Source organism: Aphanizomenon flos-aquae FACHB-1287, assembly GCF_014698755.1.
Classification (GTDB): Bacteria; Cyanobacteriota; Cyanobacteriia; order Cyanobacteriales; family Nostocaceae; genus Dolichospermum; species Dolichospermum flosaquae.
On record NZ_JACJTO010000036.1, the window covers coordinates 1 to 44,763 of the forward strand.

The window sequence follows — 44,763 nt, forward strand, 5'->3', positions numbered from 1 at the left end:
GACACAGCGTTACAGACTTAAAGATTTATTTGGTCTGTGTTACGAAATATCGTCGGGCTGTGTTTACTGGTGAAAGCCTTGATTTGATTGAAAAAACATTTCGTGAGGTGTCCTAGAAGGACGGGGCTTGTGTCCCGTCTTTTCGGTCATTCATCTGGTTGAGGCTGGTAATTTGGTTATGAATAATAGGTAATTGGTGATAAAATATTTTTGGCTTAGATATATACTCAAAACCCGCATTTTTTATGCGTTCTACTTATTCCAAATCCAATTTACCGGAAAAAATCTGTATAGTCTGTCAACGTCCCTTTACTTGGCGGAAAAAATGGCAAGATTGTTGGGATGAGGTAAAATATTGCTCAGAACGTTGTCGCCGTCGTCGTTCTCACCCTAAAAATGAGACTTAGGAAACATTGACCACGACTGACAATTAACATTTAATATGATAATGAAAAAATAAGAAAATAACATGACATTACAAGTACAACCTAAATTAATTATTCATGGTGGCGCTGGTAGTTCTCTCCAAGGTAAGGGAGGATTAATAGCGGTTCGCAACTCTTTATCTAAAATTGTTGCAGATATTTATACTCTTCTACTAAACGGTGGGACGGCAACTGAAGCTATAGTCAAGGGTTGTCAAATGTTAGAAGATGAACCACGCTTTAATGCTGGTACTGGTTCTGTATTGCAATCTGATGGACAAATCCGCATGAGCGCTTCTATGATGGATGGGACTACTGGCCGTTTTAGTGGTGTAATTAATGTGTCACGGGTAAAAAATCCTATTGCAATGGCACTATTTTTACAAAGTTCTGATGACCGGGTTTTGTCTGATTATGGTGCAGCCGAGTTAGCGCGAGAGTTGCAAATTCCTATTTATAATGGTTTAACTGATTTGCGCTTGCAAGAATGGACACTGGAACGCCAGGGTAATTTTCAAAGAACTATGGCTGGTGTGGTAGCAGAACCAGAAATGGCAGTAAGTAGTAATGCTGGTAGAGGTACTATTGGTGTTGTAGCTTTAGATGGTTATGGTAAATTAGCTGCTGGTACTTCTACTGGTGGTAAAGGCTTTGAAAGAATTGGTCGCGTCAGTGATTCAGCGATGCCGGCTGGTAATTATGCAAATATTCACGCGGGTGTTAGTTGTACAGGTATTGGTGAAGATATTATTGATGAGTGTTTAGCCGCTAAGGTTGTGATAAGAGTAACCGATGGAATGTCTTTACAGGATGCAATGCAGAAATCATTTACAGAAGCGAAGAAGAATAATAGAGACTTTGGAGCGATCGCTCTGGATGCCACTGGCATGATATCCTATGGTAAAACCTGCGAGGTATTACTAGCTGCTTACCATAATGGAGAAAACATTGGTGATACTTTAGAATGGAATGATCAAGAATTAATTGGTCATTAGTCAGTTGTCAGTTGTCAGTGGGAAGAGTAAAGATAAATATTTTCCTTATTTTCCCATTTATTCTTTTTTGTGATTTTGTGGTAAAAAAATGAATCTTCCTTTAACACAATCTGATCATGATGTTCGCGCAGCATTAAAAACAATTTGGGGATATGATGATTTTCGTCCTCCCCAAAAGGAAATTGTTAACAGTTTAATCTTACAAAAAGATGCTTTAATTATTATGCCTACAGGAGGGGGAAAATCTATTTGTTTTCAACTTCCCGCACTACTAAAAACGGGATTAACTTTAGTAATTTCCCCTTTGGTGGCGCTAATGGAAAACCAAGTTGAGGAATTACGTCAAAAACAGCAAAAAGCAGGACTTTTACACAGTGAATTACCCGCATTACAACGACAGAAAACTTTACAAGCTTTAGAAAAAAAGGAATTAAGATTATTATATTTATCTCCTGAAACCTTACTGAGTCCAATAGTTTGGCAAAAATTGTCTAATCCTCAACTACAAATTAATGGTTTAATCCTAGATGAAGCCCATTGTTTAGTCCAATGGGGTGATACTTTTCGTCCAGCTTACCGACGCTTGGGAACTGCGCGGGAAGCGTTGTTAAAATCAAAACCACCAGGAACAAAAATTAGTATAGCAGCTTTTACGGCCACTGCTGACCCTTTAGCTCAAAAGATTATTTCTCAAGTTTTAAAATTAGACAAACCTGATATTTTTAAGATTAATCCCTACCGACAAAATTTAAATCCTATTGTCCGAATTGCTTGGACTCCTAAAGGGAGAAAACAACAATTATTAAATTTTATTCAAAAAAGACCAAAGCAAGTTGGTTTAATTTATGTAAGAACTCGAAAAGATAGCGAATATCTCAGTCAATGGTTAATAGAAAATGGCTATCAAACAGCTAGTTATCATGCGGGGTTGAGTCCAGCAGAACGTCGGAATATTGAAGCTAATTGGTTAGGTGGAAAAATCCTGTTTGTCGTCTGTACTTGTGCTTTTGGTATGGGGATAAATAAATCTGATGTCCGTTGGGTAGTTCATTTTCACGCACCACATTTATTATCTGAATATGTACAAGAAATAGGAAGAGCGGGAAGAGACGGGAAACCTGCTGATGTTTTAACCTTGGTCAGTGAACCGACAGGATTTTTAGATTCTGGGGATAAACAAAGACAGAAATTTTTTGAACAACAACTACAATTACAACAACAAAAAGCGCGAAAATTAGTTAAGAAGTTACCACCCCAAGGGGAAATAAATAGTGTAATTAAAGAATTTCCAGATAGTGCGGTGGCGCTTTCTCTTCTCCATAGTAACGGACAATTGGAATGGCTTGATCCTTTTCATTATTCTATTTCTTCTCAGTCAGTAAATTCGTCAAAAACCCAATTACAAGCTGGTAAACAAATGACTTCATATCTAACGATTAAACAGTGTCGTTGGCGGTTTTTATTAAATGCTTTTGGCTTTGAAATACCAACTGTTAATTGGTGTTGTGGACATTGTGATAATTGTAAAAATTAATTTTTAATTCTTAATTCTTAATTCTTAATTGATTCTTCTGGGCTACAATATTTATTCAACTGAACACCTAAAGTATCCGATTGTTTACCAGCGGTTTTAGCTGCGGTTGTCAGTGCGGAATCAATTTCTTTTCTAGCTTTTTGAATTTTTATTGTACCATCTGAAGATGCTTCTGCTGTTTTAGTATCACCAAGAGCCTTAGAAGCTTTACCTATGGCTTGACTGAGATGATCAAAGATTTTGATAAAACTGGTTTCAAATGCTTTTAATTTGGGATCTTTTAAGTTTAATTTCTCAAGTTCCTGAGTGACATTTTTTAAATCCTTAGATAATTTTAAACTACTTGATACTTGTTGACCTTTTTTAGTGTCAATCAGTAATGTACCATGATTAACGGCTTTAATCAATCGTTGACATTGGGAGGTTTTACTGTCACTACAACTGGTAATTAATAAAGCAATGCTCAGAGCAACAGGAGCAATAACTGGATAACGAGAAAACAACATTTAAGAATTTAAAAAGTTAAGATTAAAAAGAATTGGAAACGGGGATTTAAACCCCCAAATTTAGGAAAATAGGAAGCAGAGCATAGATTAAAGATATGACCGCAGTTTTTATCTATTTAAACCACAGATTACCTTCTTTCTTCGCGCCTTTCCTACTTCGCGCCTTTGCGCGAAACAAAAACCGTGGTTCATTGACCAGCAAAATCCCTGTCAGCCGACACTTTACCAATCTACTGGTAAACCCAGTTTATCTAAGGTTTTGCCATCTTGCAATAGTGGTTGAATATCGCTATCTATTTGGATTTTACCATTAGATAAGACTAAAGCCCGTTGGGTGACTCTTCCTAGCCACTGGAGATCATGTGAAGCTATTAACATCACTTTTACAGGTAATTCTAATAATACTTGGGCTAAATGTCGTCGCCATGCTGGGTCTAGTCCGTTAGTTGGTTCATCTAAGATGAGAATGTCAGGATTTAGGGCTAAAATCGCTGCTAAGGCGGCTAAACGTCTTTGTCCTCCAGAAAGTTCATGAGCGGAACGGTGGGCGTAGGATTCTAATCCAAAGTTGGCTAATAGTTGATGAGCTTTATCTTTTGCAGCTATGGATGAAATACCATAGTTAAGGGGTCCAAAGGTGATATCTTCGAGGATTGTGGGCATAAATAATTGGTCATGAGGATCTTGAAAGCTAAAACCAATTTGTTGCCTGATTTGCGGTAAAGTGTTTGGCAATATCGGTATACCGTTAATCCAAATTTTGCCGCTTTGGGGATGTTTTAAGCCAATGAGGTTTTCTAATAAGGTGCTTTTGCCTGAACCAGTAGCACCCATTAAAGCGACGCGATCGCCTGTCTGTAAGCTAAAAGAAATTTCTTGTAATACAGGGTGCTGTTGTGAATAAGCGTAAACCAGATTTTGGACGGTAACAACAGCAGTATGGGGTTGAGAAAGAGAAATTTGGGGATTAGAAGTTAATGATGTCAAGATTCACCACTCAAATAACAGTAAGGTAAGAACTTAGGGTTAAACAAGCAGCTATCACCCCAGCTATTAACAAGATAAAACGTTCTTTCGGTTTGGGGGGGGAATCTAGGGGTAATTGTCCATTATATCCACGGGCTACCATAGCACCATAAACTCTTTCGGCTCTGTCGAGGGTGCGGAGATATAAAGCCCCAATCATGGCAGCACTAGCATAACGTAGCCATCCTGCTGTACCATTTAAACCACGTAGTTGGGCACTGCGCTGCATTCGTGTTACTTCTAAGAGTAATATTTCTAAGTATTGTCCAGCGAGAATCAGGTTTTCCTTTAATGGTGCAGGTATGGGTAAGCTTTTGAGCGCAATACCCAAACTGTGGGGAGGTAAGGTTAATAAAAAGCCATTCATGACAATTAAACAAATTAGGGAACGCACAAGCAAAAAACTAGCTCGTTCCCATCCCAATGGTAAGGCCACCAGGGATAAAAAAATTAATTCTGTACCCAGTAGACCGCCTAATTTGGGTAGGGGTACTTGTAACAAATAAATCCAAACAAGAGCGATCACCCCGTATACTAGTAAATTAGACCAAGTATGATACTTTAAAAAAGCTGCCCCAATTACAATAATTAGGGACAATTGCAAGCGTAATGGTAGGGAAATTTGCATCATAATTAAGCATTGTTCGGTCTAATAATTTTGGCAATTCCAAAAGCTATACCAAAGCAAGCTGTAGCACCTATCAAACCAGCAATACTTGTACCGATTTTCCCTAAACCCTGAATACTGTAATCAGCTAAAGGTGTGGGGACAATTACCCGCACATTTTCCGCTAAATCAATAAATCCTAAGTTGATTGCTACCTTTTCCAAACCATCAGGCCAAGCAGAAGCACCTAGGGATAATACACCAGAAATCAGTAAAATACTGACAATGGGAACTAACCAGCCTCTAATTTTCTGTTCTTCACCTGGTAACAAATCTGGACGAGTTGTAGCTAAGTAATTTAGTACCCCCCCAGTAATTAATCCTTCACCTACACCAATAAGAATATGTACACCCGCCATGGTGGGTAAAACTAGGTTGACTGCTGCTGTTCCAGACAGAGCTAATTCAATAGCACAAGCTATAGCGGCAACAACTACACTAACTCCCGCTGCTATCCCTGCCGCTAGGGGTAAACGCCCTTGAGAACCGCCAAATAGTCTTTGTAAAGTTTGCGTTAATCCCCAAGCCACCCACACGCCGATGACTCCCATGTTAAAAATATTTGCTCCCAAGGCAGTAATTCCACCATCGGCAAATAACACGGCTTGAATAATTAAAACCGTGGCAATACATAACATTCCTGCCCAAGGACTACCCAAGATAATGGCTGCTAAAGCCCCTCCCAATAGGTGGCCGCTTGTCCCCCCCGCTACGGGAAAATTAATCATTTGGGCGGCGAAAATAAAGGCTGTGGTTAAACCGAGAATGGGGGCGCGACGAATGCCAAAAGCTGTTTGCGATCGCTCAAAAGCAACAAATAAAGCTGCCGCACTGGCTAAACTGGTAGCGACTGCAACTGGCACAGAAATAAATCCATCGGGTATGTGCATGAGATTGGTGTTTTTTTAATGTGTTTTTTGCAGACTAATTATCAGTAATATAACGACTAACAAAATTAATAGCAAACTAAAATTTGTCTGTCTTGACAATACCCTATTGGTGGATATTTGGGAATTTATTTAGAGGATTTTTGTAATAAAAAATACGTCAAGTTATATATTTATTTTTTAAATTGTTAACATCTATAAATCTTTATGACATATTCTCACATTTCTATCCGCTTCAATAGATAAGGAGTTTCAAGCTTTGTTAATTTAAGTCTGAATTAGGCAGACAATCGAAAAAGAAGGACAAAAAATAGCTATAGAAATCAAAAGTTTTCTTAATCCTTCAAAAATTACAGAACTTTATGCTGCATGAGGACAATTTATAATTTATCGTCTTGCTTTACAAGAACAAGAACCAGAACGGACATTATATTTAGCAGTTCCTATTACTGTTTACAATGAATTTTTTATACTGCCTTTTATTCAAGCAGTGATTAAAATGAATCAACTTTATTTAGTAGTTTATAATATTGAAAAAGAGGTAATAGCAGAATGGCAAAATTAGAAGAATATCGGCAATATATTCAGAACTTACTGAAACAACACGCTAGTATGGTTTGGGATAAACGCATTCAAGCACAGACAATTTTTGATCTTGAAAATAACCATTATCAATTAATTTATGTAGGTTGGCGTGATCAAACTCGTATTTATGGACCTGTTTTACATCTAGATATTATTGATGATAAAATCTTACGTGGCTATTTAGAAAGTTTGAAATCTTCTGATATTGACAAATATATCAGTTTGGGTAATGAATGCTTTCATAAAAAGGACTACAAGGGAGCAATTAATAATTACGATGAAGGTTGAACCATTAATTGAGTAATCATTATCCGTTCACAGTTTCTTTATTTCCATTATGTCAGCAAAAATCCTGAAAATCCTGATTCTGACAAATAAAATATCAGGTTCTACCCCCAGCTTTCTTAACTGTTCTATCAATCTTTCCTTTTGTCTTCTTTCCTGTTCTGTCAGAGTCAACATCCAAGGAAATTGATTTTTATTCTTGACGAGGATCTGATAGTGGTGGATGCCAACCCGCTTCTACCCAAAAACGCCGAGCAACTTGAATAGAAGGCTCATCACGTCTTTCATCATTGAAGTCAAAGCGATCGCTAGTAGCTCTTCCTGTAGGCGTTGTACCTACAATTTTTATACCATCTTTTGTCCAAATGAAATTCTCTGACCATTCTTGCTGACGAGGGTTAAATAAAGCAACTTGCTCTTGAGTTTTAGGATCAGTAGCTACTATAAAATTATAATGACGCTCATTACAGCGATGACAAGCCAAGGCTAAATTCTCCAGTTCATCTGAACCCCCCAAAGACTGCGGCATAATATGATCAATGGTAAACCGGTCGGGACTCAGATATTCAGGAGAGTGGCAATATTCACAGAGAAATTTAGCTCGTTTTCTTATAAGTCGTCGAGTTGGTTCGGACACCATTTACTTTTAGCCGCTAGTTGAGCATTAATTAAGGTAAATATTCGCTGTAACTCCGAGATACCTACATATTCCGCTTCCTCTTCAGAAGTCAGCGTATCAGATTTTTTCTTTGCTAATAGTTCTTCAAAACGTATCTGCAGTTCTTCGGTAAATTTAAATAGATAAATATTACCAAATTCACTCATCTTCATACCAGAAGATATTAAAGACGAAGGTTGAACCATTAATTGAGTAGCCATTGTATGTTCACAGTGTCTTTATTTCTATTATCTCATAAAAAATCCTGTAAATCCTGTAAATCCTGAAATCCTGGATATCCTGATTCAGACAAAAATCCTGAAAATCCTAAAATCCTGGACATCCTGATTCTGACAAATAAAATATCATATAATAGTGAATAAATAGTCACCTTAATTAACTATGCAAACCACAGAATCACCCTTACAATTACGGCTGTGGACTGTTGATGAATACCACAGAATGGCTGAAGCAGGAATATTTGAACCAAGTGAACGGGTAGAATTATTAGAGGGGAAAATAATCTGGATGATTGCTAAAGGAACAGCCCACCGTTCAGCAGTGGGAAGAACATATAAGTTGTTGGAAAATAGAATTGGTCATAAAGCTTGCATAGCTATTCAAGACCCTGTAAAATTAAATGAAAGGTCTGAACCAGAACCAGATATTGCTGTGGTGAAAATAGATCCCCTAGACTATGCAGATCATCATCCTACCCCAGCAGAAATTTATTTAATTATCGAAGTTGCAGATAGTAGTTTAAAACTAGATACAGAAATCAAAGCTAAAGCTTATTCTCAAGCAGGAATTAAGGATTATTGGGTATTAGATGTAGTGAAACGCGAGTTAATTGTATTTAGAAATCCCACAGCAGAAGGTTATCAAAATCGAGAAATTATCACAGAACATCAAAACATATCTCCTTTAGATTTTCCTGATTTAGAAATTGTAGTTTTCCAGATGCTACCTCTTGTCTAAATACTGTTAAATTATCTTCCAAAGCGATCGCTTTTACTCGCAATCTTACATCTTTAATAGCTGCCCCTGTAGTGCTATCCTTGACCTCAAACGCTAAATTTGCTCAAAGTTTCCCACAGTCGCCATTGTATCCGCTGTAATCCCCAATGTACTAGGGTGCAAGTGCCATTTGTTCTCTAGTCAGCGGTAAATGAACCAATATATCATAAATAGTCCTGAAAATTATTTTTCCAAGTTATTGACAATAATTCCTGATTCCTTTACTATACATAAAGCTAAGTGTAAATTATTTATAACTTACCGTACCTGCATACCCTTATTAGTCTTATGTCTGACAACTTTACTGAGAGTAAAAATAAAATTTGGCATCGTCGTCAACTGCTACAACTGGGATTTTCCGGTGCATTCATGATCACGACAGGGACAATTTGGCAAATTTTAAACAGCAAAAATTATGCCAGTGTCAAAATACCACCCATAAAAATAACAGCTTCTAATGGTGCTACTAACCCCATGCAGGTGTTACGAGATTTTGATTATGGGACAATTAAACAGGAAAATGGGCGCGTAGTCCGCGAATTTCGCTTAATTGCTGGTACTTCCACCATTCAGCTTAATAGTGCTGTCTCCTATAATATTTGGGATTTAAACGGACGCATTCCTGGACCCACACTCCGGGCTAAAGAAGGAGAAAAAATAAGAATACTTTTTCTCAATAATGCCGGACATTCCCATTCTTTGCACTTTCATGGAGTTCATCCCGCTGAAATGGATGGTATCAAACCCATAGGTAATGGCAAGGCAACCATATATGAATTTGATGCCGAACCCTATGGCGTTCATTTATACCACTGTCATGTCGCTCCGGTTACTCGTCACGTTGCCAAGGGATTATATGGAATGTTTATTATTGATCCTCCTAAACCCCGTCCCCCTGCTGATGAAATTGTTTTAATCATGTCTGGCTATGATGTAAATGATGATAACCGCAATGAGTATTATGCTTTTAATGGCGTGCCACATCATTATATGCACCATCCTATTCAAATTTATCAAAATCAGTTAATTCGTGCCTATGTTTTGAATATTATTGAATTTGACCCCGCTGTAACGTTTCATCTTCACGCTAATTTCTTCGATGTTTATCCTTCGGGAATGACAATGAATCCCAGTGTAAAAACGGATGTTTTAACCATGGGTGTAGCAGAAAGACATATTTTAGAATTTGCTTTTAAGTATCCAGGTAAGTATATGTTTCATCCTCACCAAGATGCTATTGCTGAAAGCGGTTGTATGGGACAATTTGCAGTAATTTCAGAAAAAGACTCCTAAAATTTTGAGTATTGAAAAAGTTAAGAATTTTGTATTTTGAAAATATATTGAGACTAAAATATTTATGCAATCAAGTTTTTATCTAAAAACCCGTTCCCAGATCAAATATAGTTCTATAAATTTTCATATTCTGACAAATTTATTAGCTTCATATATAAGTAATAATTATCATAAATCAAGGAAAATATAAAAAAAAATCACAAAAGATATTTCTTTTTTTGCTAAAAGAATGTATGATTTAATAATCACAAAAATATCATCCCATTATCAAATTAATAGCACATCTGAAAAAGTTAATTTTGCTAAGACAATTCCCAACTAAATATTAACTTAGAAGTTATTTGGGGTAAATTTAGCAGTTATAAATCATGATGAGATAGAGATTTTGGTAATTAAATGAATATTTTTGATCACATCATTACAGGAGCATTGATAGTGTTAGACTCAGGCATTAATTCAACTTCAGAAACCTTTCCCAAACAGCTAGATATCGCCAAAGTTACTGTGTATGGATTGAGTATTTTATCAGCAGGAATGTTTCTATTTTTGCCATTTTTTAATCTTTTACATCCCAGCCCTTGGCAGCGTTCCATAGGCACAATTCACGGCGTAGGAGCATTGCTGGCAACAGTTGTTGCTGTGTATACAGGACATTTAGCCTTTCCCTTGCTACGAGGTGCAAGTAAGATATTACCGCAGATGCGTACCCTAACATTTTGGTCTAGTGTAATTGCATTTTTGGGTATCGCTACAGGCAATTTAGCATATATGCGTTATCGGGCTGGAATAGAATTTGGTGGTGCAAGAGCTTGGCTAAAAGAAAACTCCCCTTTAGTCCAATATGTACTTATGGAATACCACGAATTTAGCGTTTTATTTACCTTGCCATTAGGGGTAGCTTGTAGCTGGATTTTATGGCAATATGGCGACTCAATTTTAGAAAAACAAAACCGTCCCGTTCTCACAGCTACTTGTGTGGCTTTAATAGCCATGATGTTTTTTGCCATGGGTGGTTTAGTAACTGGAATTGGTGTCGCTAAAATTCACGCTTTGTAATTAGCTTTGTAATTAAATTCTTGAGGATTATTTGATGAATAAACAATCTCAATTTTCTGAAATCGCACCAGAACCACAACCTATATATGGTAGATTTTGGCAGTCATGTAAACAATTTCCCCGATTTTTAGCAGCAGGTTCAAATCATCCACCAACGGTTTCTGGACCGGCAGCGGCAGCTTTAATTAGTGCAGCAATTGGATGTTTTACAATGATGGTGGCACATCATTTTTCTGATACTAATAAAAACATAGAGAAAATGATTTGGTCATTGGGAAGTTGGATACCAGGCAGCCATAACCCCAGTAAAATGTGGGGTAATATTGGCAGTTATTCTGGGAAAGAAACAATCTTACTTATTAGTTGGTTGGTGAGTTGGGCTATTCTTTCCCTACTTTGGAACAACAAAAAGATTAAATCGAGAACGATATTTTTCTGGCTGTTTACCTTAATGGTTGCTGCTACAGCAATGAGTTGGCATCCTCTTTTTCCCTATTTACCATTAACCTAAATCAAGCAAAAAATCAAGGGACTGAATTATGCAAACACAAACAACAGAGAATACTAGCAAAGAAAAGATACTAGGGAGAGATTTACACAAATATATCTGGCTTTTAGTCGGGGTTTTTGCTCTCTTGACTGTTACTTATCCTACATCTATGATGCGCGTTAGTCAGAAGGAAAAGTTTAAAGGCTTTCATATTAAGTCCTTACCCGCTGAAAGCAAATATTACTCCGATTCTGCAAAGTAAAGACCCCATGCAGCTTTGACACAAGCATTTGCAATGGAGTCTAATTAGGTTTTCTTGTTTTTAGTTTCTCATTTCCAGGCGGCCACCTGGGAATGAGTACCCAATTAGATTATAAGCTTTAATACCTTGAAATCGGAGCATTAAGAGAAAATAAAAATAAAATATTAAAATTATACTCAATTTCTCTAACTAGTTGATAAAAACTTTTATTTATGATAAATTACCATAGACAGCTATTGCAAATACTTATTAGTTTTTGACTGGATATCAGAAAAATAGCTAAAACTTTGACTTAAATCCTATTTTGGAGTAAAAATGATTAAATTCCGTTATTTATTCCTGTCTATTGCTGCTTGTACCTTAATTTCCTTGAGTTCTTGTACCGGCAATACAGTAAAATCAGATATTAAATCAACACCAACTGTAGCCCAAGTGGCAGAAACTAGCACCCATAGCGGTCATAGTGGTAAAGCTAAAATTAATATCAATAATGCAATTTTATCGCAGTTAGATAAATTAGAAGCTACATTAGGAATTCCGGCTTTATCTAACAAAATTCAAGCTAATCGTCCTTATGGTAATCCAGCAGATTTAGTCAGCAAAAAAGTAATTACTCAACCACAGTTTGACCAAATTAAAGATATGGTGACAGTGGAGGAAGTTGTATTAACAGGTGAAGCCAAAGATATTGACTATATGACAAAATTGGGATTAATGAAAGGACATCTTTTAGTAGCCCAAGAACTGTTAGATCAAAATCAACCCAAACAAGCTCAACCCCATATTGGACACCCAGTAGAAGAGATTTATATTGATATTGAAGAACAATTAGATGAACGTAAAGTTAAAGAATTTAAAAGTAACTTAGTCAGTTTAACAGATTTAGTGAAATCCAATCCCAAGGATGCCAAAATAAAAACTAATTTTACCACTGCTATGCAAGCTGTTGATAATGCTATTGCTGTTTTACCAACCGAACAACGCAGCCAACCCGAATTTATTCTACCAGTAATCAACAGTTTATTAGATGCCGCTAACTCAGAATATGGTGCAGCAGTAGCAAAAGGTAAAATTAGCGCCCCCATTGAATATCAAGATTCTCGTGGCTTTGTAGTCTATTCTCAAGAACTATATAAAAGTATTTCTAGTCAAATGATCCAAGAAAATCCCGAAGCACACAAAGCCATAGATACAGCTTTTGGAGAATTAGTCAAAGTTTGGCCTGCTGCTATTCCCCCAGCGCAAGCAGTCAAAACCCCGGAAGATGTTACCAAACTAGTGAAAACCATTGAGGAAAATACTCAAAAAGTGCGAGAAAAAACTCACAGTAAAACCATGAGTTAGCATTTTCACAATATTAAAAGTCCAGAATAAACAGTTTAAAATCATAAATAAGGGAGAAAATAATTTATAGCTAAGGGTGAGAATATTTTCATTTTGGATAGGACTTACGCACAAATCACGGAATAACGAACCACAGAGGCACGGAGGACACGGAGGAATGAGGTTTTCAGAGATATTTTGCGTAATTCCTATCTAAAAAAGTGTAATTTATTGCTCATAATTAGTAACTCAAGACTCTCCTCATGTAATTTTGCTCAACTTAACAACTAATGCAAGAACTCGACCACCAAAAAACCATTGATATTCTCAATTCCATTATGGAATTTGAATTAGCAGGGGTAGTTCGCTATACCCATTATTCCTTAATGGTGACAGGTCCAAATCGTATTCCTATTGTGGCATTTTTCAAGGCCCAAGCCGCAGAATCTTTATTACACGCTCAACAAGTCGGAGAAATTCTTACAGGTTTAGAAGGACATCCTACATTAAGAATCGCTCCCATGGAAGAAACTTTCAAACATAATGTTAAAGACATTTTACAAGAAAGTTTATCCCATGAAAAGAAAGCTTTGGATATGTACAAAAGTCTTCTAGAAACCGTCGCAAATGCTAGTATTTATCTAGAAGAATTTACCCGTGGTATGATCGGACAAGAAGAAATGCACAATCTCGAACTCAAAAAAATGTTACGGGATTTCAGTTAATACAACAGCAGTCAGGAGTCAGGAGAAGCAAAATCTACAACTGACAACTGACAACTAACAACTAACAACTAACAACTAACAACTAACTAAATAAAATGAATTTTAGTACCGCCTTACCTACTTTTGTAATTACCCTCCGAGAAGGTGTAGAAGCCGCTCTAGTTGTGGGTATTGTCCTCGCATTATTGAAAAAAGCTAAACAATCTCAACTCAATTCTTGGGTATATGCTGGTGTTATTGTTGGTATTATAGTTAGTGGTTTAATCGGTATTTTATTTACTGGGATCATTAAATTCCTAGCATCTATTAATCCTCAGTATACCCCTGTAGTTGAGCCAACATTAGAAGGTGTATTTAGCATTTTAGCAATAGTCATGCTCAGTTGGATGCTAATCTGGATGACAAAACAAGCCAGATTCATGAAAGCACAAGTTGAGGGAGCAATTACCCAAGCACTGGGAAAAAATTCAAATGCAGCTTGGGGAGTTTTTAGTTTAATTTTAGTCGCCATTGTCCGCGAAGGATTTGAAACTGTTTTATTTGTCGCAGCTAATTTTCAACAAGGTTTATTACCAACTTTAGGCGCGTTTGGTGGTTTAGCTACAGCCGCAGCAATTGGTTTTTTATTGTTTAAATGGGGGGTGAAAATTAATATCCGTCAATTCTTCCAAGTTATGGGCGTTTTATTAATATTAATTGTTTCCGGTTTAGTAGTATCTGGTTTACAACATTTTGATGAAGCTATAGCTAATTTAGCTCTGAGTAGTCGTTCTTCAGAAAATCTTTGTTTCTATTACGAACACTTCACAAGCATTCACTCTTGTATTTTAGGTCCAATAGTTTGGAATACTGAAAATATCTTATCTGATGAACAGTTCCCCGGTATCATTCTCAAATCATTATTTGGTTATAGAGACAAAATTTATATTGTTCAAGCCGTAGGATATTTAGTATTTCTTGTTAGTATTGGTGGACTATATTTCCGCAGCATTACAGGCGATAATAATCAAACTAGCAAAAATAAAATCATGACCAGTAACATCAAGGAGGAATTAAAAATTAAGTGACAATTCACCACATTTGCAAACGAGTTTCAAATCAGTAATTTATAGATTAAAATCGTCAATACGCAAGAGCGCGGAGTTTGCGCCCTTGAATATCTTGACCAACACTAACAAACAGAAAAGGGTAAAATTATTACCTCTTCCCTATTCCTAGCATTCAATCCAAAGCCTTAAAATTCCAAGTAATTTCAGGCCATGACATTTCCGCAAGAGGAGAGACTGTTTTCTGGTGTAGTGGAGTATTATTACCCAACACCGCTATCAGTTCCAACAAAAATGTAATCAAGACCGCTTGTATAAATTTTTCTGACATAACATCCTCTCTTTATTTATATGGATGGGACTTCCATGTAAATTTGTTATTCTAAATACACTTTGTGTTATTGATTTATTTGGATACGGTGAATATAATTTGAGAATATCTTAGAAATCAATGAAAGAATGTGATCTAGTTTTCCATTCATATATACCTAACAATTTAGACGTTTGTTTTTCCTGAAAAGTGTCTTAAAAATACAAATTTATTTTTAGATTTATAGAAATAACTAATTCTTATACCCCAGGTAATTAATTATTGGAAACTGTACAAACACTGGCATTTACGTAAAATATATTTCTTTACATTGACTTTTAGCTGCTCTCTTTATCTCGCTTAAACTAATGTTCATTGGTAATTTCAACACAATCAGCCATTGTCACCGATAGAATAAATGAAAAATAGCTAAAAACACGCTAAATGATTCCTATCGTTATTGAACAATCGGGTCGAGGCGAACGCGCCTTTGATATCTATTCACGGCTGTTGCGTGAGCGGATTATTTTTTTGGGAGAACAAGTTGATAGCAATCTAGCCAACTTGATTGTGGCCCAACTGCTGTTTTTAGATTCTGAGGACGCGGAGAAGGACATATATATGTACATTAATTCTCCTGGTGGTTCAGTGACAGCAGGAATGGGAATTTTTGACACTATGAAGCATATTCGCCCTGATGTTTGTACAATTTGTACTGGATTAGCGGCAAGTATGGGAGCTTTTCTTCTCAGTGCTGGTACAAAGGGTAAACGTATGAGTTTACCCCATTCACGGATTATGATTCATCAACCCCTGGGTGGTGCTCAGGGACAAGCGACTGATATTGCAATTCAAGCCCGGGAAATTCTGTACCACAAGCAACGACTGAATGAGTTTCTCGCTGAACACACTGGTCAACCTTTTGAGCGGATTTCTGAAGATACCGAACGTGATTTCTTTATGTCTCCGGCTGAAGCTAAAGACTATGGCTTAATTGACCAAGTAATTGACCGTCATGCCGCAGGTAGTCGTCCTGTCGCTCTAGTTTAGTTATTGGTCAGTGGTCAGTGGTTAGTGGTCAGTGGTAAAGGAAAAAACTAACGACTAACAACTGGCCAGTTTAAAATCCCGCAATTGGGTCTGGTTGGGATTTTAGGTAAGTGAGAAAATTGCGTAATTCTTCTTCACTCAGAAGAGAACGTCCTCGTTTATTGTAGGTTTTCACCAAATAATCTTTTCCTTGTTCTGGTGTCCAACCTAAACGCTCAATTTCTACATCTGTTTGGGCAATTACATCAGATAAATTTACTGGTTCATTATGTCTTTTCTTTTTACCGATGACTGACTGAACACCAGCATCTTCATAAGGGGTATAATTCCGAGGAGTAAACGGTGTGACATTACTAAGAGAGACTTCTGTTAAAGGTGGATATTCTGGTTCTGAATGAGGAAATATCTCTGGTTTTGTAGCTTTATCAGTATTAAGCTCTTCTAGAACAGGTGGTGTATATATTGGTGTATTGCTGCTGACAGGAGAAACAGGTTTTGATTCCTGTAAACTAGGTTGGATTGGTGGTGGGGGAACTAATAGTGGGGCCGATTTTGTAACTTCTACTGGTAGATTCTTGATTCCTAAAACTGTTAACGCCCTAATTCTAGCTTGGTCTTCTGCAGCTTCCACCGTTTCTGCTCCGGCAATTCCCGTTGCACGGATGATACCTTCAAGTTGTATACTGACACGGACGATATATTTACCTTGAAAAATTTCTATTAATTCCGAGATTATACTGCCGTTGGGGTACAAGTTTTGGAATTGCGCCAACATCATACTTTCAACCATTTTATCTAAATTCTCGTAACTACATAAATTTCTAGTCAGGGAATAACGGACAAGGATAATTAACTACTCCTAGACATAAGGGCATATTTCCGTATAAAGTCCTACTGAGAACCGGACAGTTAAGACACAAGACATTAGATATGACCTGATTCTAGCAGTTATTGATCAGAAATTGTCATCTTCACCTAATTAAATGCTATACTAATTACCCAATTAGATATCTAGAAGTATTTTTAAAGAAGTGCGCTCTAAATCTACAATAGTAAAGATAAGGTTCGCCCTCACTGCCTGTGTTTTACTGCTTACCTGATTGTTACCGATTCTACAGAAGGGAGAATTGGGGTTTTTCGGCAGTTTCTCCTAGTTAAGACATGGCTAACGCTACGCTATCGGATGCTAATGGTGTGAAATTACCTTCGTTCTAAACAATCAAAAACCTATGGTTAAGCGTGTTTATAGCTTCTGGGTGGTATGAAGAGTTCTTCAAACCAAGTCTCTCCCTAACCCATAATCTATACATCTAGTGGTTAATCATTAAGTATCAGAGTGTATGGTGGAAATTGTTTAGAGCCGGGGAAGCAGTCACGCTGACAAACTCTGAGTGTCATAAAGCGAGAAATCGGAGCAGGCGCTTTCTCCTACCATGACGGCAACTAGCGGAAAACCAGATTCGACAAAAAATGATGTTTTGACCAAAGGTCGGTTCACTGCATGGAATTTTCAATCGCTACACTTCTTGCCAATTTTACAGATGATAAATTGGTAGCTCGTAAAGTCCTAGAAAAGAAACTGGGTTGTGAGAATGAGGAAAGTCTAGAAAAACTACAAATTACTTTAGATGTACTGGAAAAAATTGGGCTTTTGGTGAAGGAACGGGGAAAATATCGCCGCGTCACCGAGGAGGGGTTAATTGAGGCTAAACTACGCTGTTCCAGCAAGGGCTTTTGCTTTGCAATTCAAGATAGCGAAGGCTCAGAGGATATTTACATCCGTGAAAGTCATTTGAGTAATGCCTGGAATGGCGATCGCGTTTTAGTTAGAGTCCTCAAGGAAGGCAGTCGACGGCGATCGCCCGAAGGTGAAGTTAAATTGATCATGGAACGGTCTAATCACACCTTACTCGCTAGAATTAAGCAGGTAGAGGAAGGTTTTCGGGCTGTACCCTTAGATGACAGATTGCTGTTTGAACTAAAACTACAACTCAACAGCATGAATCTGGAAGAGGCAATTGATCATTTAGCTCATGTAGAAATTCTCCGTTATCCCTTGGCACAATATCCCCCCTTGGGTCGAGTGGTGCAAATTCTGGGCAGTGATGCTGAAGCCGCAGCAGATATAGATTTGGTAACTTGTAAACATGATTTATCCCGAACTTTTCCTGATGCAATCCTCGATGTCGCCACAAAGTTACCCAAAAGACTCCTGAAAGCAGACCTGAAAAATCGTCTCGATTTACGTGATATTTTTACCTTCACGATCAAAAGTGTCAACAGTGATGAATCTGTGGTGGAAAATGCCTGGAGTTTGGAAAAAACTACCGCTGATAATTGGCGATTAATTGTTCATATTACGGATGTGTCCCACTATATCCAACCAGATGAAGCCTTAGATAGGGAAGCCCTGAAGCGCGGTAAATCAGTATATTTAGGAGAATCCTTACTGCCAATGTTACCAGCAGCGGTGACAGAACGGTGTTCTCTGATCCCTGGTAGCGATCGCTTGGCTCTTTCCTTTATCATTACCATTAACCCCCAATCGGGAGAAGTGGAGGAATGGGAAATTCAACCTAGTGTCATTAGTGTAGATACATCTGTAAGTCAAACAAATGCAGTCAGCATTCTCACAGGTAAAACCACCAAAGTGACAGCCGAAGTTCAAGAGAAACTGCTAGATTTGCAGACTTTGGCTATGGCTATTAAACAGGTACGTTTAGAGCGGGGTAGTTTACAGTTAAATCTCCCACCCACTCATAACCCTTACCATGATGAAGGATCAATGGGATCTGTGGTACTAAATGACTTACCACCAGCGTCGCTGATCACAGAGTTGGTAATATTAGTTAACCAACTCATGGCCAACCACCTCAACGCTCTAGACATTCCTTGTCTATGGCGAGTCCAAGGTACACCTGACCCCGAAGATGTTCAGGAAATGCTCAAACTAGCTGTGAATTTAGGTGTGGAATTAGGACTAGACCCAGAATTGGAAATCCAACCCCTAGATTATCAACACTTGACAGGAGCTTTTACCGAATCTCCATCGGAACAAGTTCTCACTTACTTGTTACAGGACACTCTTAAGCCCTCTGTCTACAGCGTCACCAAGAGTTCTCACTTTGGACTGGCCTTATCTCAATATGTCCACATCACCGCCCCCCTCCGTCGTTATCCAGATATCCTCTTACAACGGGTGTATCATAACTTAATAGAACATGGGCGCGATCGCCGGAATACCCGCGTCAAAGAACGAATTAATCTCCGCCATTCCAATTGTCATGAAGAAATTAATTGGAACGTTCTTCCCCCAGAACTCCAACAAGAAATCCAAAGTGACTTAACTAGAGTTGTTGTTCAGATTAATGACCGAGAAAAAGAAGTCCAAGAAGCAGAAGCTGATTTAGCCGGACTGCAAAAAGCCTCCTTGATGAAACAACGCATTGGCGAAATATTTCCTGGAGTAATTACTGGTGTTCAATCCTATGGTTTCTTTGTAGAAATCGAAGTCCCAGTAGAAGCACCGATCCGGGGCAATCTCGCCAATACCTTACGGGTAGAAGGGCTAGTTCACGTCAGTTCCCTCAAAGATGATTGGTATGAATATCGGGCTAGACAACAAGCTTTATTTGGGCGGAAAAATCGAGCTTCCTACCGACTCGGCGATAGCTGCATGGTGCAAGTCAAGAGTGTTGATTATTACCGTCAACAAATTGATTTAGTTACCGTTGGCGCTGATGGTTTACCTAAAAGCACGGGCGCAAATATAAATAATGAAGATCTAGGAGACATTTATTCACCCAATGAAACCGACTCTTTCGACCAAGAACCATAATGATAAAGAATAGTCAGTTATTCTTTGCCAGTTGTCAGTTGTCCATCCATTGTTATTACAGCACTTCCCGGTGTTATGAGGTACATATCTAGCGGGAAAGATGCCCGCACCACAGGAGTTTCATAATTCAACCTTGTACCTCATCTTCAGCGGAAAACGCTGTAAATACTGACTACCAACCACCGACCACTGACTAATGACTAATAACACAAAACCTTTAATCCTGGGCGTAACAGGTGCATCTGGTCTAATTTACGCCGTTCGCGCTCTTAAATTTCTCTTAGCAGCAGAATACGAGATTGAACTGGTAGCCTCTAAATCAACTTACATGGTTTGGCAAGCAGAACAGGAAATCCGAATGCCAGGAGAACCAGATAAACAAGCACAATTTTGGCGGGAACAAGCGGGAGTTCCCGCACAAGGCAAACTCCGCTGTCATCCTTGGAGTGATGTTGGCGCTGGTATTGCCAGTGGTTCTTTTCGCACTTTGGGGATGATCATTATGCCTTGTAGTATGAGTACAGTCGCCAAACTAGCTGGTGGATTAAGTTCCGACTTACTAGAACGAGCCGCAGATGTACAAATCAAAGAAGGACGTAAACTAGTAATTGTCCCCAGAGAAACTCCTTTGAGTTTAATTCACCTGCGAAACCTGACCACCTTAGCAGAAACTGGAGTCAGAATTGTCCCGGCTATTCCTGCTTGGTATCACAACCCTCAAACCATTGAGGATTTAGTTGATTTTGTTGTTGCTCGCGCTCTGGATCAATTAGACGTTGATTGTATACCAATTCAGCGATGGCAAGGTCATTTATAGCCTTTCCCCGTTAGGGGTTTTTTTCTCTGATGTATTTTCAATTTCTGCAGCAATTTTGAACTTTTTATGGCTGTAATTCGCTTAATTATCTTAGTGGCGGCAATACTGGGACTAATAATCATATTAGCCCAAAATTTATCGCCCTTACTATCCCTAGTATTTTTGGGAATGCGAAGTCAATCATTACCATTAGGATTGTGGATTTTATTGAGTATCATTGCTGGTATTTTTACATCTTTAATAATTACCAGGTTATTAAAGTTGGCGACGGATTTAAATTTACAACAACAACCTACACCTAAATCAATTCCCACCCCACCCCGTGTTAGACCATATACTCCACCTTCTCAAAGTCCTCCACCCCCAGTTAGTCAATTTCATGATCAAGATGATTGGAATACAAATCAAAATCAAGATGATTGGGATGATGGTGATAATTATCAATCAGTACCAGAGACCTCTCAAAACAATTCCCGAACTAGTTCTGTTTATTCCTACAGTTCCCAAGCACCAAAAAATACTGCTGTAGGTAAAACCGAATCAATCTACGATGCTGATTATCGGGTAATTGTTCCCCCTTATCAAGAATCAAGCAAAAATCAAGTAACCGATGATGATGACTGGGATTTTTTTGAAGATGATGATTTTGATGATAATAACGAAAATAAACCACAGAAACGCTAATTTAATATAAATTTGATAGAAGTAGAAAATGGCAGAAGTTAACTTAAATATCAGTAGTTTTTCTCCATCAATCTTATTTATTTTTTTGATCTTCCATTTCTTAAATCCTCTCTGTACAAGCTTTCTAACCTTTAATCACCGTCAAAATCACGTTAAATCATTCCTTTATATCTAAACATCATGGAAATAACACGGGCTTATCTTGTATTTTTTGAAAAACTGTGTATAATAACATATTATACCCTTGCATATAGTAACCTTATCTAAATTTGTGCAACCTGGTTTTCTAACTAACTACTTTACGCTTAAAGAGAATAAGAAACGTTTTCACAAATATTTTAGATAGGATTGCTAACCGATAACACAAATCAAGAGATTTCTGCCATGATTCATAAATTAATTAACACTAATATTAAGAGTTCTCATGTTTTGCTAACTCCTAATGAAGTTAAGGACAAATTACCTTTAACCAAAACCGCTGAACATACAATTTTAAAATTCAGACAACAAATAGAACATATTCTAGATTTTCAAGATAGACGTAAATTCCTTGTCGTGGGTCCTTGTTCCATTCATGATCCCAAAGCCGCTATAGAATATGCCGAAAAATTGCAACCTTTAGCCGAAAAAGTTCAAGATAAATTGCTGTTAATTATGCGGGTTTATTTTGAAAAACCGAGAACTACTGTAGGTTGGAAAGGATTAATTAATGATCCAGAAATGGATGATTCCTTTAATGTAGAAAAAGGGATATTAATTGCCAGAAACTTATTATTAAAGTTGGCAGATTTAGGATTACCAACCGCCACAGAAGCACTTGATCCCATTATACCCCAATATATCAGCGAATTGGTATCCTGGTCAGCAATTGGGGCAAGAACAACTGAATCGCAAACACACCGAGAAATGGCTAGTGGTCTATCTATGCCCGTCGGATTTAAAAATGGTACAGACGGGAATATTCAAGTAGCTGTAAATGCCCTCAAATCTGCAAAAACACCACATAATTTTCTAGGGATTAATCAAAAAGGACAAGTAAGCGTATTTCAAACTCGGGGAAATGCCCATGGTCATGTAATTTTGCGGGGTGGAACTCAGCCTAATTTTGATGCAGAAAACATCAAATTAGTAGAGGAACAATTAAAAGCAGCCAACCTATCACCCAGAATAGTTGTTGATTGTAGTCATGGTAATACTAATAAAGATTACAGATTACAATCTATGGTTTTTGAGAATATTATTCAGCAAATAGTTGATGGTAATAGTTCCATTGTAGGAATGATGCTAGAATCAAATTTGTATGAAGGTAGTCAACCGATTACAGGAAATCGTGAAGACCTACAATATGGTGTTTCCGTAACTGATAAATGTATTAATTGGGAAGAAACAGAAAGAATTATTTTGGCCGCTCACGCCAAATTATAGCATTAGGGGCGGGGAAACCCGCCCAGAATCTATTAATACATATACAAATGGGATTGGTGCGGATCGAACGCACGGCCTAGCGCTTAGGAGGCGCTCGCTCTATCCAACTGAGCTACAACCCCAAAGACCTAACTAAATACCATAATAGCAGTATTTTTAGTGAGAGTGCCAGTCATGATCCCAATCATCACCACCAATTTCCACGCCACACAGATTACTACTGGCATTGATAATCACCTGAGATTTACTGCCCTTAAGTTCTCGCAATTCTAAGTTTAGCTCACCTTGCATAGTATCTCGACAACAGAATGCCAATCCATTCCTTGTTGGTGCGCGGAGGGGTGTACCTGGGAGATGGGTAGTTGCGGTGAGTTTAACCTCATAATGTAGGTTTTTAGCTTGCATTTGCCATCTACCCCAGGGCTGAATTTGCCATTTTACCTCTGAATTCCAGGGAGCAAATTCATAAAACTTACCTTGGTGGTGAATACCAATCATCGCCACCGATTCCATCCACCATAATACACCACGTTTGCCACCACCTGCCGTTAAAGCTAAATCCGATTGATTAATAAAAGAATTGCAATTTAGCCAAAACCATTTTTGGGGAAATGCACCACCCCAATTTTTTTCTGAGTATGCAGGTGCATTAGTGAACTCATAAATCTTACCATGCCAGTCTATCCAACCTTTAGCTAAACCATGAGCCATTAAAATTTGCCATCCTGGTTCAAATATCTGTAAAGATGATAACAAACCTGCTGTTGATTGCTGAAAAGTATTTTGATTTCCCCATGCGTATATAGGTTGAATTTCGTACTCCCATCGACAGTAATTACCAGTAGCAGGATCAGTAATTATCCCTTGATTTAAAATAGCTGTAGCTTGATAACCCTCCTGAATATAATGTGTAAATTCATCACGGATAAGATACAGAGGAGCAACTTGTAAGTTAGTTTTTCCCCAATGTCCTAATCCTAAAACATCTCGACTCGCCCAAAATTTGTTAACATCGGGAAAAGTACGACAAAGATATTCATCATTTATACCCAGGATTTGGGCTGCTCCGCCGCTGTAGGGCTGATTACCCATAGGATCTTCGATAGAGTACATAAAAGCGATAGTTTGCCCAATATCGGGCAGTGTGACCCGGTAATACCAACCTTCAAAAAAGCGGCGACTACCACCATCCCAATGATAACCACTGTGAGGAGTTTGGGTGAAATTGACGAGATTTTTGGGAATATTCAGCATAGTTTCTGCCTTGTTATCTATAAAATGTCTTTGTGTGCAACTAGCCTTTATAGCTTATCTGATAGGTTGCGTGGCGTATCCGTAGGTGTATCCTCCTGAATCAGACGCACCTTTAAGGGTGTTTGACATTTTTTCATTTGGTTAGGGGCTTTACAATTTAGTATAGGCTGTGATTAAATATTTAATGTCGGGCAATACATCAGGCATTTTCCAAAAATAGGCTTGAAACCCAATCCAATTCTCACGACATCATTAAGATTTCAGAGTTTTGGTGAAGGTATGAATCGAGCACAGTCAACAGGTTAGCGTCAAAATTTGTCCTAAAGACAAAGAAACACGGAATAGAAAAGAGATTTTGGGAACTTTAACTTTTCGTTACATAGTTCTGTTTTTTCATATACCTATTTAATATCTCAACAGTTGAAGTAAATACAGTGGTATGCACTGGCATAATATTCTAATTTTCATCCTAGAAGCTCATACCAAAAGGTTTTACCCCTGATTGCTGACCGCTGAAGACTGAGAGCATCTATAGGGAAAACCCCCAAAAAGTGCGAAATGATTAGAGACATAGCATTCCACCTGAATTATTAGGGTGATTCAAACTAGATATTTTAAAAGTTCACTGATTAAACACCTAATATTGGGTAAATGTATTTAATCAAATTCACTCACTAATCATCACAAAATACCGTAATCTAGAAAAGTGTATTTATTCACGAAGATCTGATCAATACAGTTTCCTTTATTATATACTGGTATCAGAGGGTAGAATTAACAATTAAAAATTAAAAAATCATGCAACAGTATTTTTACAGGTTTTTCATCATTGGTTAGCGTGCGCCATTGTGTACCAGCATCTCAGATCTATTAAAGAAGAATCTTTAATGTTCTTAGCTTACCATCAGCGCAAAGACCAGAAGAGGATTGTTACAAGTTCATGTTTCTAAAAGCAAATCAAAAACAATAATTATGCTGGAGATAGGATTTGAGACCCATAGAGGCGGTATTCAGTTAGTAAAACTTCCACGCCTTATACCTTTATTTCTGATTGTGGGCGATGTTTTTGGCCTATTTGTCTGTTTGGGAATTAGTTCCTACTTGACTTTAGATCATCCATTGGCGGGATTTGACTTATTTGTGTATGGATTTATATTAATGGTTTTAACTGGAATGTATTTGTTAGATACATACCATCCAGAAAAAGAAATTGCAGGTTTACAAGCTCCAGCTCGCATCCTCCTCAACAGTTTAGTAGTTACTGTCATCACCTCCTTGATAATTTATTTATCAGGAAGTTGGCAACAGCATACAGGAGGACTGAGGAGTATATTGCTAATTAACTTAGGAATATTTACAATCTGGGCAATTATATTAAGACTATTGTCCTTGAATTGGTGGCGATCAAAGTCCCAACAAGGTCGTTGGTTAATGCTAGGCTCTAGTAATCATGCCATAAAATTTGCCCAAATGTTCTTAACGCGGAATCCATTAGGGCGATTAGTGATTCTCACTGAAAATCCTCAACAGTTTTCTGACTTAGCAGAAATAGAGCCCCAACTCAGTCATGAAGGCTGCTTCAGCGAATTATCTTATTGGAGTCAACAACCCTTGTCAGGGGTAGTAGTAGGGGCAAAAATAGGCCTCACCGATGCACAGATACAGAGTCTGATGGAACTGCGACTAAAAGGCATACCTATTTATCGGTTGCCTGACATTTGGGAAACTTTATGGTATAAATTGCCTTCATCTTTACTTGAGGATGAGTGGTTTGCGTTTAGCAATGGTTTTAACTTAGTCTTTTGTGGTACTAGTCTCAAAATCAAACGGTGTACAGATATCTTATTGACCGGGCTATTACTCTTACTACTGTCACCACTCATGGTAATTGTCGGATTCATAATTAGATTAGATAGCCCAGGTCCAATTTTTTATAGTCAATTAAGAACAGGATTATATGGTAAACCATTTCGGGTTTACAAGTTTCGTTCCATGTATCAAGATGCTGAGAAAAGAGGAGCACAATGGGCAAGTCAGCGAGATCCACGCATTACCAAGGTAGGACATTGGCTTAGACTTCTGCGAATTGACGAACTACCACAGATTATAAATGTGTTACGTGGAGAAATGAGCCTAATTGGACCTCGTCCAGAAAGGCCAGAGTTTGATGTTAAGCTCAAAGAAGCAATTCCTTATTATGAAATGCGTTATTTAGTCAAACCAGGAATTACTGGTTGGGCCCAGGTGCTTTATCCCTACGGGGCTTCCCTGGAAGATGCTTATGAAAAGCTATCTTACGACCTTTACTATATTAAGAACTATTCTTTATTCTTGGATATGGTGATAGTCTTGAAAACCATCAGAGTTGTTTTGTTGGGTAAAGGCAGATGAATCAAAAGATCTTGGTAACTGGAGGTGCCGGCTATATTGGCTCTCATGTCGTGCGTCAACTGGGTGAAGCTGGTTATGACCTAGTTGTATATGACAATTGCTCTACGGGTGTTCCTCAATCTGTACTGCATGGTGAACTAATTATTGGCGACTTAGGAGATATAGACCACCTTTACCAAGTCTTTGCCAAACATCAATTTAGTGCAGTCTTGCACTTTGCCGCCAGTCTAATTGTACCAGAATCCGTTGCCCATCCCCTAGATTACTACACCAATAACACCCGGAATACTTTGAATTTACTCCAGTGCTGTAGTATCATGGGTGTTGACAAATTGATCTTTTCTAGTACAGCCGCAGTTTACGGCGAACCTGAAGAAAATCCTGTCACAGAGTTTACTCCCACATTACCGATTAACCCCTACGGGCGCTCTAAACTAATGAGTGAATGGATGATTCAAGATCATGGAATAGCATCTCAGTTGCGATATGTAATTCTCCGCTATTTCAACGTTGCGGGAGCAGACCCCGGTGGTAGAATCGGACAAAACTCCAGGAATGCAACTCATCTGATTGCCAATGCCTGTAATACTGCCCTGAAACGCCAATCAGAATTTAAGATATTTGGCACTGATTTTCCCACCCCAGATGGTACAGGAATTCGAGATTATATCCATGTCGAAGACCTAGCCACAGCCCATGTTGATGGGTTACGCTATCTAGAACAGGATGGAGAAAGTCAAATTTTCAACTGTGGTTATGGACAAGGTTATAGTGTCAGACAAGTTGTAGAAAGGGTTAAGGCGATTTCTGGGGTAGATTTTCCAGTCATCGAAGTACCGCGTCGTCCGGGAGATCCAGCCTGTGTGACTGCTGCTACAGAAAAAATTAAGCAGGTATTGAATTGGCAACCTAAGTATAATAATCTAGATAATATCATCTCCAGTTTTCTCGCTTGGGAAAAAATTAAATGCCAAAAACCACTGATGACTAGTTTTTGTTCGGACAAATGATCTATAATTTTTACACTGCCTAATTTCTATACTTAGGGTATTTTCTGAAATTAAATTAATTTATGTCCATTAACCAAGAAACCCAAGATTCCTCTGTTGATATCCAACAATACTGGCTGATATTCAAAAGACGTTGGCTGGTAGCATCAATTGTTTTTGCCTCCGTCTTTGGAGCTACAGCCCTGGTCACTTATTTGACAAAACCAGTATATGAATCGGAAGGGAAATTGGTTTTTACTAAAAAAAGTGGGGCTTCATCACTCTCAGGTCTATCCCAACAGATGGGAGAATTGGGTGCACTGACAAACCTTAGCAACCCAGTAGACACGGAATCTGAGATCATCCGCTCTTACCCTATCGTTATAAAAACTATTACCACACTAAAGTTGACAGATGATCAAGGCAAACAACTTTCCTTGGGAGTTTTTCTCAAAAAACTGAAGTTGAAGACTGTCCGAGGAACAGATGTAATGCAGCTTTCGTATAAAAGCACAAATCCCCAGGAAGCAGCAAATGTGGTGAATTCCTTGATGAAATATTACTTAGAGAGTAATGTTCGCACTAACCGTAGAGAAGCTACATCAGCGCGAGAATTTTTATCCAAGCAATTACCAGAGGTTGAAAGCCGAGTTACCAAAGCAGAAATGAACCTGCGGAGGTTTAAAGAAAATAACCGAGTAGTAGCTTTAGATGTAGAAGCGAAAACTGGTCTGGAATCTCTAGGAAGGCTGAATGAAGCAATTACCCAAAGCCAAGGGCAATTAGTGGCGGCCTTGACTCGTTCCGTAGCCTTACAGAATGAAATGAAACTGGATAGACAACAGGCAGTAGATTTGAGTACATTAAGTCAATCCCGTGGTGTACAACAGGTTCTCACAGAATACCAAAAAACGCAATCGGAACTAGCAGTAGCGCGAACACTATATACTGATGATAATCCAAAAGTTGTGGATTTAGTCATGAAAGAGGCATCTCTGAAAAAATTACTAGAAGAACGAGTCGGCCAGACCGTTGGTAATTTTGAGTCCCTATCTCAACAGAATTTGCAAATAGGAGAACTGAAACAAACATTAACTCAAGACCTTGTCAAATCGGAGGTAGAAAGGTTAGCATTAACAAAACAAGTTGAGGAATTGCAAAGGGTATTTATATTTAACAGAAGACGTTTAGATAGCTTACCTCGACTGGAACAACAACAGCTACAGCTACAGAGACAGTTAACTGTCGCACAAATCACCTACCAAGAATTTCTGAAGCAGTACCAGTTAGTTCAAGTATTAGAGAATCAGAACGTAGGTAATTCCCGGGTAATTTCCGAGGCTTTAGTTCCTGAACTTCCCGTCTCTCCTAAGATTCCCCTCAACTTAGCACTGGGCGGATTTTTAGGGGTGCTTTTAGGCGCGGGCACGGCGCTACTGTTGGAATCCATGAATCAATCCCTCAAAAATATTGAAGAGGCCAATCGTTTGTTGGGCTTTCCTTTACTGGGGACAATTCCTCAACATGGGGAAAAGAATCCGAAAAATCCGCAGGAAGGTCGGCAAGAGTTACCATTGTTGGATGACCCCTATTCACCAGTTAGTACGTCTTTTGAAATGCTCCAGACTAACCTGGGGTTCACCGTCTCTGACAAGAAATTGCGGGTAATTTTGGTAACTAGTGCAACCCCTGGAGAAGGTAAGTCTTTTGTAGCAGCAAATTTAGCTCTAGCAGGAGCTTATGTAGGAAAACGAGTGTTGTTAGTGGATGCGGATATGCGTCGTCCTCGTCAGCACCGGGTTTGGGAAATACACAATTTGCTGGGGTTAAGCAATATCTTAGCCGGTCAGACACAGTTAAAAAATGCGGTTCAGGAAGTATCCCCCCTGGTAAAAATGTTACCAGCAGGAAAAATTCCGCCTAACCCGGTGACACTGTTGGATTCCCAGTGCATGGCTGACTTGGTTGAAGAAGCTAGTAAGGATTATGACTTTGTAATTATTGACACGCCTCCGTTGACGGCTGTTACTGATCCCCTGATTGTTGGTAAGTATGTAGATGGATTATTGCTGGTTGTCCGTCCTGGAAAGGTGGAGTATTCAGCGGTAAATGCGGCGAAGTCATTACTCACTCAGGCTAAATTACCTATTTTAGGCATGGTGGTGAATGGTATTGTCAAGGAAAGCGGTTATGGTGGATATTACTATTCTAGTGGTTATTACGGGGACAAAGGAGAGCGGAATAAGCAGCACGCGGAGGCTAGTGTGCGGTAAGGGTTTTGGGGTCGAGCGTAACTTCTTATACTGACCTCTGACAAGATTAATTAAATTATCTGTGTTTTAGGAGTTGAGCTTTGATGGTCTTTTGATCTCAGTTCCTCCCTCGCAACCTGCTCGTAACTGGGGAGGCCGGAGTAGGGGAAAGCTATGTCTAAATTATGGTACAATTATTAAAACGATGTCGACTAAGGGCTACAATAATCATCCTTTATGACCATCAGCACCATAAAATCTCTCACATTGCAGGAGTTTCTGATGCTACCGGAAACAAAGCCAGCATCGGAGTTCTTGGGTAGAGAAATTATTCAAAAACCTATGCTGAAAGGAAGACACAGCAGACTGCAAGGGAAACTTAGCACCGAAATTAATTTGGTGAGTGAATCTGAAAAAATTGCCTATGCTTTCCCTGAACTTAGGTGTAGCTTTGGTAATCGCTCAATTGTTCCTGATATAGCAGTTTTTACATGGGAACATATTCCTTTCCTTAGCAGTGGAGAAGTCCCAGATAGATTTGAACTAGCTCCCGATTGGGTAATTGAGATTCTTTCTCCTGAACAGAAATCAAATAAAGTGATTGGCAATATCTTGTATTGTATGGAGCATGGGTGTAAATTGGGATGGTTTCTTGATCCTGATGATTTAAGTATTCTAGTATTTTTATGCGATCGCCAACCAATACTGATGGAAAAAACCGATATTCTGCCTGTATTGGCGGGAGTAGAGTTAAAATTAACTGTTAATGATGTATTTGGCTGGTTGAGAATGGCTTAACTAAGCAATACCTTAGAGAAGTTATCTCCCCGCCACCAATGTTAAATTAGTCCCTATGGGAATGCTATCGCAGGATATATGACTGAATCAACATTGTCTAAACTAAATACACAGATAGATAGTTTATCACCAGATTTTGTTAAGCCGCCGACACAAGATGAATTACTCTACGATGATGGGATTCCCATGGAGACTTACCGCCATAAAATGCAAATGGATTTACTAGTTGATCCTTTGTCATATTGGCTACGCGATCGCAATGCCTTTGTGGGCGGAAATATGTTTGTTTATTTTAGCCCCCATCAATTAAAAAATCATGATTTTCGCGGTCCAGATATGTTTGCTGTGCTAGACGTTCCCAAAGGTGAGCGTAAATGCTGGGTAACTTGGGAAGAGGGTAAAAGTCCAGATGTTGTAGTAGAGTTACTGTCTTCAAGCACCGCGTCGCAGGATAAAACAGAGAAAAAAGAAATTTACCAAAAACGGCTGCGAGTACCAGAGTATTTCTGGTTTGATCCCTTTAACCCTAGTGATTTTGCTGGGTTTAGTATGGGCAGTGATGGTTATGAACCGATAATTCCCGATGACCAAAATAGACTGGTTAGTAAGCAGTTAGGGTTAGCATTAGTGCAGTGGTCGGGGGTGTTTGGCTATGCCGATACTGTTTGGTGTCGGTGGGCAACTTTGGATGGGGTTCTTTTACCTACGGAGCATGAACTGGCTGAGGAAGCACAACAGCAAGCTCAGGAAGCACAACAGCAAGCTCAGGAAGCACAACAGCAAGCTCAGGAAGCACAACAGCAAGCTCAAGAGGCACAACAGCAAGCTCAAGAGGCTCAACAAAGAGCAGAGGGAGCAGAATTATTACTAGCACAAGAACAACAGAGAATGGAAAAGTTGCTGGCACAATTACGGGCAAAGGGAATCAATCCCCATGAACTCTAGTAGAATCAAAAAAACTATCAAGAATTTCTCTAAAATTACCATTGCTAAAATCTAGAATGAAATAACCCGGCATACAAACCATACTCCCCAAAGAGCAAAATCATGTCCTATAATCAGTACAAAAATATTGCCCAAGTCTTAGGGGACTTTCCTTTAACTTATCAAGAAGAGAATTTCATCCAAGAAAGTCCCTTAGAGATTGATGATTACTTTCGTAATCGTTTTGAATTGGTTTTACGGGAAGGAGTTGTATTTAACTCAGAGTATGCCATTTGTGAAGGAGTTATTTTCCCTATTTTAATTGAAATTTGGCAAAAGTATAAAGATAAGTTATTAATATGGAGTCATCAGCCATTAAATTTTGATGAAAGACTATCAGGTATCCCTGATTATATTGTTGCTAAAAGATCGCCTAGAGGTAAAATTGTTTTTGAGTCTCCTTATTTAATATTAGTAGAGGCTAAAAAAGACAACTTTGAGGAAGGTTGGGGACAATGTTTAGCCGAATTAATTGCCGCTCAGAAGATAAATAATCAACCGGAACAATTATTATATGGTATTGTTTCTAATGGTAAAATATGGGAATTTGGACAACTGCGAGAACAGAATTTTATTAAAAATATTCAAGAGTATAGTATATCTAATTTAGATAAATTATTTGCCGGACTTAACTATGTTTTTGGACAAGGTTAGTTATTTATGCCAGGAAATATGCCCAAAATGAAAATTAGCTCATGCTAAATAAATTAAATTTCAATAAAAAGTTGTCATTTCTTAAATCAATTGATAAACTGAGGGGGATTATTGCGAATTCAGATCACCAAACCAATATCGATGAAAAAAAACGGTGTTCTACCTGTCCTAGTAGGATTAGATTTATACTGAAAACGGTTCATAGTTTAACCAAATATGAAACCCCTCTGGTAAACCTCTCCCCGCAACGGGGAGAGGCTTTGAACCTTGTTCTTTGTATGATAAAAAAGTCCAGCTTCTAGCCGTTTTGAGTATAAAAATTAACTGTTGATGATGTCTTTGACTGGATAAAATTGATATCTAGGCGATATTTAGCTACTTTATAAGGAAAATATTAGGTCAATATGCAAAACGCAAAAAATTCATCGCCAATGGCGTTCACTTTCAACAGTTGCTCAATATGACTAAATCCCAATTCCAGAATTTAACAAGTGGACAACTATTAGCCCGAAATACAATTTACAGTCTTATAGGTCAGACCGCACCATTACTAGTAGCTGTTTTTGCGATTCCGCAACTAATAAAAGGACTAGGTACTGATCGTTTTGGTATACTAACCCTGGCTTGGATGGTTCTTAGTTATTTCAGTTTGTTCGATTTGGGTTTGGGTAGAGCCTTAACTCAACTTGTAGCTGAAAAATTGGGACAGGAAAGTGGTGAGGAAGAAATTCCTGCTTTAGTTGGGACAGCCTCTTTCTTAATGTTGATTTTAGGGCTAATAGGAACATTAGTTTTTGTAATTTTATCACCTACGATAGTTTATAATCTTCTCAAGATTACTACTGAATTACAAAGCGAGACTGTTGTTGTATTTTATCTACTTTCAGCCTCAGTTCCCCTTGTTACTAGCACAGCAGGAACCGTAGGGATATTATCTGCTTTACAAAGATTTGACCTGATTAATGCAGTTCGCATTCCCTTGGGTCTATTGATGTTTCTTGGACCTCTGTTGGTATTGCCATTTTCCCATAGTCTTGTTCCAGTTATCGCTGTTTTATTAGTAGTTAGATTCTTAGCTTGGGGAGTTTATATATGGCTATGCCTTCGCGCCATGCCAGCGTTACAGCATCAGATACAATTTAGAAAATCATTATTAGTGCCTTTGTTAAAATTCGGTGGTTGGATGACTGTAACTAACATTGTCGGTCCACTCATGGTGTACACGGATAGATTTTTAATTGGGGGGTTAATTTCTGTTACTGCTGTTGCTTACTACACTACACCATATGAGGTCGTAACTAAGCTCTGGCTGATTCCTAGTTCTTTAGTTAGTGTTCTTTTCCCCGCTTTTTCTACTAGTTTCGTCCAAGAACCTCTGCGTGCAAAGCAAATGTTTAATAGGGGTGTGAAATATATTTTTTTGATATTATTCCCCATTACCTTAATAATTATTACTTTTGCCAATGAGGGATTAACTCTTTGGATAGGAAAAGATTTTGCTCAGAATAGCACCTTGGTATTGCAATGGTTGGCTGTTGGGGTTTTAATTAATAGCCTTGCTCAAGTTCCTTTTGCCCTTATTCAAGGTGTTGGACGACCAGATATTACGGCAAAATTCCATTTTATTGAGCTGCCATTTTATATGCTGATACTGTGGAAGTTTACAACAGCTTTTGGAATTGTAGGTGCATCTTACGCCTGGGTATTAAGGACAATGATAGATACTATACTTTTGTTCTATATAGCATCTAGGTTTATACCAAATAATAAATCACTAATGCAATTTATGGGTTTTGCTGTGGGTGTAACTTTATTGATTTTGGGTTTGGCAAGTTTAAAGTTAGAACTTTACATGAAAGGAATATATTGCGTATTGATATTGTTCACTTTTATGGTCACAACATGGGTTCTAATTCTAGAAACTGATGAACGCACAATGATCAAGAACAAACTAAAGGCAGTTTAATTTTTTAGGGAATCAAGGAATTATGATGGAAACGAAAGATGATAATGAAATCCGCACCTATTCTTGTCCAAAGTGTTATTTATGTGGCGATGAAGGTAAGCTGCTTTATCAGAGTTTAAAGGACCGCCTGTTTGGTGCGCCAGGTGAATGGAATTTAAAGAAATGTACAAATCCTGAATGTGGTTTAGTATGGTTAGATCCAATGCCGCTTGAGGAAGATATTGGAAAAGCATATCAAAACTACTATACTCATAACATAGAATACACGAAACAAAGTGTGCTAGGGATTTTTCTCCGTAAATTTTATCATGTAGTGAAGATAATACCTTCACACTTTCTAGGAATCAGGCAAGAAGAGATACGACTTAATAATATGTATCTGGATGATATCAGTCCTGGCAAGTTGCTAGAAGTTGGTTTTGGCAATGGCAAATTTCTAAATCAGATGAGACTGGCTGGCTGGGAAGTTGAAGGGGTTGACTTCGATTCTAAAGCAGTGGAAGGTGTTCGTACAAGATATGGTTTCAATGTTCACGTTGGTAGTTTAGAGCGCATTGCTTATCCAGCTAACACTTTTGATGCAATCACCATGAGTCATGTAATCGAGCACGTATCCAAACCAGTGGTTTTATTACAAGAGTGTTACCGTATTCTTAAACCAGGTGGTTATTTAGTTTTAGTAACTCCTAATATTAATAGTTGGGGACATACAATCTTTAGATATAATTGGCGTGGACTGGAACCACCAAGACACCTTCATTTATTTGCACAAAATACAATACGAAAATGTGCTACGGAAGCAGGATTCAATAATATTAATACTTGGACTACTGCCACTAACTCAATAGGTGTGTTAAACGGTAGTCTTAGTATCCAGAAATTTGGAAATCACGAAGTATCACGAGAACCAAAATTGTTGATTTTCTTTATAGCATTAATACTTCACTATTATGAAGTGTTTTTAACTAGAAATCAGTTTGATGATGGTGAAAATCTTGTCCTATTGTGTAGAAAACACTAAAAAAAGTGACCGTTCAGGGGGTGATCAAAAAAATACCCTGTATAAGATTAAATGGAATCATCATGAAAACCAACCCAAATTTGATTTTTACAGGTTATTTTAAATAAGCAAAAGTTCTTTTTATACTGAGATTTAAACTTATTCTTTAGGCATTTATGGCATAAATCATCCCAAAACCTTGCACAAAAACAACTGTAAACATTTAGAGTAATATTCTACCCCCCGTGAACGCTTACAAAAAAATCAGATATTAATTATGATAAATACAAATAAAGTTTACATTATCCTCGTAAATTGGAATGGTTGGGCTGACACTATAGAATGCTTAGAGAGTGTTTTTAGGAATAATTATCCTAATTATTGCGTTATTGTATGCGACAACAATTCAAGTAACGGCTCTTTAGACTATATAAAAGCTTGGGCAGAAGGTAAAATAGATATTTTTTTGCCAAAAAGCCATACTTTCCACTCTTTAAGCTTCCCTCCAATTTCTAAGCCAGTTTCTTATGTACAATATGATCTAGTCCAAGCAGAAGCAGGAGGAAATAAGGAAGATGCTGATGCTAACTTGATACTAATTCAGACTGGCGCAAACTTAGGCTTTGGTGGTGGAAATAATGTTGGCTTACGCTACGCTTTATTACAAAATGACTGTGAATATGTTTGGTTACTTAATAACGACACCGTTATTGATAATGCAGCAATCAAAAAAATGGTTGAAGCTTCTAATGATTGTCTCAGCATGACTGGATCTATACTTAAATTTTATTCCCAACCTGAAAAAGTTCAAGCCTATGGGGGTGGTTATTTCTCTTCATTCACTAGTAGAGTGGTCAGCGAAACCAAGATTTTTCCCAAAAAACTGGATTTTATAAATGGAGCCAGTTTAATGATGAGTAGAGAAGTTATACAGAAGATTGGACTGTTTGATAGCAATATCTTTATGTATTTTGAAGAAAATGAGTATTGCATACGTGCCCAAAAACAAGGGATTCAAATGAAATGTGCAGATACTGTTGTCTATCATAAAATAGGTGCTTCCAGTAATGATTCGCGTGTCTATACATCATGGTTAAATATTTATAAAAACAAAATCTTCGTAATGAAGAAGCACTTTGGCTATGATTTTTGGTTATTGTTTTTTATCATATCTCTATTTTTTAATCTTATAAATCCCAAGATTAGCCAACCCAAAAAACTTGCAGTTATAGAGATTATTTTCAAGCTTCCCAAACTCTTAACAGTTTTCTCTGACTAATGAAGTAACGAAGGAGTGTGTATTGATAGCGATATGCAATTGAATGAGATAGAGTCATTAAAATTGCAAAACCTGCTTTGTTATTAGATGCTAATTAACTTGGCATTTTGTCTAATAATTTAGCATAACAAATACTGAAAAGCCAAAATTATATGTTCGATATGATTTTTGATTGGATATGTCTATACATACAAATTGGTCTACTAGGGATTCTAATTGTTCGAGAGTTTCTTTATAGTCGCAACCGTAACTTGTATATAATATTAATTTCATTCACGATGTTGGTTTTAGTTCAAGGACAAGCATGGTGGATTTTAAATCAGTTCCAACAAGGAGAGGCAAATATTGTACATCTGTATCAATCAATAAGTTTAGAAGGCACACGATTAGCAAATCTTTATGCTGGTTTATGTGTTATTAGTCTAGTCATAACTTATGTATTTATGGCACGGCACAAATTCAAACTACCCTTGCCATCACAGTTATACGACCAAGTTTTAATTCCAACGCAACAGACAAACTCTCTTTTTTCATATGTCCTAATAGCAAGTTGGGTTATTATATTTGGTACGATGTTGATACTTCTTCTAGGTGGATTGCAAGCAGCTATAGATAGTCCAGGAACATCTGTTGGTGGTCAGACTATGCTGTTGATATTTGTAAGTTTAGGGAAGATGCCTTTGCTTCATAAAATTTCAGTTAAACAAAGGGTAAACATTTATGACATACTAATTTTCGCTATAACTTTCTTCCTCACTTTGATCAATTCCCGCTTTATAGGCGTATTTATGCTTGTTCAAGTGCTGTTATTATTTAACTACTGCCATAAACAAGTTTCGCGTCGTTGGATGCTTGGTGGTATTTTAATACTTATTTTTATCTTTATTGTATATGGATTGTATAGAGATAATGGTGCTACAAATATTGGTTTGGACTGGCATGAAAAGTTAGATGACTTGTTTAACCGCTTCAGTCAGGACGAAAACCCGGTTAATTGGTTTTATCGTACTAATGTTGAAGGATTTGTGGGTTTAGCAGGTATTCTAACTTATGAAGGCCAAGTTGGTGGAATTGACCATGATTTTGGGTTATCGAACCTCACCTTATTTACGCAACTTATACCAAACGTAATTCGTAATGACCAATATTTAGTTGCTGCTCTAGCAGACTTTTTAGATTCCTTGTATCCATATTCTCAAGGTTCAGTTGTTGCACCAGGACTTGAAATTGCCTATGCCCACTTTGGGTTGTTTGGCATTATACTTATGGGTTTTTTGCTCGGCTATTTAGCAGATTTTTTACATAGAAAAATGCTTGACCACAGACAGGATCGATTTCTAGTAGCTTTGCTGTCAGTACAATCTATGAATATAGTCCGAAATATGCTTCGGATTGTTCTGTTTTTTGGATTGGCAGATTTAACAATGCTCTTAGCTTATAGACTGATATTAAATTTTGGAAAAAAGCAAGATAAGCGAGCAGATTCCAAGAGTTAAGTACCTGGACAGAATTAATTACATATTATTTATTTACCAATCCTTTGTCCATTAAGGATTTCATTCCAAATGTTTGTGTAATTAATTTTGTCCCATTACTTATTAGGTTGTTTATTTGATGACAACGAAATTGTTCTTTTATATAAGGAATTGTAAAATGATTAAAAGCTTTGAATCAGACTGTCAATATATCATTAATGCAGCACATAATTTTGCAGTCAAAAATCCAGATTTTACATCTGATGTAGGACATATTGATAATTTTCCAGGTGCCGCAGTTTACGTTCGAGATGCTGCTAAAATTTCTTCTTATTTGCTACCTGGAAGCAGGATTCTTGATTGGGGTTGTGGTTACGGACAGCTATCTTATCTGCTAGCAAAAAATGGCTATCAAGTTGATGCTTGTGATTGATCAAAAGATCTTAAAATACCAGAATTTCTGGATTCAGGGATAAACTATTTTCCCTTGACTTCGCCTGTTCAGATTCATGTTCCTGATGCCTCATTTGATGTTGTGATTTCCAGTGGAACTCTAGAACATGCTCACAACATTATCGATTCATTAAAAGAAATTCGTAGAATCCTCAAACCAGGCGGTTGGTTTTTCATATTTCGGTTTCCTGCAGAGTATTCTATTTCTGAATACATCGCCCGTAAATCCGGGCGCTGGTCTCATGCAGTACGTATGTCAAAATCAGAATTGCAATTTATGTTAAGGATGTTCAGCTTCAGGGTTGATCAGATTGGGTATGATAGCTTTCTGCCCATCTTTCTAGGAAGACAATTAAAATTCTTGCGCCCGATACGTGAACAGCTAGATACCCCAATAACATATCTTGATAAAGTTTTGACATCGCTCCCAATTATATCAGCTTTCTCGACATCAATATATTGCTTTGCTCAGATTAATACCGAATACACTGAAAATTTTTAATCGTGATATTTCATTTAGTCAAGGTTCTCTTTGGTTTCTGCTAAAGAGGTTTATCGATAAATTATGGTGGGTTATAGGCTATAAGCCTTAATTATGCTGGATTATTACTTTGCATCAGCACCATAATTTATTTCAACATGAAATAGTCATTAACCCTACCTGCTATTTACGATTACGTCAAGACTGAAGGAGTACCTTTAATTGATTATTGGAATTGATACCCGCTTTGCACTCAAAAAGCGTAGGGGAATAGGCAACTATACCCTCAATTTATTGCAATCTTTAGCAAAAATAGATCAGGAAAATCAGTATTTTCTTTATACAGATCAACCTGATTCTGAAAATATTTTACCAAAAGCTGCAAATTTTGAAGTTAGAATCCTAGTCCCAGCCAATTATTTACTATGGGAACAGCTAGTTCTGCCAAGACAAGCAATTAAAGATGGTATAGACGTACTTCATTGCACTGCTAACACATCTCCAGTTTTTCTAAAAAAAAGTACAAAACTGATAGTCACTATTCATGATGTGATGTATCTGAAAGATTCCGTACTATTGCCAAAGTCAAATGTTGCTTATCAAAGACTAGGTAGGATATACAGAAGTGCTATTGTCAGCAAAACTATTAGAAATGCTACTAAAGTGATTACAGTTTCTAACTTTTCTAAAAGTGATATTTTGCATCACTTCCCCAGTCTTCAAACAAGCTCAATTATAACTACCTATGAAGCACCGGATGCTTCATTTAGCATACTTGACAGGGGAAACGCATCTAAAATTATCAAGAATAGTTTTAATCTATCTGGAAAGTATTTATTAACTTTAGGTGGTACAGATCCACGAAAAAACACAAAATTAGTTATTAGAGCTTTTTCAAAGCTAAAGCAAACGAAAAACATTAATGAAAAGTTAGTTATCGTAGGAATTCCAAACTGGAAGCAGTCTGAATTTTATGATCTTGTTTGTTTGCTTCAATGCGAAAATGATGTTATTTTTACGGACTATGTTACTCAAGAGGAATTAGTATATCTCTATAATTGTGCCACATTATTTATCTATCCTTCTTTATATGAAGGCTTTGGTATCCCACCCTTAGAATCAATGGTTTGTGGTACTCCAGTTATTACCTCCAATACAACATCTATTCCTGAAATTGTTGGAGATGCGGCTTTGCAAGTAGACCCCACCAATCAAGAAGAACTTGAATCAGCAGTATATAAATTATTAGTTGACCATTCTTTAAGAGATAACTTAATTCAACGTGGATTAGCAAGAGCAAAGCAATTTTCTTGGCGAAGAATGGCTGAAGAAACTCTAGATATCTATAAATCTATTATTGCCGATGATAATAACTTATGAAAATACTTTTTGTTACTCCGAGATTTCCTTATCCTCTGTTACGAGGAGATCAGTTTATACCTTATCATCGCCTTCGCATATTAAGTCAGCGACATGAACTTACATTGTTAACCCTTTATCATAGTGCCTGGGAACTAGAAAATATTGATCGGATACGTCCGTACTGTAAAGCAATATATCCTGTTCATCTCCCTAAATGGCAATCACTTATCAATGTAGGAAAAGGTTTATTTACTTCACAATTACCTCTTCAAGCTTGTTACTACTTTTCTAGTAAATTTCAGCAACAGCTAGATTCGATTTTGGCAGCCAATAAGTTTGATGTAGTTCATACTTTTATGATGAGGATAGCCCCTTATTTTCATCATATACATACCCCTAAAATTATAGAACTGATTGACTCGATGCAATTAAATTTAGAGCGTCGTGTAGCTTTAGAATCTTTTCCTAAGCGCTTGATTTTTCAGAAGGAACTTCGACGAGTCACCCGTTATGAACGTGATTTACCTAACTTATTTAATAATTTGGTAGTTGTATCTGAAAAGGATGCACAACTAATTCCTAGTGAACGAGTAAAGGTTATCCCCTTCGGAATAGATACTGAATTTTTTAGTTTACAAAAACAACCACCAATAGAACCAACCCTAATTTTTTCTGGAAATATGAGTTATGCACCTAATATTCATGCTGTTAAGTGGTTTGTTGAACTTTGTCTACCCATAATTCAACAAACAATTCCTGATATTACACTTTTGATTGCTGGAGCAAACCCTACAACAGAAGTTCGCAGTTTAGAGCAAAAGAGAGGAGTTATAGTCACTGGCTTTGTAAAGTCTATGCCAGAAACTCTAAAAAAAGCTAAGATTGCGATCGCTCCCATGCAATCAGGATCAGGGATGCAAAGCAAAATCTTGGAAGCAATGGCTTCTGGACTACCTGTAGTTACTACAAGTTTGGGACTTGGTTCTCTGAGTGCAAACCCTGACAAGGAAATTTTGATAGCAGATAGTCCAGAAGATTTTGCGAAAGCTACGATTACTCTACTACAAAACTCTGATCTAGCTAGAGAGATTAGAAATCTTGCAAGACAATTTGTTGTTAATAAATATAGCTGGGAATTTTCAGCTAACCAAGTTGAAAACCTTTACAATCATATAATGCTTGATATAAGCAGATGAACTGAGGTTTTCAAGCAAAAAAATCTAGATAATACATAGGAGGAATTTAAATTATGTTTGGAAGATCATTGAGTAGAGTTTTTAGAGCATTATTTGACTACAGAAATTATCTATCAGTTATAAAAGCACCTTTTGTATACGTAAATCCTATCCAGGACTTTCTGCAAGGCTATATTCTCTAAAAAGGTAATTATCCACATATAGTGCGTCTCCAAACTCCAATTGGAGTTAATTCAATAGAGATATTGAACTCCTTAGACACATTCACCATTAATGAAATATTTTGTTGGGAAATTTATTATACAGACAACCAACCTAAAGTAATTGTTGATCTCGGCTCAAATATTGGTGTCTCCCAACTATATTTTTTATCTAGGAATAATAGCAATATTGTGTATGGTTTTGAACCAGTATCTAAACTCTATGATCAACTTCAAAACAACATAAGTAAATTTAAGGATAGAGCTTTCAATCAGAAGCTTGCTATAAGTAACATAAATGGTACAACTCAGATGGGGGTAGAAAGTTCGGGTAGATACGGGGGAATCGGAGTCAAAAGTGAATCTCAGATAACAGTTCAGACTATTGATATTAATTTCGCACTATCACAAGTTCTGGATTCTCATAAATTTATTGATATTCTCAAAATGGATATTGAAGGTTTGGAAGAGATAGCAATAAACTCAATAGATCTAGACATTCTCTCAAGGATAAAACTAATCTACGTTGAGGCTGGCGATGATAACAAGTTTTTTCCACAAAACCTAAAAAAAAGCTTCAAACATTTTTCTCATCGAGGAATCTGTAAATACGTCAATACTTTATTATAAAAAATGACTAAAAAAGCGCTAATCACCGGATTAACGGGTCAAGATGGCTCATATCTTGCCGAACTCCTCCTATCCAAAGGATACCAAGTATTTGGCTTAGTCCGTCGTTCCAGTTCTGGAAACCTTGAACGGATTAATCACCTCAGTGGTACTGTTGAAATTCTTTCTGGTGATCTCCTAGATCAATCCTCACTCATGGATGTGATTACAGAATCCCAACCCGACGAAATTTATAACCTGGCTTCTCAAAGCTATATTCCTACATCCTGGACACAACCATCTCTCACTGCGGAATACACTGCTTTGGGTGTTTCTCGTCTCTTAGAATCCATTCGTCGTTGTAAATCTGATGCGAGATTTTACCAAGCCTCCAGCAGTGAAGTTTTTGGTCAGCCTGACGTATCTCCCCAAAACGAGCTTACTGCCTTCCGCCCCCGCAATCCCTACGGTGTCGCCAAGGCATATGCCCATTGGATGACTATCAATTATCGCCAACAATATAACCTTTACACTTGCTGCGGTATTACATATACTCACGAATCACCCCGACGTGGTGCAGAATTTGTATTTCGTAAAATCACCCGAACTGCGGCCATGATTAAGCTGGGATTAGCTAATCAATTAAAATTGGGAAATTTAGATGCCCATCGTGATTGGTGCTACGCCAAAGATGCTGTACACGCTATGTGGTTGATGTTACAGCAACAGCAGCCTGATGATTATATTATTGCTAGTGGTGAAACCCACTCAGTTAAGGAATTGGTAGAGTGTGCTTTTAACTTTGTTCGGTTAAACTGGCAAGATTATGTAGTAGTTGATCCGTCCTTTTACCGACCAGATGAATCAGTGCAATTAGTGGGTAATATTGATAAAATTCACAACCAATTAGGTTGGAAACCTGAATATTCCTTTGAACAATTGGTAGAACTAATGGTAGATCATGACCTGAAGGAATTAGTAAACAGTTAACTTCTTGTAAATATTGATGGTATGATGGTATGTGAAAAAAATAGAAGTACATTTTAAGTAAAAATTCTGACCTATATCCCAATGAAGGTACAGCAATAGGTGTAACTACAATCCCTTCACTACCAAGGACAATAGCAACTAACTGCTTGCAGCAGCGCTTCGCTATCGCTTTTGACCTTTGGATTTAATGTAGGGGTCGTAAGGGTAGCGCCCCCGTGCCTACCCCGATTTATGGGCAACCACAGGGGGTTTGCCCCCTACAAAATTAATTGATTTAGGGATTTTTAAAATATTCAATGCAGTAAATTCGCCATAGATGTAAATTTAGTTACTGTATCTGTAAATATGCCATCAAACCGCAATTGGTGATTAGGAACACCAAACCGTTGAAAAATGCGGCGATTATAATTAATTCAGGTGAGAGTCACAATCAGAAACCCAAATATCTAAGTCTTTGTGCGATCGCCAAAACTGGGCGGCGAATTCCATTCTTTTATAATCACCCCTCAACACAAAAATTACCTGGGGTAAGGAAGTTTTGTGAAAAGCAATCGCTATCCTCACAGGAATTATAGTAGATAAACCAAGGGCGATCGCTAAAACCAGCCATACTAATCTATACTTGCCTTTTTTAAAAATACTACTCATAGCGATCGCGTCAGCAGTTCGCCATTGAAATCTCACTAACAACTGCTCACGAGATAAATTACCTTACCTATCCTCAAACTTTCTTTTCCTGTGCTAAAGTCAAAACCTGCACATACAGCCGGTCTGAAATTCTCATTTCCTATGCTTGCATCTTATTTAAAACATCCTTAACACTAGCCAACACACCCTATAGTGTACAAATTGTATAGGTTAACAGAAGAGGAGATTAAGATAATTCAGGATAGTGTAAAACAGAAATAACTGGCGATCGCTATAATAAAACTAGACTAATTAACTTGTAACTTATCATGGAAAACATTACCATTCAAGTTGACCCAGAAATTGCCAAAGCGTACCGAGAAGCAGAGCCAGAAAAACAGCAAAAAATCCAAATATTTCTCAACATAATGCTGCAAAAAGCAGTCAGTCAAAAACCACTCTTAGATATCATGGAAGAAGCGAGTCAACAAGCCATTGCTAAGGGAATGACCCCGGAAATTTTAGAATCTATTCTCAAGGATGAAAACTAACCGTATCGTAATTGATACAAATGTAATTGTCAGTGCATTAATCTTCTCTAAATCTACCACAATGCAAGCTCTTAGAGAAGCCAAACAAAACGGAGTAATCTTAATTTCTGTGGAAATTTTATCAGAATTAATTGATGTACTCAGTCGTCCAAAATTTGACCGCTATCTATCGAGAGAAATTCGTGAAGACTTTTTAGCCAGTTTAGCTAGAGAAACAGAATTAATCACAATTAATGCAGAAGTGTTGAATGTTAAGAAAAGCCTGATAAAAATAGCCAAAAATATGTTAAATTTTGGGCGAAGGATTAAAATATTTTGATTAACCATGATCATAAACTCATTTCCCAA

Annotated in this window: 45 protein-coding genes, 1 tRNA gene and 2 pseudogenes; 37 read left to right on the forward strand and 11 right to left on the reverse strand. The window is 37.6% G+C overall.

Annotation, left to right across the window (positions count from 1 at the left end; translation table 11 throughout):
• The 4 genes and pseudogenes from H6G44_RS15560 to H6G44_RS15575 all read left to right on the forward strand — a co-directional run.
• Positions 1-113 (forward strand): annotated as a pseudogene (locus tag H6G44_RS15560) (IS200/IS605 family transposase); the annotation flags it as partial.
• A gap of 132 nt (positions 114-245) precedes the next feature.
• On the forward strand, positions 246-407 hold the full coding sequence (locus H6G44_RS15565) for a DUF2256 domain-containing protein (RefSeq protein ID WP_190387498.1): 162 nt from the start codon (positions 246-248) through the stop codon (positions 405-407).
• A gap of 62 nt (positions 408-469) precedes the next feature.
• Positions 470-1,420: an isoaspartyl peptidase/L-asparaginase gene (locus H6G44_RS15570; protein ID WP_190387497.1), complete on the forward strand. Its 951-nt coding sequence runs from the start codon at positions 470-472 to the stop codon at positions 1,418-1,420.
• 88 nt (positions 1,421-1,508) lie between these two features.
• Positions 1,509-2,954, forward strand: a complete 1,446-nt coding sequence (locus H6G44_RS15575) for a RecQ family ATP-dependent DNA helicase (RefSeq protein WP_190387496.1) — start codon at positions 1,509-1,511, stop codon at positions 2,952-2,954.
• A 17-nt stretch (positions 2,955-2,971) separates the two neighbouring features.
• Here H6G44_RS15575 and H6G44_RS15580 read toward each other — a convergent pair whose 3' ends face one another.
• The 4 genes from H6G44_RS15580 to H6G44_RS15595 all read right to left on the reverse strand — a co-directional run bounded on the left by H6G44_RS15580 (position 2,972) and on the right by H6G44_RS15595 (position 6,043).
• The gene (locus tag H6G44_RS15580; protein ID WP_190387495.1) at positions 2,972-3,460 is read right to left on the reverse strand and encodes a hypothetical protein; all 489 of its coding nucleotides are present in this window, start codon (positions 3,458-3,460) and stop codon (positions 2,972-2,974) included.
• Between the two features lie 222 nt (positions 3,461-3,682).
• Positions 3,683-4,447, reverse strand: coding sequence for an energy-coupling factor ABC transporter ATP-binding protein (locus H6G44_RS15585; protein ID WP_190387494.1), 765 nt, complete (start codon positions 4,445-4,447; stop codon positions 3,683-3,685).
• Between the two features lie 10 nt (positions 4,448-4,457).
• Positions 4,458-5,117, reverse strand: a complete 660-nt coding sequence (locus H6G44_RS15590; protein WP_190387493.1) for an energy-coupling factor transporter transmembrane component T family protein — start codon at positions 5,115-5,117, stop codon at positions 4,458-4,460.
• A 2-nt stretch (positions 5,118-5,119) separates the two neighbouring features.
• Positions 5,120-6,043, reverse strand: a complete 924-nt coding sequence (locus tag H6G44_RS15595) for an energy-coupling factor ABC transporter permease (RefSeq protein WP_190387492.1) — start codon at positions 6,041-6,043, stop codon at positions 5,120-5,122.
• Between the two features lie 286 nt (positions 6,044-6,329).
• Between H6G44_RS15595 and H6G44_RS15600 the strand changes: the two are divergent.
• Positions 6,330-6,605: pseudogene (locus tag H6G44_RS15600) on the forward strand (element excision factor XisH family protein).
• On the forward strand, positions 6,593-6,913 hold the full coding sequence (locus tag H6G44_RS15605) for an element excision factor XisI family protein (RefSeq protein WP_190387491.1): 321 nt from the start codon (positions 6,593-6,595) through the stop codon (positions 6,911-6,913). Before H6G44_RS15600 ends, H6G44_RS15605 begins: the two are co-directional and overlap by 13 nt.
• Positions 6,914-7,103: 190 nt before the next feature.
• On the opposite strand, the gene H6G44_RS15610 is transcribed toward H6G44_RS15605, so the two are convergent.
• Both H6G44_RS15610 and H6G44_RS15615 read right to left on the reverse strand, forming a co-directional pair.
• The gene (locus H6G44_RS15610; protein ID WP_190387490.1) at positions 7,104-7,550 is read right to left on the reverse strand and encodes an HNH endonuclease; all 447 of its coding nucleotides are present in this window, start codon (positions 7,548-7,550) and stop codon (positions 7,104-7,106) included.
• Positions 7,520-7,789 (reverse strand): hypothetical protein, encoded by a 270-nt coding sequence (locus H6G44_RS15615; RefSeq protein WP_190387489.1) that lies wholly within the window; start codon positions 7,787-7,789, stop codon positions 7,520-7,522. The genes H6G44_RS15610 and H6G44_RS15615 overlap by 31 nt, the downstream gene beginning before the upstream one ends.
• Before the next feature lie 181 nt (positions 7,790-7,970).
• Here H6G44_RS15615 and H6G44_RS15620 point away from each other — a divergent pair, with 181 nt between their 5' ends.
• The 8 genes from H6G44_RS15620 (at position 7,971) to H6G44_RS15655 (ending at position 14,801) form a co-directional block, all read left to right on the forward strand.
• Entirely contained in the window at positions 7,971-8,546 is a 576-nt protein-coding gene (locus H6G44_RS15620) for a Uma2 family endonuclease (RefSeq protein ID WP_028090221.1), read from the forward strand.
• Positions 8,547-8,873: 327 nt separating this feature from the next.
• A complete protein-coding gene (locus H6G44_RS15625; protein ID WP_190387488.1) occupies positions 8,874-9,878 on the forward strand; it encodes a multicopper oxidase domain-containing protein in 1,005 nt (334 codons plus the stop codon).
• Between the two features lie 435 nt (positions 9,879-10,313).
• Positions 10,314-10,934 (forward strand): hypothetical protein, encoded by a 621-nt coding sequence (locus H6G44_RS15630; RefSeq protein WP_137907761.1) that lies wholly within the window; start codon positions 10,314-10,316, stop codon positions 10,932-10,934.
• 34 nt (positions 10,935-10,968) lie between these two features.
• Positions 10,969-11,445, forward strand: a complete 477-nt coding sequence (locus H6G44_RS15635) for a hypothetical protein (protein WP_190387487.1) — start codon at positions 10,969-10,971, stop codon at positions 11,443-11,445.
• A 28-nt stretch (positions 11,446-11,473) separates the two neighbouring features.
• Positions 11,474-11,686 carry a hypothetical protein gene (locus H6G44_RS15640; protein ID WP_190387486.1) on the forward strand — a complete coding sequence of 71 codons (213 nt, stop codon included), beginning with the start codon at positions 11,474-11,476 and terminating at the stop codon, positions 11,684-11,686.
• 315 nt (positions 11,687-12,001) lie between these two features.
• The gene (locus tag H6G44_RS15645) at positions 12,002-13,030 is read left to right on the forward strand and encodes a ComEA family DNA-binding protein (RefSeq protein ID WP_190387485.1); all 1,029 of its coding nucleotides are present in this window, start codon (positions 12,002-12,004) and stop codon (positions 13,028-13,030) included.
• A 269-nt stretch (positions 13,031-13,299) separates the two neighbouring features.
• The gene (locus H6G44_RS15650; RefSeq protein WP_190387484.1) at positions 13,300-13,734 is read left to right on the forward strand and encodes a ferritin-like domain-containing protein; all 435 of its coding nucleotides are present in this window, start codon (positions 13,300-13,302) and stop codon (positions 13,732-13,734) included.
• A 95-nt stretch (positions 13,735-13,829) separates the two neighbouring features.
• Positions 13,830-14,801 (forward strand): FTR1 family iron permease, encoded by a 972-nt coding sequence (locus H6G44_RS15655; RefSeq protein WP_190387483.1) that lies wholly within the window; start codon positions 13,830-13,832, stop codon positions 14,799-14,801.
• 154 nt (positions 14,802-14,955) lie between these two features.
• Here H6G44_RS15655 and H6G44_RS15660 read toward each other — a convergent pair whose 3' ends face one another.
• Complete coding sequence (locus H6G44_RS15660; RefSeq protein WP_190387482.1) at positions 14,956-15,111, reverse strand: hypothetical protein; 156 nt, start codon at positions 15,109-15,111, stop codon at positions 14,956-14,958.
• Between the two features lie 423 nt (positions 15,112-15,534).
• Here H6G44_RS15660 and clpP point away from each other — a divergent pair, with 423 nt between their 5' ends.
• Positions 15,535-16,140, forward strand: a complete 606-nt coding sequence (gene clpP / locus H6G44_RS15665; protein ID WP_190387481.1) for an ATP-dependent Clp endopeptidase proteolytic subunit ClpP — start codon at positions 15,535-15,537, stop codon at positions 16,138-16,140.
• 70 nt (positions 16,141-16,210) lie between these two features.
• Here clpP and H6G44_RS15670 read toward each other — a convergent pair whose 3' ends face one another.
• On the reverse strand, positions 16,211-16,915 hold the full coding sequence (locus H6G44_RS15670) for a hypothetical protein (RefSeq protein ID WP_190387499.1): 705 nt from the start codon (positions 16,913-16,915) through the stop codon (positions 16,211-16,213).
• A 726-nt stretch (positions 16,916-17,641) separates the two neighbouring features.
• Between H6G44_RS15670 and H6G44_RS15675 the strand changes: the two genes are divergently transcribed.
• The 4 genes from H6G44_RS15675 (at position 17,642) to H6G44_RS15690 (ending at position 22,904) form a co-directional block, all read left to right on the forward strand.
• Positions 17,642-19,978, forward strand: a complete 2,337-nt coding sequence (locus tag H6G44_RS15675; protein WP_190387480.1) for a ribonuclease R family protein — start codon at positions 17,642-17,644, stop codon at positions 19,976-19,978.
• A gap of 196 nt (positions 19,979-20,174) precedes the next feature.
• Positions 20,175-20,795 carry a flavin prenyltransferase UbiX gene (locus H6G44_RS15680; protein WP_190387479.1) on the forward strand — a complete coding sequence of 207 codons (621 nt, stop codon included), beginning with the start codon at positions 20,175-20,177 and terminating at the stop codon, positions 20,793-20,795.
• Between the two features lie 66 nt (positions 20,796-20,861).
• Positions 20,862-21,479: a LapA family protein gene (locus tag H6G44_RS15685; RefSeq protein WP_190387478.1), complete on the forward strand. Its 618-nt coding sequence runs from the start codon at positions 20,862-20,864 to the stop codon at positions 21,477-21,479.
• 384 nt (positions 21,480-21,863) lie between these two features.
• Positions 21,864-22,904 carry a 3-deoxy-7-phosphoheptulonate synthase gene (locus H6G44_RS15690; protein WP_190387477.1) on the forward strand — a complete coding sequence of 347 codons (1,041 nt, stop codon included), beginning with the start codon at positions 21,864-21,866 and terminating at the stop codon, positions 22,902-22,904.
• A 48-nt stretch (positions 22,905-22,952) separates the two neighbouring features.
• Here the strand turns inward: H6G44_RS15690 and H6G44_RS15695 are convergent.
• Positions 22,953-23,026, reverse strand: a tRNA-Arg gene (locus H6G44_RS15695).
• A gap of 34 nt (positions 23,027-23,060) precedes the next feature.
• Positions 23,061-24,158 (reverse strand): tocopherol cyclase family protein, encoded by a 1,098-nt coding sequence (locus H6G44_RS15700; protein WP_190387476.1) that lies wholly within the window; start codon positions 24,156-24,158, stop codon positions 23,061-23,063.
• A 972-nt stretch (positions 24,159-25,130) separates the two neighbouring features.
• Between H6G44_RS15700 and H6G44_RS15705 the strand changes: the two genes are divergently transcribed.
• The 16 genes from H6G44_RS15705 to H6G44_RS15780 all read left to right on the forward strand — a co-directional run bounded on the left by H6G44_RS15705 (position 25,131) and on the right by H6G44_RS15780 (position 43,237).
• On the forward strand, positions 25,131-26,549 hold the full coding sequence (locus tag H6G44_RS15705; RefSeq protein ID WP_190387475.1) for a sugar transferase: 1,419 nt from the start codon (positions 25,131-25,133) through the stop codon (positions 26,547-26,549).
• Positions 26,546-27,559: a UDP-glucose 4-epimerase GalE gene (galE, locus tag H6G44_RS15710; RefSeq protein ID WP_190387474.1), complete on the forward strand. Its 1,014-nt coding sequence runs from the start codon at positions 26,546-26,548 to the stop codon at positions 27,557-27,559. The genes H6G44_RS15705 and galE overlap by 4 nt, the downstream gene beginning before the upstream one ends.
• A 62-nt stretch (positions 27,560-27,621) precedes the next feature.
• The gene (locus tag H6G44_RS15715; protein ID WP_190387473.1) at positions 27,622-29,811 is read left to right on the forward strand and encodes a GumC family protein; all 2,190 of its coding nucleotides are present in this window, start codon (positions 27,622-27,624) and stop codon (positions 29,809-29,811) included.
• A gap of 216 nt (positions 29,812-30,027) precedes the next feature.
• Positions 30,028-30,588 (forward strand): Uma2 family endonuclease, encoded by a 561-nt coding sequence (locus H6G44_RS15720; RefSeq protein ID WP_190387472.1) that lies wholly within the window; start codon positions 30,028-30,030, stop codon positions 30,586-30,588.
• A 78-nt stretch (positions 30,589-30,666) separates the two neighbouring features.
• Entirely contained in the window at positions 30,667-31,533 is an 867-nt protein-coding gene (locus tag H6G44_RS15725; RefSeq protein ID WP_190387471.1) for a Uma2 family endonuclease, read from the forward strand.
• Positions 31,534-31,635: 102 nt separating this feature from the next.
• Positions 31,636-32,226, forward strand: a complete 591-nt coding sequence (locus tag H6G44_RS15730; RefSeq protein ID WP_190387470.1) for a hypothetical protein — start codon at positions 31,636-31,638, stop codon at positions 32,224-32,226.
• Between the two features lie 460 nt (positions 32,227-32,686).
• Entirely contained in the window at positions 32,687-34,192 is a 1,506-nt protein-coding gene (locus H6G44_RS15735; RefSeq protein ID WP_190387469.1) for a flippase, read from the forward strand.
• Between the two features lie 22 nt (positions 34,193-34,214).
• Positions 34,215-35,213: a class I SAM-dependent methyltransferase gene (locus H6G44_RS15740; protein ID WP_190387468.1), complete on the forward strand. Its 999-nt coding sequence runs from the start codon at positions 34,215-34,217 to the stop codon at positions 35,211-35,213.
• Between the two features lie 256 nt (positions 35,214-35,469).
• Positions 35,470-36,471, forward strand: coding sequence for a glycosyltransferase family 2 protein (locus H6G44_RS15745; protein WP_168642805.1), 1,002 nt, complete (start codon positions 35,470-35,472; stop codon positions 36,469-36,471).
• 278 nt (positions 36,472-36,749) lie between these two features.
• Positions 36,750-37,967, forward strand: a complete 1,218-nt coding sequence (locus tag H6G44_RS15750) for a hypothetical protein (RefSeq protein ID WP_190387467.1) — start codon at positions 36,750-36,752, stop codon at positions 37,965-37,967.
• A gap of 157 nt (positions 37,968-38,124) precedes the next feature.
• A complete protein-coding gene (locus H6G44_RS15755) occupies positions 38,125-38,379 on the forward strand; it encodes a class I SAM-dependent methyltransferase (protein WP_190387466.1) in 255 nt (84 codons plus the stop codon).
• A gap of 54 nt (positions 38,380-38,433) precedes the next feature.
• On the forward strand, positions 38,434-38,901 hold the full coding sequence (locus tag H6G44_RS15760; protein WP_190387465.1) for a class I SAM-dependent methyltransferase: 468 nt from the start codon (positions 38,434-38,436) through the stop codon (positions 38,899-38,901).
• A 201-nt stretch (positions 38,902-39,102) separates the two neighbouring features.
• Complete coding sequence (locus H6G44_RS15765; protein WP_190484383.1) at positions 39,103-40,260, forward strand: glycosyltransferase family 4 protein; 1,158 nt, start codon at positions 39,103-39,105, stop codon at positions 40,258-40,260.
• Complete coding sequence (locus H6G44_RS15770; RefSeq protein ID WP_190387463.1) at positions 40,257-41,438, forward strand: glycosyltransferase family 4 protein; 1,182 nt, start codon at positions 40,257-40,259, stop codon at positions 41,436-41,438. The genes H6G44_RS15765 and H6G44_RS15770 overlap by 4 nt, the downstream gene beginning before the upstream one ends.
• 203 nt (positions 41,439-41,641) lie before the next feature.
• A complete protein-coding gene (locus H6G44_RS15775; RefSeq protein WP_190387462.1) occupies positions 41,642-42,268 on the forward strand; it encodes an FkbM family methyltransferase in 627 nt (208 codons plus the stop codon).
• Between the two features lie 3 nt (positions 42,269-42,271).
• Entirely contained in the window at positions 42,272-43,237 is a 966-nt protein-coding gene (locus H6G44_RS15780; RefSeq protein WP_190387461.1) for a GDP-mannose 4,6-dehydratase, read from the forward strand.
• A 408-nt stretch (positions 43,238-43,645) separates the two neighbouring features.
• On the opposite strand, the gene H6G44_RS15785 is transcribed toward H6G44_RS15780, so the two are convergent.
• Entirely contained in the window at positions 43,646-43,927 is a 282-nt protein-coding gene (locus H6G44_RS15785; protein WP_168644736.1) for a hypothetical protein, read from the reverse strand.
• Between the two features lie 266 nt (positions 43,928-44,193).
• On the opposite strand from H6G44_RS15785, the gene H6G44_RS15790 reads away from it, so the two are divergent.
• Positions 44,194-44,415 carry a hypothetical protein gene (locus H6G44_RS15790; RefSeq protein ID WP_039199730.1) on the forward strand — a complete coding sequence of 74 codons (222 nt, stop codon included), beginning with the start codon at positions 44,194-44,196 and terminating at the stop codon, positions 44,413-44,415.
• Positions 44,405-44,734 (forward strand): putative toxin-antitoxin system toxin component, PIN family, encoded by a 330-nt coding sequence (locus tag H6G44_RS15795; protein WP_190387460.1) that lies wholly within the window; start codon positions 44,405-44,407, stop codon positions 44,732-44,734. Before H6G44_RS15790 ends, H6G44_RS15795 begins: the two co-directional genes overlap by 11 nt.
• Positions 44,735-44,763 lie beyond the last annotated feature (29 nt).

Excerpts from the sequence above, each read along its gene's own strand:
- H6G44_RS15595 (WP_190387492.1), bottom strand. The coding sequence starts at position 6,043 with ATGCACATACCCGATGGATTTATTTCTGTGCCAGTTGCAGTCGCTACC.
- H6G44_RS15650 (WP_190387484.1), top strand. The coding sequence starts at position 13,300 with ATGCAAGAACTCGACCACCAAAAAACCATTGATATTCTCAATTCCATT.
- H6G44_RS15720 (WP_190387472.1), top strand. The coding sequence starts at position 30,028 with ATGACCATCAGCACCATAAAATCTCTCACATTGCAGGAGTTTCTGATG.
- H6G44_RS15655 (WP_190387483.1), top strand. The coding sequence starts at position 13,830 with ATGAATTTTAGTACCGCCTTACCTACTTTTGTAATTACCCTCCGAGAA.
- H6G44_RS15715 (WP_190387473.1), top strand. The coding sequence starts at position 27,622 with ATGTCCATTAACCAAGAAACCCAAGATTCCTCTGTTGATATCCAACAA.
- H6G44_RS15790 (WP_039199730.1), top strand. The coding sequence starts at position 44,194 with ATGGAAAACATTACCATTCAAGTTGACCCAGAAATTGCCAAAGCGTAC.
- galE (WP_190387474.1), top strand. The coding sequence starts at position 26,546 with ATGAATCAAAAGATCTTGGTAACTGGAGGTGCCGGCTATATTGGCTCT.
- H6G44_RS15660 (WP_190387482.1), bottom strand. The coding sequence starts at position 15,111 with ATGTCAGAAAAATTTATACAAGCGGTCTTGATTACATTTTTGTTGGAA.
- H6G44_RS15625 (WP_190387488.1), top strand. The coding sequence starts at position 8,874 with ATGTCTGACAACTTTACTGAGAGTAAAAATAAAATTTGGCATCGTCGT.
- H6G44_RS15755 (WP_190387466.1), top strand. The coding sequence starts at position 38,125 with ATGATTAAAAGCTTTGAATCAGACTGTCAATATATCATTAATGCAGCA.
- H6G44_RS15575 (WP_190387496.1), top strand. The coding sequence starts at position 1,509 with ATGAATCTTCCTTTAACACAATCTGATCATGATGTTCGCGCAGCATTA.
- H6G44_RS15670 (WP_190387499.1), bottom strand. The coding sequence starts at position 16,915 with ATGTTGGCGCAATTCCAAAACTTGTACCCCAACGGCAGTATAATCTCG.
- H6G44_RS15685 (WP_190387478.1), top strand. The coding sequence starts at position 20,862 with ATGGCTGTAATTCGCTTAATTATCTTAGTGGCGGCAATACTGGGACTA.
- H6G44_RS15615 (WP_190387489.1), bottom strand. The coding sequence starts at position 7,789 with ATGGCTACTCAATTAATGGTTCAACCTTCGTCTTTAATATCTTCTGGT.
- H6G44_RS15620 (WP_028090221.1), top strand. The coding sequence starts at position 7,971 with ATGCAAACCACAGAATCACCCTTACAATTACGGCTGTGGACTGTTGAT.
- H6G44_RS15645 (WP_190387485.1), top strand. The coding sequence starts at position 12,002 with ATGATTAAATTCCGTTATTTATTCCTGTCTATTGCTGCTTGTACCTTA.
- H6G44_RS15640 (WP_190387486.1), top strand. The coding sequence starts at position 11,474 with ATGCAAACACAAACAACAGAGAATACTAGCAAAGAAAAGATACTAGGG.
- clpP (WP_190387481.1), top strand. The coding sequence starts at position 15,535 with ATGATTCCTATCGTTATTGAACAATCGGGTCGAGGCGAACGCGCCTTT.
- H6G44_RS15700 (WP_190387476.1), bottom strand. The coding sequence starts at position 24,158 with ATGCTGAATATTCCCAAAAATCTCGTCAATTTCACCCAAACTCCTCAC.
- H6G44_RS15605 (WP_190387491.1), top strand. The coding sequence starts at position 6,593 with ATGGCAAAATTAGAAGAATATCGGCAATATATTCAGAACTTACTGAAA.
- H6G44_RS15730 (WP_190387470.1), top strand. The coding sequence starts at position 31,636 with ATGTCCTATAATCAGTACAAAAATATTGCCCAAGTCTTAGGGGACTTT.
- H6G44_RS15570 (WP_190387497.1), top strand. The coding sequence starts at position 470 with ATGACATTACAAGTACAACCTAAATTAATTATTCATGGTGGCGCTGGT.
- H6G44_RS15680 (WP_190387479.1), top strand. The coding sequence starts at position 20,175 with ATGACTAATAACACAAAACCTTTAATCCTGGGCGTAACAGGTGCATCT.
- H6G44_RS15780 (WP_190387461.1), top strand. The coding sequence starts at position 42,272 with ATGACTAAAAAAGCGCTAATCACCGGATTAACGGGTCAAGATGGCTCA.
- H6G44_RS15565 (WP_190387498.1), top strand. The coding sequence starts at position 246 with ATGCGTTCTACTTATTCCAAATCCAATTTACCGGAAAAAATCTGTATA.
- H6G44_RS15590 (WP_190387493.1), bottom strand. The coding sequence starts at position 5,117 with ATGATGCAAATTTCCCTACCATTACGCTTGCAATTGTCCCTAATTATT.
- H6G44_RS15675 (WP_190387480.1), top strand. The coding sequence starts at position 17,642 with ATGGAATTTTCAATCGCTACACTTCTTGCCAATTTTACAGATGATAAA.
- H6G44_RS15635 (WP_190387487.1), top strand. The coding sequence starts at position 10,969 with ATGAATAAACAATCTCAATTTTCTGAAATCGCACCAGAACCACAACCT.
- H6G44_RS15745 (WP_168642805.1), top strand. The coding sequence starts at position 35,470 with ATGATAAATACAAATAAAGTTTACATTATCCTCGTAAATTGGAATGGT.
- H6G44_RS15610 (WP_190387490.1), bottom strand. The coding sequence starts at position 7,550 with ATGGTGTCCGAACCAACTCGACGACTTATAAGAAAACGAGCTAAATTT.
- H6G44_RS15725 (WP_190387471.1), top strand. The coding sequence starts at position 30,667 with ATGACTGAATCAACATTGTCTAAACTAAATACACAGATAGATAGTTTA.
- H6G44_RS15690 (WP_190387477.1), top strand. The coding sequence starts at position 21,864 with ATGATTCATAAATTAATTAACACTAATATTAAGAGTTCTCATGTTTTG.
- H6G44_RS15770 (WP_190387463.1), top strand. The coding sequence starts at position 40,257 with ATGAAAATACTTTTTGTTACTCCGAGATTTCCTTATCCTCTGTTACGA.
- H6G44_RS15735 (WP_190387469.1), top strand. The coding sequence starts at position 32,687 with ATGACTAAATCCCAATTCCAGAATTTAACAAGTGGACAACTATTAGCC.
- H6G44_RS15740 (WP_190387468.1), top strand. The coding sequence starts at position 34,215 with ATGATGGAAACGAAAGATGATAATGAAATCCGCACCTATTCTTGTCCA.
- H6G44_RS15580 (WP_190387495.1), bottom strand. The coding sequence starts at position 3,460 with ATGTTGTTTTCTCGTTATCCAGTTATTGCTCCTGTTGCTCTGAGCATT.
- H6G44_RS15750 (WP_190387467.1), top strand. The coding sequence starts at position 36,750 with ATGTTGGTTTTAGTTCAAGGACAAGCATGGTGGATTTTAAATCAGTTC.
- H6G44_RS15795 (WP_190387460.1), top strand. The coding sequence starts at position 44,405 with ATGAAAACTAACCGTATCGTAATTGATACAAATGTAATTGTCAGTGCA.
- H6G44_RS15705 (WP_190387475.1), top strand. The coding sequence starts at position 25,131 with ATGCTGGAGATAGGATTTGAGACCCATAGAGGCGGTATTCAGTTAGTA.